This window comes from Cytobacillus kochii (assembly GCF_020171845.1).
Classification (GTDB): domain Bacteria; phylum Bacillota; class Bacilli; order Bacillales; family Cytobacillaceae; genus Cytobacillus; species Cytobacillus kochii.
In genome coordinates this window covers 1-57,671 of sequence record NZ_JAIVAM010000020.1, presented here as the reverse complement: position 1 = coordinate 57,671, position 57,671 = coordinate 1, and the positions used below count along the sequence as shown (strand labels likewise).

The window sequence follows — 57,671 nt, the reverse complement described above, 5'->3', positions numbered from 1 at the left end:
GCTTCAATAAAGTCGTTATCCATCATATGTGCTTCATCGTTTCCTTGCTCACGCTCTTTTAACTGCGCTTCAAAGCGTTCTTTTTGATCAATTGGATCATTAAGTTCTGTGAATGCATTAGCGTGTTCTCTAGCGACGATAAATAACTCAAAACGGTCAGTAAAACGTGGATCGTTTTCATTCTTTTTCGCAAGTGGAGAGATTTCTACCGGGTGTCCGAAAATAAAGGTAGGTTGAATTAACTTCTCTTCTACTTTTTGTTCAAAGAATTCATTGACGATGTGACCATATTGCATATGCTCGGTAATTTCCACACCATGCTCTTTTGCAAGCGCACGTGCTTCATCAACTGATGTTTCCTTCCAGAAGTCTACACCAGTATATTCTTTAACCGCATCTACCATATGAAGTCTTTTCCACTCTGGTTTCAGATTAATTTCATGTTCACCATACTGAACAGTGGTTGAACCTAGAACTTCTTTTGCAATATGTGCAATAAGGTTCTCTGTCAAGCTCATAATATCACGATAATCAGCATAAGCCTCATATAGTTCAATCATCGTAAACTCAGGATTATGTCTTGTAGACACTCCCTCATTACGGAATACACGGCCGATTTCATACACTTTCTCCATCCCACCAACAATCAGGCGTTTTAAGTGTAGTTCAATGGCAATACGCATATATAATTCCATATCCAACGCATTATGATGAGTAATAAAAGGTTTTGCTGAAGCCCCACCAGCAATAGCATGCATCATTGGTGTTTCTACTTCAAGATAACCTTGATCATCTAAATAACGTCTCATAGATTGTATAATACGGCTACGAGTAATGAAGGTATGTTTACTTTCTTCACTCATAATCAAATCTAGGTAACGCTGGCGATATCTTTGCTCCACATCTTTTAAACCATGGAATTTATCAGGTAAAGGACGTAGGGCTTTTGTTAATAATTCAAATTGTTTTGCTTTAACAGAAAGTTCCCCTACTTTTGTTTTGAAAAGAACACCCGAAACACCGACAATATCACCTAAATCAGCAGATGTAAAAACTTCATATGCTTCTTCACCAACAGCATCCTTACGAACGTATAATTGGATTTGTCCAGATAAATCTTGAATATGAGCAAAACCCGCTTTACCTTTACCGCGTTTTGTCATAATTCTACCTGCAATGGTTACAGGGATTTCTTTTTCCTCTAATTCTTCTTTTTCAAATTGAGAGTATTCCTCAACCAATTGCTGTGATTGATGTGTGCGATCAAATCTTTTTCCGAAAGGATCTACGCCTTGTTCACGAAGACTGTTCATCTTTTCACGTCTAACCACTAATTGGTCATTTAATTCTTCATGATTTTGACTCACAGATACCATCTCCATCTTAAATCTTTTATGTAGACGCCTAAGGGCGGTTTACGAAGATTTAGTATTTTATATCTCTATTATTGTACACAATACAACAACGACAGACATCTATTAAGTAAAGAAATAGAATAAAAACTGCCAGCAAGTGACTGGCAGTCGTTCATTGTTTCACAGAAATATTATAGTTAAATATAAAAATGATGTCAAACCCGCTATTAAACGCTAATTGCCACTAGTTGTAGTTAATTAGACTGCTTTTGAAGCTTGTCTTTCTTTTTCTTCCATTTCCACTACTAACTCAGAAAGGACGTTTACAACATCTTCTCTAGTATTACATTCATTAATAGCCGCACGAGCTTTTGCATTTCCTTTGATTCCTTTTAAATACCAAGCCGCATGTTTACGCATTTCCCGCACAGCAATATGTTCATTTTTCAATTCAATCAATCGATCCATATGCAATGTACAGACATCCATTTTCTCACGAACGGACGGTTCTCCCATTAGCTCTCCGGTTTCTAGATATTTGACAGTCCGATAGATCATCCACGGGTTCCCTAAAGCTGCACGTCCAATCATTACCCCATCGACACCTGTTTCATCTAACATTCTTTGGGCATCTTGGGGAGTCTGTACATCTCCATTACCGATTAACGGGATTTGAATGTTTTGTTTTACTTCTCGAATGATGTCCCAGTTAGCTGTACCTTCATACATTTGCACTCTCGTACGACCGTGCAACGAGACCGCTTTACCTCCAGCACGTTCTACTGCTTGGGCGTTTTTCACGGCGTATATATGGTCTTCATCCCAACCCATACGCATTTTGACTGTTACAGGCTTTTCTACCTCCGACACAACCGCTGAAACCATTTCGTAGATTTTATTTGGGTCTAAAAGCCATTTGGCACCCGCATCACATTTGGTGATTTTCGGCACAGGGCATCCCATATTAATATCGATAATATCTGCATTAGTATTTTGGTCAACAAATTTCGCTGCCTCAACCAAGGTTTCTTTTTCCCCGCCGAAAATTTGTAGACTTAACGGCTTTTCACGCTCATCTATATACAGCATATTCATTGTTCTTTCATTTTTTAAAATAATGCCCTTATCGCTGACCATTTCGGCACATACAAGTCCTGCTCCGAATTCTTTTACTGTTAATCGGAATGCAGAGTTACACACACCAGCCATCGGTGCAAGGACCACTCGGTTCTTGATGTTAACATCACCAATTTGAAACATATCCGAGAGACCTCCTTCTATTTATGGATTTCCTGCTCTTCAGGTGGAGCTAAATCCTCCATTGTCACATGTAGTAATGTTGTAATTTTTTCTAATAACTGTTCCGTAGGCATACGATTACCTCTTTCAATCTCACCAATGATAGAAACTGATATACCTAACTTTTTCGCAAAACCTTCTTGGGTGTATCCTTTGAGCTTTCGAAAAGCGCGAATACGTCTCCCCCATTTTTCCGCTTCCATATCCGAACTCCTTTTTTGTCTGGGATCGCCTCTAATTTCTCATGTAAAGGCTGTTCCTCATCCGGTAAGCAAATGGTTGGTTGAATCTCTAGAAGTGGAATGAGCACGAAAGCTCTCTCATGCATACGTGGGTGTGGAACGATTAACGTCTCTGTCTCAATATTTTCTTGATTATACAGTAAAATGTCAAGGTCTATATTTCTTGGCCCCCAACGAATAACCCTTTTTCTACCAAGATCTTGCTCAACTCTTAATAAAGCTTTTAATAGTTGCGAAGAAGATAATGTCGTACTAACTTGTATAACCATGTTCAAAAATTGAGCTTGGTCTTCAAACCCAACAGGGTCCGTCTCATATATGGAGGAATAATTTACTATTTCTATATCTTCACTCTTTGCTAGCTCGCTAATTGCTTCATATAAGTTTACGTCTCGATCTGGCATGTTTGAACCCAAGCCGATAAAAGCTATATTTGTCACTATTTCCTACTCCTTGTCATTTCTATTGCTACAGAATCATAATGACCCGGAATAGGGGGATCCGGCTTCACTACTTTTACAGTTATTTGAGATATTTGTTTAAAGGTGGCTAATGCTTCTGAGGCAATTTTCTCTGTTAGTGCCTCTACTAACTTGAATGGTTTTCCCTCTACTATTGTCTTACACAACTCATATAGATCTGCATAATTTATCGTGTGATTTAAGTCATCACTTTTCCCCGCTTCACTTAAATCTAACTCAATTGTTAAATCCACATAAAAACGTTGCCCTAGGCGATTCTCTTCAGTATATACCCCGTGATATCCATAAAACGCCATGCGATTTAAATAGATTTTATCCAAGATTAACATCCTTCCCAATAAGCGCATCCATCATTTTAGCCATACGGCTCATTTCCTTTACATCATGTACACGCATAATCTGACAGCCCTTTTGAATACCATAGCAGACTGTCGCTCCTGTCCCTTCCATTCTTTCATCAACAGGTAGGTTCAGCACATTGGCAATCATTCGTTTCTTTGATGTACCTAACAATACTGGATAACCAAATGCCACAAGCTGATCAAGATGACGCATCATTTCTATGTTATCTTCATGGCTTTTCGCAAATCCTATACCTGGATCTAAGATGATATTGTCATCCCTAACCCCCGCTGCCTTAGCAATTGCGATACTTTCATATAAGTCATTCATACAATCTCTAAAGAATGAATCATAGTTTTCATTATCTCTATTATGCATTAAGATAATGGGGACATCTTTTTCAGCGGCTAATGATGCCATTTCTTTATCTCTCTTCGCACCCCATATATCATTAATAATGTGTGCACCTGCTTCTAGGGCGTGCTTCGCCACTTCCGCTTTATAAGTATCAATAGAAAGAGGAATTCGAACTTCCTTTACAATCGCTTCTATAGCGGGAACAACTCGTGCAATTTCTTCCTCAACAGAAATCTCTTCATATCCTGGCCTCGTAGATTCGCCACCAATATCGATAATATCTGCTCCAGCCTCCACTAATTCCTTCGCTCTCTCTACCACACCCTCAAATTGGTTATATTTACCACCATCAGAAAAAGAATCAGGCGTGATATTAAGTATGCCCATAATTAATGTCTTCCTACTATAGTCTAAGGTATAAGAACCACACTGTAATACACTATTTGCCATGCTATTCCTCCTAAAATGAATCTCTACTCCATAAATTCTCTCTTTGTTGTTTATATACCCCCTGCAACAAGGTTACTATCGCTCCATTTAGACCAGGGAGCTTTCGACCTTCCATTGTTTTAAGCGGAACAATTTCCTGAATAGAGTTGGTAATAAACACCTCATCTGCATCAACGATTTCAGCACGGTGGTACACACCTTCTTCAATCTCCAACCTTAACTTTTTAGCTATCTTTATAATAAATTGCCTCGTAATACCGTTTAAAATACCTGTATCAATCGCTGGTGTGTATAATACATTTCCTTTAGTCCAAAAAACATTAGAAGAAATGCCTTCAGCCAAAAAACCATCCTTTGTTAAAAAAATTCCCTCTAACGTATCATCTGCACCTAATTCCTGTTTGGCTAAAATATTGTTTAAAAAGTGGTGTGATTTTAAACGCTCAGCCCCTTCTGGTGTATTTCTTCTAATAGAAAGAATTTTTCCGTTTTTTTCAACCGGTAGGGGGGCTTCAGGTAATTCATTGGCAAAAATAATAACGGTAGGTTCTACATAATGGTCAGCCCTTAAACCTACTTCGCCTATTCCCGCAGAAATATTTACTCTTATTCTAGCATTTCTTAACTGATTCATTTCTAATAAGTCAGCTAAACGAGATTGTAACTCTTCTCGCCCATTAAATGGACTACGAATACAAACAGCATCTAACCCTTGTTTCAACCGCGCTAAATGGTCATCCAATAAAAACGGGTGTCCATTGTATATACGAAAGGTCTCAAATAAGCCTAAACCATATAAATACCCATGATCAAATGGAGAAATACTCGCTTCTTCTTTTCGCACAAGCTTGCCATTGACACTAATATACAACGTGTTTGCCCCCTTGTTGAATGAGGCCATGCTGATTGAGGAAGTTTAGGAGCAAATCTTTTCCTGCTGAAGTCATAATGGATTCAGGGTGAAATTGCACGCCTTCTATTGGTAACAGTCGATGTTTAATACCCATAATTTCACCTTCCTCCGTCCACGAAGAGACTTCGAAGCAATCTGGAAGGGTCTCTCTCTCCACAATTAAAGAATGATAGCGTGTAGCTAAAAACGGCACTTCAATTCCCCTATAGATTGTTTGTTGGTTATGAAAAACAGGTGAAGTTTTCCCATGCATCAATCTATCTGCTCGGACCACCTTGCCTCCAAATACTTGTGCAATTGATTGATGCCCTAAACATACACCGAAGATAGGGAGTTTCCCAGCAAAAGCTTCTATCGCCGCTAAGCTAATACCCGCTTCATCCGGACTACAGGGTCCTGGTGAAATCATTAAGCACGAGGGGGAAAGTGCTTCAATATCAGCGATTGTGATTTCATCATTACGCTTAATTAACACATCTGCACCTAATTCCCCTAAATATTGCACCAAATTAAACGTAAAAGAATCAAAGTTATCAATCATTAATATCACTTTTTCCAATCCCCCTTCTCTTCAGCTAACTCTTTTGCACGCCATAGCGCCTTGGCCTTCTTTAACGATTCTTTATATTCTAAATGAGCTTCAGAATCAATAACGATTCCCGCTCCTGCTTGTACATATGCCACTCCCTCTTTGACTAGCATTGTTCGAATCATAATATTCAACTCTAAATCGCCATTAAAGCCGATCCAACCAAGTGACCCTGTATAGATACCTCTTCTTACTGGTTCTAATTCATCAATTATTTCCATCGTTCTAATTTTCGGTGCACCTGTAATTGTGCCGCCTGGAAATGAAGCATCGATTAAATCGTACCCATCTCTACCGTTAGCTATTTGCCCCCTTACATTCGACACAATATGCATGACGTGGGAGTATTTTTCAATCACCATAAACTCATTGACCTCAACCGTTCCATATTGGCACACACGTCCTAAGTCATTCCGTTCTAAATCAACAAGCATGACATGCTCAGCCCGTTCCTTTTCATTTTCAATCAATTCATTGGCTAATTTAAGATCCTCTCTTTCATCCTTACCACGTGAACGAGTACCCGCAATTGGCCTTGTACTCACTTCATCGCCTTTTTTCTTTACTAGTAATTCTGGCGACCCACTGACAAGCTGGTAATCAGGGGTGTTTAAATAACCCATATAAGGAGATGGATTCAGTTCACGTAAGTGACTATACACTTCGATGGGAGGAACGTTCAACTTTTGACTTCCTCTTACAGAAAGATTGACTTGGAACACATCACCACTCGCAATATATGATTGTACCTTTTCCACTGCTCGAACAAACGTTTCTTCACTGATGGAAACGTCTTTTAAAGTAGGTTCCTTTTCTCCAGCTAATTGTACCTCTCCTTGTTCTACTTCCTCAGTCCATCGATTCACCCATGCTGTTTCCCTCGAGGTGACATCGTCTTCTTTATCATGGGCAAATATCAACCATAATTCTTCTGTATCATGATCAAAAACGAACCATTCCTCAAACAAGAAGAAGTGCGTATCTGGCATTTCCAAATCATCTTCAGTCATGTCTGGTAGGTTTTCAATATAACGACCGTAATCATAACTTACAAATCCCAATACACCTCCATGAAAATCTGGTAAACTCCCTAAAGGCTCTTCGATTTCATATTGCTTTAACCACTTTTTCATTTCATGTAATGGGTTGCCATGTGCCACTTGCACCCCTTCACTTGATTTTATGTATAACTTATTATCTTTCCCTGTAAACTCAACGACTGGACAAAAGCCAGCCATACTATAACGGCCACTTCTACCGCTCTCTAATAAAATATGTATATCATAGTCCTTAGCTATCTTTTTGTATAATGGAAAAAACCATTCCTTCGAATAGCTTAACTTTTTTGTATGTATCATCTTTTTCATTGAATCTCACCTCATACTCATCATACCGAATTGCTTACAAATTACTAGTCATTTTCTCATTGTAATAATTGTTAATCAAAAATGAAGGCCAGTCACCAAGTACGATGGATGGTGCCAGCCTTCATTTTTGAATAAAAAAACAGCAGTGCTCATCACTGCCGTTCTCTTGATCGTTTTAATCAAATTGATAAAGTGGTGTACTTAAGTAACGCTCTCCATTACTTGGAATAATCGCCAATACTTTTTTGCCTTCTCCAAGCTCTTTGGCTACCTTTAAAGCCGCGTGAATAGCTGCACCTGAAGAGATACCACCTAGAATCCCTTCCTCTTTAGCCGCTCGACGGGCTTGAGCAAACGCATCTTCATTGGCAACAGCGATAATTTCATCATATACCTTCGTATCTAATATCTCAGGTACAAATCCTGCGCCAATACCTTGAATCTTATGCGGTCCTGGCTTTCCACCTGAAAGAACAGGAGAATCAGCAGGCTCAACTGCATAAATCTTAATATCCTTGTATTTTTCCTTCAGTACTTGACCAGCACCTGTAATCGTGCCACCTGTACCAATACCAGCAATAAATGCATCTAATTGATCGCCCATTTGCTCAACAATCTCTTTTCCTGTTGTCTCGCGATGTACTTCAGGATTTGATAAGTTTTCGAATTGTTGTGGCATGAAGTATCCATGCTCTTTCGCTAATTCTTGCGATTTTCTTATTGCACCACCCATACCATCTGGTCCCGGCGTTAACACTAATTCTGCTCCATATGCACGAAGAAGATTTCTTCTCTCCATACTCATGGTCTCAGGCATCACTAAAATCGTTTGATATCCTTTTGCTGCAGCAACCATAGCAAGACCAATACCGGTATTCCCACTAGTTGGTTCAATAATTGTATCGCCTTCTTTTAAATCACCACTTTTTTCAGCGGCTTCTATCATTGCATTAGCAATACGATCTTTTACACTGCTTCCAGGATTCATATACTCCAACTTTAAATAAATATCCGCACTTCCATCTTCTACAATACGATTAAGCTTCACTATTGGTGTTTGTCCAATGAGTTCAGTAATTGAATTTGCAATACGTACCATCTTCTCCACTCCTTATTCCGAGTATTATTATTGGTTTTATTTAAATTTATCAATCACACAACCAATTGTCAACGAATATGCAGGCATAAAGCCCTTTAATTATTAGAAAATTTAAAACTTTATACCCGAACGATTCATGTTAGCTTATGCTATATGATACCTATAAATAACAAAAAACTACATAGCCCCATCATAAAAAGTTTCGATATCCACTTCATCCTTAAAAGGTTCAGTAGAAACAGGAAGATCCATTTGCTCTAAAGCCATTTGTCTCCGTATTTGGGATTTAACATCCTTAAAGGAATAGGTTTCTCCCTCAACAAACTCTTGTAACAGAACTATAGCATACCCCTCAGCGGTTTTTACTGGGTCAGACCATTCTCCGGCTTTTAAATCTTGCGCCGCTTTAATGATGGTTTCATAATTTTCGTCATCAACTGTCACATAACCAAGGTCGCCACCCTGGGCAGCTGTTAAAGTATCTGTTGATTTTTCCAACGCCATAGCTGTAAAGCTTGAGCCGTTGTCTAATTCTTTCACTGTTTGTTCTGCTTCTTCTTTAGTTGCCAGTACAATTTGTGATAGATGATATGTATCCTTAATTTCATATTGAGCTTGGTTATCTTCGAAGTATTGTTGCAGCTTTTCCTCAGAAATACTGACTTCTTTTGTTAAAAGCTCCTCAAGCATTAAACTATCTTTAATTTGCTTTCTCCATTGGTCTTCATTGATTGATAAAGCAGCGGCAGACGTGCCATACGCTGATTTTAACATTTTGATTTCACGGTCAATCTCTTCTTTATCTATTTCAACATCGTATTTATCTCCAGCAGCCTCGATGACCTTCCCATCAATCATTTCGTCTAACACTTCTTTCCCGTAGCGACCCTCCATTTCATTTAACCAATCTTGCCTTGTAATTTCATCTTTTCCAATCTGTGCCACAACTTCAGATTGACTCGGTTCGCTCTTCCCAAGAAAATAAGCAACGCTCATAAAGTTAATCACAATGAGTATTAGTATGATTAACCATAAATGTTGTCTTTTCAAAGCTCCTCCCCCTACTACTTTGCATATATTTCTGTATAAAAAAAGGCTTAGGTGCACCTTCTATTCCCTATTGTTCTTAAGAATCAAGATACGCCCAAGCTCTCACATTTATTTTGCTTCTTGTTTAAATGCTTCAAGTTCTTCTTTATTATAGTGATAAGCTTCATTACAGAAATGACATTGTGCCTCTGCACTACCTTCTTTCTCTATCATATCTGCAATTTCCTCTTTTCCTAAACTAATAATCGCATTCCCAAACCGTTCTTTTGAACAGGTACAAGTAAAACTAACATCCATCTTTTCTAAGAAATTCACTTGATCTTTACCAAGAACACTTTGTAAGATTTCTTCTGGTGTTAGCCCCTTTTCAATCATTGTTGAAACAGGTTCAATATGTGATAGCCTCTCTTCAATGGCTGCGATTGTTTCTTCATCGGTTCCAGGCATTAACTGGATAATAAAACCACCTGCAGCTAATATACTATTGTCATCATTGACTAATACACCCACACCAACTGATGAAGGTGTTTGTTCAGATGTGACAAAGTAGTACGTAAAATCTTCCCCAAGCTCACCTGATACAATCGGTACTTGCCCAGAAAAGTTTTCTCTCATTCCAATATCCTTTACCACTGTCAAAGTACCTTCTGTTCCAACCCCACGACGGACATCAAGTTTGCCCTGTGCATTGGATTCAAAATGCACTTGGGGATGAGTCACATAACCACGCACTTCCCCTTTGGCATTACTATCAACTAGAAGTGGACCAAGTGGGCCATTACCTTCGATTTTAATAGTGATTTTGTCTTCTCCCTTTACCATCGCCCCCATCATTACACCAGCGGACATTGCTCTCCCGAGTGCTGCTGAAGCAACTGGCCATGTATGATGCCTTCTTTGCGCTTCTCCTACTGTTTCTGTTGAACGAACGGCAAATGCCCTCACTTGTCCTTCATAAGCTAAAGCTTTTACTAAATAATCACTCATTTTAATACTCCTTCCATGACGAATACAGACGTTATTTCTACTTTTTTATCGTGTCCATATTTCGTTTATAAATAAGCTGTAAACCTTTTAAGGTTAAAAATGGGTCAATAATATCTATGACCTTTGATTCCTTTGCAATCAATGAGGCCAACCCACCTGTACCTATAACAAGCGGTTCCTCTTTTGCTTGTAACTTCATTCTACTTACAATTCCCTCCACTTGGCCAACATAGCCAAAGAGAATGCCAGATTGCATAGCTGAGACGGTATTCTTTCCAATAATCCCATCAGGCCTGACAATTTCTATTCGCGGTAATTTCGCTGCCCTAGAGTAAAGCGCTTCAGTAGAGATACCAATACCAGGTGCAATCGCACCACCCATATACTGTTTATGCTCATTAATATAACAATACGTAGTTGCTGTGCCAAAATCAACAATTACGAGCGGCCCGCCATATTCATGAATACCTGCCACCGCATTAACAATTCTGTCGGCTCCCACTTCTTTTGGATTATCATACTTAATATTCAAACCTGTTTTGACCCCTGGACCCACAACTAATGGTTTGATATGAAAGTATTTTTCGCACATTCGCTCCAAAGCAAACATAATCGGAGGAACAACGGAGGAAATAATAATACCATCTATATCAGCAAAAGATAATTGCTCATGCTCAAACAACGATTTCACAATCATTGCATATTCGTCCTCTGTCTTATGACGATCAGTCTCTATTCGCCAATGATACTTTAACTCATCTCGTTGATAAACACCCATCATCATATTTGAATTCCCTACATCAAAAACAAAGATCAAGCATCCTCACCACACTAAACATAAAATAATTACACTTTAATACTGAGAACATCATATCACACCTCTGTTCAGATTATCCAAATTATAAAACTGCAACCCTATTGTCTAAACGCTGAATGATCAATGGCTTTTCGAATCAATGAAGATTCATCATTTCTATTTAATAGGACAACTTACTAAATAATTTCCTTTAATGCATATCTCTAATCAATGGTAGCTGTCCTCTTACTTCATTAAAAAGAAATAAAATCGGTCAAGTTATGTAGTTCTTGCTTCGTTAATAATTAACCATAGGTGGTTGTATAATTGTATAAACCTGACCCCGTATAACAACTTTTGTTCTGCTATCTTTGATAAGTTTCCCCTTACACTTTTCAAATCCATTTTGCTTCTACGCTACCTTTGATGAATTTCCTCTTGTTGCACGTGCAAATCCATTTTGCTCCACTACCTTTGATAAGTTTCCTCTTATTGCACGAAGAAATTTTCTGTTATACGATTCAACCCCCACATTATAGACAGAAAAAAGAAAAAGCCCCTCAATAGTGAGGCGCTTTTTCTTTATTGATTAAGATTTACGATCTTCATCAATTGCTGGAGGCTCTTCTTCTTCAGCAGGGGATTGTTTTTCCCTTGTTTCAGTGATTTCACCTTCATTATCTTTACGATCGTCATCTTTTCGAATATTTACTTTAATATTTGAATCTTCTATTGTTTCACTTGTTTTAGAAGCTGGGCGTTCAGGTAGTGTACCATGATCAGATAGATGTTTAATTTGCTCCGCATCTAGCGTTTCCACTTCTAAAAGTGTTTTTGCAATGATATCTAGTTTGTCACGGTTCTCTGTAAGGATTTGCTTACAGCGTTGGTAACATTCTTTAATCATGCTTTGAATTTCTAGATCAATCTCATATGCAATCGCATCTGAGTAATTACGCTCGTTATTGAAATCTCTACCTAAGAATACTTGACCACCTTGTGATTGACCAAATTGTAGAGGTCCAAGTTTGTCACTCATACCAAATTCAGTTACCATTCGGCGTGCAATACCTGTTGCACGTTGGAAGTCATTATGGGCACCAGTAGAAACCTCACCAAACACGATTTCCTCTGCTACACGTCCTCCAAGTAAACCAACAATCTTATCAAGTAATTCTGGCTTCGTTTGGAAGTAACGATCTTCTCTCGGCAGCATAACAGCATATCCGCCTGCTTGCCCACGAGGTACAATTGTTACTTTATGAACCATATCAGCTTCATCTAAGATTAAGCCGATTACAGTATGACCTGCCTCATGGAAAGCCACAATATTTCTTTCTTTTTCAGATATAACACGACTCTTCTTAGAAGGCCCTGCAATTACACGGTCAGTCGCTTCATCCACATCGGTCATATCCACCTTCTTCTTATTCTGACGAGCGGCAACAAGTGCTGCTTCATTCAATAAGTTTTCAAGGTCTGCACCAGAGAAGCCTGGTGTACGTTGAGCAATCGTTTTTAAGTTTACCGATTCATCTAACGGTTTATTTTTTGCATGAACTTTTAATACCGCTTCACGACCTGTTACATCCGGACGATCAACTGTAATTTGACGGTCAAAACGACCTGGACGTAATAACGCAGGGTCAAGGATATCTGGACGGTTTGTTGCAGCAATGATAATAATTCCTTCATTTGCACCGAAGCCATCCATTTCTACAAGCAATTGGTTAAGTGTTTGTTCACGTTCATCATGCCCACCACCGACACCGGCGCCACGCTGACGACCAACCGCATCAATCTCATCAATAAATATAATACATGGTGCGTTTTTCTTCGCATTCTCGAATAAGTCACGTACACGAGAAGCACCAACACCGACAAACATCTCAACAAAGTCAGAACCACTAATAGAGAAGAAAGGTACGCCTGCTTCTCCAGCAGCTGCTCTCGCTAATAACGTTTTACCAGTACCTGGAGGTCCCACTAATAGAACACCTTTAGGAATTCTCGCACCAAGTTCTGAGAATTTTCGTGGGTCTTTCAAGAATTCAACAACTTCCACTAATTCTTGCTTCTCTTCGTCCGCACCTGCTACATCTTTAAAACGGACCTTCTTTTTGCTTTCATCATATAACTTTGCCTTACTTTTACCGAAGTTCATTACACGGCCACCGCCGCCTTGAGCTTGGTTCAATAAGAAGAAGAATAAAATGAAAATGATGATGAATGGAATCATCGTTGTAAAGAACGTTACCCAGCCATTTGCTTCTTCTGCTGGTAGGATCTCTAATTTGGAATCACTTGCTAACTCTTCCACTCGGTCTATCACGGAGTCGCTATTAGCAATATATGTGATAAAATATTTACCTTCTTCATAGCCTTCTAATTGACCACGTACTTCATAAACGCCCCTTACAGGCTGTAAACTAAGGCTTTCAACTTGACCAGACTCTAAATTCTCAACAAATTGGTCATAAGTCATTGCCTCTGTCGGTTCGTTATTGCCATTAAAGAAACTGACAACTCCTATAATGACTAAAAATATTAATAAATAAAAGATGGTGTTACGGAAAATCCGATTCATCCCTTACCTCCTCCCACGGTAAACAAACTACATAGTATCGTATCATACAAAATTGTGCATATACAAGGAATTACACTTGGTCAGACTGGGTTTTGTAAAGTATTTCACACATCGCTTTTCACTTAATTATTATTGCTATACACCTCAGGTTTTAAGATACCAATATATGGTAAGTTTCGGTATTTCTCAGCATAATCTAATCCATATCCTACGACAAACTCATCTGGTACATTAAATCCTACGATATCCGCTTTAATTGCTGCTTTTCTACCAGTTGGTTTATCAAGCAGAGTAACAATTTTTATCGATTTCGCTTTACGATAACGGAATAACTCTACTAAATAGCTCAATGTTAATCCACTATCAATGATATCTTCTATGATGAGGACATCACGTCCCTCAACAGAAGTATCAAGATCTTTCAAAATCTTTACCTCTCCTGAAGAGACCATGGAATTCCCATAACTGGATACATCCATGAAATCCATTTCAAGATGGGTATCAATTCGTTTAATTAGATCGCTCATAAATGGCATTGCGCCTTTTAAGACACCTATTACAAGAGGAAAACGTCCATCATACTCCTCTGTTAATAAGCCGCCTAACTCTCTCACTTTTTGCTGAAGCTCTTCTTCAGTAATTAAGATTTTTTCAATTTCGTTTCGCATCTTATTCCTGCGCCCCCTAGAAGATCATTGCTTTATGTATTTCAGAAAAATATAGCTTGTATCAGGTGAATATTCAGCTGCTTGATCAGACTTTTTTAATCCTGGTAGCCATATAATGTTACCACTTGCATCCGTAACAACTGGCCATAAATCCCGTTTTTGCCGCGGGATTTTCTGATCGATAAAGATATCCTTTAACTTTTTGCTACCATTTATTCCTTTTAACTTCATCCTATCTCCATTTTTCCTTGTACGAATCGTTAATGGTAAGGCAATATCCGCTTTAACCAAAAAATAATCCATTTGTTGATATTCCTGTAATGGGTGATCGACATAATGCATGCTGATCTCGCCTACTTCAGGAATAACAAAGTTTCCTGGCTCTTGTATTTGAAATAAATACGGCTGTACGGTTGTTTTTTTACTAGTGGAGAAGAAACAACAATCATATGAACGTACAACGGTTAAACCATTTGGGAAATGTAAGGTTCCAGACGGATGAGGATGAGTAATTAAGGAAAAAACATTTTCAATATGTGTAGCGGATAAAGAAGATGGCCTTTCCTGATATAGATAATTTAATATTAGTTGAATCACTCTTCTTTGTAAAGGTTTTGCGACATCTGTAAATCTGTCAATATAAAGAAGAATTTCACTAGCACTTTTCCTCTCTGTTACACTATTCAATTGTGCTTCTGCTAATTCCTGCATAAATACCTCATCTTCGCTCAAATCCTCACTAAGGCGTTGGAAATGGTGATGCACTTGAGGATTTTCCCTTTTTAAAAAAGGCAAGATATTTTTCCTAAAACGATTTCTGCTATAGATTTCTTTTACATTGCTAGGATCTATTCTAGGTTCTAAATGATGAGTCTCTACATAGGAATCAATTTCTTTTCGACTTAAGCAAAGGAACGGCCGTATAATCGCCCCTCTACTAAAAGGTCGTATAACTGGCATACCCGCTCTAGCAAGACCACTACTCCCTCTAGTCATTCTCATTAACATTGTTTCAATTTGATCATCACCATGATGACCTAATGCAATGTAATCAAGCGCTTCTCTTTGCATCACTTGCTCAAAGAAACGATAGCGACAGTCCCTTGCAGCAATTTGCGAGCTTTTCCCCGTTTCCTTCATATGTGCAGAAACATCAATTCGTTGCATATGAAAAGGAATACCTGACTTCTGACAATAGCGCTCTACAAACTTAGCGTCTTCATAAGATTCTTCGCCCCTAAACATATGATCCACATGGATTACTACTAATTGAAAACACTCTTGTTTACTTAATTGCTGCATAAAGTGAAGTAAGCTTAATGAGTCTGGCCCTCCTGAGACAGCAATTCCCACACGCTTATTTTCCAATTCAATGCCCTTTTGTGATAAAAATGCTTTTACCTTTGCATAAAACATAACATTCTTCCCTTATGTTAAACTATTACTTCTACTAAAAGGATATCACTTTTTTAATGTTTATTTCCAAAGAAACGATTATTTCTACCTAAACTCTCTCACACCATTTGACTATATAAATAGAAAAAGTAAATACAACCAATAAACAAGATTAAAACGATCGCTCCAGTTTTTCCATTGGGCTTTCCTTTAGTCTTTCGGGATGGTTGCCTAGATGGTGGGGACACACCAGTTCCTTTTGGACGATTTTGCTTATATGAACAGGCAAGCAAGGCTTGTCTCATATCTTCAGCAGTTTTAAACCTGCCTTGAAGTGCTGGTATGAGAACTCCTTCATAAGTTTTTAAGATTTTATGTTTCTTTACCCTATCCATTAATTGTTCTAAACCCCTTCCGTCTTTAGAGAAACGGCTTGGATAGGCGCAGTGAATAAAAACCATAGCTGATGAAAATAAATCATAAGTAGGTTCAGCTTTTCTACTACCAAGCCCCCAATATCCCCGGTCGTAAAATTCTGTAAACTCCTTAATGGCTCTACCTTTTAATGTTGTTCCCCCTACATCTATACACCGAATACGCGGGGCTCTTCCCGTGACAATCAGATTCTCCGGTTTTAAATCTCCAAATACCCATCCCGCTTTGTGTAGCTCCTCTAGATCAGAAAGTAATTGCAGCATGAGCACAGGTATCCACGCCTCTCCTTTCTGTTTAATAAAAGAGTGGAGATCAGGACCATGGATATATTCCATCACATAAAAAGAATACATAGTGGATGAGGAAAATTGCCAATCATCAACATCAAGCAAAGAAGGCCCTAGGGTAGACCCTTGGACCTTCGTAAAGGATTTTAGCACATTCACTTCAGAAGTTACTGTATACCCATTTTCACTTATTTTTAAAGCAACGAGTTGCTCAAGGTATGTGGCGAGATAAACTACACCATTAGCCCCTGCACCTAGTTCTTTTTCGATACGGTATTGCTTGTGATGCCATTTCCCGTTAATAATCGCACCTTTTTGTAGATTAAATTGACTCTTCATAGTACTCATCGTCATTTCTAGAAATTAAATTGCGTAATGATCGCTTCTTCTCAAAATAGGTAATCGCCTCTCTTAAAGCTGGTCCAGTGGGTGTAATACCACCTGTTGAGAGTTTAGCGAACACAGAAGTTAACGATTCGAGCTTAGGTGTCCAATCTAGCAATTTTTCGACATCATTCTTTTTCCCGGGAAATACAAACAGAGAAAATTTATTTTTTCCCATTCGTGCATTTAAGCTTAAAGATAGATCAAATAAGGCTTCTTTGACTGTAGGTAGCTTATGTTTCATACTTGCACTCGTATCGACAAGAATCAACACTTCCATTTCAACCGTTTCCCCTAGCTCATCCACGACCTCCATTACCTCGCCTCTTTGTTCTGGAGGCAAATCCTCAATCGTTTGTTTATTTCCTAAGATTTGCGTGAGTTCACGATTGACTACTCCTTGTAATGTTTGTGTCATCGCCTGCCTTGTTACCATCTGGACGGTATGCGATAGCTGTCTAGCATATACGACTTGACTTACCCCACCCCCGGAAAGGGCAATACTCTCAATTTCCTGCATTCCCTTCTCGTCAATAACGTCATTCTCCATTACACCTATCACATTTACGGAAACTCCCTGCTCTTTTGCTAGAGCCGACATCGCTATAGGGTCTTCTCCAACATTTGAACACCCGTCTGTAATAAGTAAAATTTGTTTTAGGGTACCTGTTTTCATCTTTTTCCCTCCTAATCTGATAGAAGTTACTTAGTGATTACTAACCATTTTCAACGGATTAGAAAGGAAATATACATAAAAATGTCATCTATTGGAGATTCTATTCTAACTAACATTAATTCGCTTGTTTATGGAACGGTATACTCGACCATTTCGGGATATTGTGCTTTACTTTTGCCACCATCACCGTCATATCATCATCAATACGTCCCGCTCTTGATCGAATCACCTCTTCCATAATTAAATCTGCCACTTCTTGTGGGTCGTTCGTTTTTAACTCAGTTATTTTCCTCTTCATCCAAAGATCAAAATTCTCCACATGTTTCGGCCCTTCAAATACACCATCGCTCATCATAATTAATAAATCCTCTGCTTTTAATTGCTTACTAACAACATCGACATCGAATTCTTCAATCATGCCTATAGGTAAATTACTTGCTTGCACTTTCATCACTTGGCTCCCTCTTTTAATAAAACTCGGTGTGGAGCCTATTTTTAAAAATTTAGCATCAGCATTTTGTAAATCAATCATCGCCAAATCTAATGTGGAGAAAATTTCATCTGTTGTCCTTAATGACAGAACAGAATTGACCGATTTTATGGCCACTTGCTCTTCTATACCTGATTGCAATATTTTCTGTAGTAATTCTAACGTTTCTTTGCTTTCTATATGTGCTCGTTCTCCATTTCCCATCCCATCACTAATGGCAATTGCATACTTACCGCTACCTAATTCAATTGTTGAATAACTATCTCCTGATACTAAGCCACCGTCCTTAGCCGCATGTGCCACTGCCGTATCAATGACATATGCCTTTGCTGAACGAAAAGTAACATGGCAATAATCATTGGCATAACTCGCACATTCCTCAGATTTAACTAAGATTGTTTCTCCTAATATATCTGAAAGCATTGGTGCAATTAATTTCTCACATTCTCCGTGCCCATTGCAGTATGGGATCGTCATCTCTATATCAACATCGCCTTGCTCCAAGCTATAAATTTCTACCTGTTCTACCTCTACCCCAAATTCTTGAATGGCCTCTAATATCAGTTCTTCCTGTTTATGATGATTCTCTCTCTCTCTTTGAATTTCTTTAGCAAAATCCCCCATCACTGCAGACACACCTAATAATTGATCTGCCACAAGCTTCCTACTTTCTTGTACTTGTTTTTTCAACCGTTGATTTGCTTTATAAAAAGTAAGCTCCTGTTGAATCACTTCTGTTGTTTTCTTCGACCGTGTACAGTGTTTTTCCCACTCCCTTTCTAGTCGTGAAGAAATTTGTCCGTCTTTTTCATCTAAATCATGCATAATGTTTTTCATATAATCATATGTTGTATCAAAGTTCCTAGCCCAGCAGTGATCCTTTTTAAAGCAAGTTTGGCATGTCTTCTCTGTGACATTACTTAGGAAATAATCCAATTCTCGATCTGTCTCATCATTTTCCACCACAGGAGCTTGATGTTGCATGGCAAAGCTTTGCGATAACGCTTGAAAAACATTAGAAAACTGAGAAACTCTGTGCGCAGTTACATCCCGCATTTTTCTCATGTACTGCTGTTGCTCTGCGGCATATTCTGCTGTCCCAGGGATATGTTTCGCTAGCTTTGAAGTAAAACTTTGAGGCGTTAATAGAAATAGAAATATTGCTACTCCCGTTTCGTATAAACCAATTAATAAGTTTGACTGATTGTCACCATACATTCCCATGAGTAAGGTAGCAATGAGCAAACCAAATGCCACACCTATTTTCTTCCCTTCTTTTAATAACCCACCTAGCAAACCAGAGAATGCTAATAAACTCATATGGAAAAAACTTGAAATATTAGCCAAGCTAAATATTAGCCCTGTCACGACACCAACCGTTGAGCCAACCGTGGCACCAGCGACAAATGAAAACACAAGCACCAAATAACGAGACATCACATGTTCGACTGATAGGTCATATACGGTCCATCCGATTGTTCCTGTCATTACTGAGGCTAGCATAATAATGAGGCAGACGATTTCCTCTGTTTTTAATGATTGCCTCCTCCGATTAAAAAATAGTAACGGCAGGCTCTGTAGGAATATTAAACATAGGATAAATCCTAAACTAGCCTCTACACCAGCCATCATGAAATCGTACATCGCCACATGTCCCGTTAAGATATAAGATTGGATAATCGAACTGATTAATAATGTCACAGCCACATATATAGGCATTACTTTTAATTCATTGGTAACCCACTTTTTACTTATCCGAAAAACAAACAGAAAAAAGAAAGATGTTAAAAACGTGGTCACACCATGAGTAAATGATAAAGTCGAAGCTCCTCCAATCAATCCAATTAAAGCAAGCGGTGCTTTATCCTTTCTTACTAAATACATCGCAGCAAAAAAGGGCAGAGTGAATGGTGTCAACTGGGACAATATAAGGGCTCGTCCAAGTAAAAAACCAATAATTAAAAACAAGTACCCCTTCTTAATAAAGAAAGTTTCTAAGCCCGTCTGTATTTTCCCACCTATTTTTGAGAGCTCCATCTTGGGACGACGAAGATCCACTTCCCCTATCGGTTCTGCAATTGTTCGTTCGAGTTTTTCCATCATTCCCACTCCCTATTTGTTTCTTTTTTGCTATTATAAAGGGCTATGTCTTAAAAGTTTGTCAAAATAATGGACAAGTACCTCTTTTTCGTTCGACTGATTTCTTTATAAAGTGCAAAAAGAGTACAAAAGCAGCATCAATTATAAGGATTGGAATTGGACCATACGTTCTCCTGTTGTCTAAAAAAACTAGACATCACATGCTTCCAAAAAATGACGAAACCCCATCAACTATTCCGACAAAAATTTTCCGGGGGAAATAATATTGACAGACTTGTAGAATCTTTGTATTATATATCTTGTGCTTTTAAAAGAAAGTAACTTCAAATGGCGGTGTAGCTCAGCTGGCTAGAGCGTACGGTTCATACCCGTGAGGTCGGGGGTTCGATCCCCTCCGCCGCTACCATTTTTTATAGTGGCCCGTTGGTCAAGCGGTTAAGACACCGCCCTTTCACGGCGGTAACACGGGTTCGAATCCCGTACGGGTCATCACTTATATTAGCTATAAAACAAACCTGGGCAGCATCAACTGTTCAGGTTTGTTTTTTACTCATTTTTAATGATAATAACAGCAACCCTAGCATGTATTTTTTTTGTTTGATTTTTGATTTTTTTTCGCCTAATCTAATCGAACTTTTCTCTCTGAACTATTTTCTGACACGTTACTTGTCTAATCCAATCAAACTTTTCTCTCTGGCCTAATTTCTGGTGCGTTTCTCGTCTAATCCAATCAAACTTTTCTCTCTGGCCTAATTTCTGGTGCGTTTCTCGTCTAATCCAATCAAACTTTTCTCTCTAGCCTAATTTCTGATCCGTTTCTCGTCTAATCCAATCAAACTTTTCCCTCTGCCCTAATTTCTGACCCGTTTCTCGTCTAATCCTATCAAACTTTTCTCTCTGACCTAATTTCTGGTACGTTTCTCGTCTAATCCAATCAAACTTTTCCCTCTGGCCTAATTTCTGGTGCGTTTCTCATCTAATCCTATCAAACTTTTCTCTCTGACCTAATTTCTGGTGCGTTTCTCATCTAATCCTATCAAACTTTTCTCTCTGACCTAATTTCTGATCCGTTTTTCGTCTAATCCAATCAAACTTTTCTCTCTGACCTAATTTCTGATCCGTTTCTCTCCTAATCCAATCAAACTTTACCCTCTGCCCTTATTTCTGACCCGTTTCTCGCCTAATCCTATCAAACTTTCCTCTACCACCTAATTTCTGATCCGTTTCTCGCCTAATCCTATCAAACTTTCCTCTACCACCCAATTTCTGACCCGTTTCTCGCCTAATCCAATCAAACTTTTCTCTCTGACCCAATTTCTGACCCGTTTCTCGCCTAATCCTATCAAACTTTCCTCTACCACCTGATTTCTGATCCATTTCTCGCCTAATCCAATCAAACTTTCCCCCCTGCCCTAATTTCTGACCCGTTTCTCGTCTAATCCATTCAATCAATCTTCTGCACCCTATCCCCCACATACGCACAATTCCTTATACGCAAAGTTTCTATACCTACCTAAGTCACCACACTTAATCGTTATGACTTACAATCATTGCCATTCGTCACAATAGTTGCGGAAGAAGAATAAAAAAAGCAATCCCAATAAGGATTGCTTTTGCAGGAATCGTCGTGATCCCCTTGCTCGTATATATTAATTCAGCAGCAAGTTAACCTCGTTTAGCTCCTCTGCCACCACGTTTTGATTCTGTATTTCTCTTAAGAGAAGATAAACGGTCTTCACTGTCTTTCAAAAAGCGAGCCATTTTAGATTCGAATGTCTCCTTTGAAGGACGGTGATTATCGTTTGTTCTACCTTGACGTGGGCGCCCAGAATAGCCTCTCGACTCTCTTCTTTCAGGCCTTTCCGTTCTCTCAGGACGATCAACAGCTTTCTTAATTGATAAACCAATTTTACCGTCTTTCTCCACATTAATAACTTTCACTTCAACAGTATCGCCTACTTTGAGGTGATCATTAATGTCCTTCACATAATTGTCTGCAACTTCACTAATATGCACAAGGCCTGTTGATCCTTCCGGCAGCTCTACAAACGCTCCGAAATTAGTGATGCCTGTAACCTTTCCTTGTAACTTGCTGCCTACTTCGATTGACATAAAAAGATATTTCCTCCTTAAAGATATAAAGTAAACCCAAATGTATTCATACTTATACTATATTATACCGAAAGATAAAAATAGGTGTCAACTTCTCATTGAGCTGACTCATTTTCTTTTTTTTCCTTTTCATCTGTTTCATCCGGCATTTTGAAGATGATTTCACCTTGTTCAGAAAGATAATAATCCCTTCTAGCAAGTTTCTCTAAATACTCTTCATCATGTAACCTAACAATCTCTTCATTCAAGGCCTTTTCTGACTGTTCTAGTTCTTTCAATTGATGAGCAAGTTTTACCTTTTCTTCTTTCTTTTCACCTAGGGCAGCAGATTGGGATACGATAGTCGTAATCATAAATACTGAAACCACAGCAACAAATACAAAAAAGACAGTCAGTCTACGATAGAGAAGCTTCTTTCTCCGTTGAGAACTGATTTTATTGGCTTCCTGTTGTTCGATATAGCTTGAATGGATCTTGGCTACATTTTTATTCTTGTTGGTACTCATACAACTATCTCTCCCTTCTAAGTTATTCTTTCTTCTTCCACTTTTCCGCCAGTTTTTTAACATATTCTTTCCCTTTTTGGAAATATCCTTTTAATTTATCATAGAACTTATCGACTGATTTTTTAAAAGGGTCTGGTAATATACGAATAAGAAGTCGAAATATCCATCTTACTGGTGATAATAGTACTTTTAAGATGAACATTAGCACATTACTTGTCCATTTTATCAGTAGTAGAAGAAGTTTGCCCACTAATACCAATAGCCCTATTAAGGTAGTGAAAAAAAACTGAACAGGTCGAATAATTAATAGACGAATGACCTTCACAATAAAATAATAAATAGAAATAATCGTAGAAATAACTATCTCTAATAGCTTTAGGTAAATATTCTTCATTAACGCTTGATAGGCTGCAAAACCGCAAAGTAAAGCTAAAAAGATGTAGAATCTTAACTCTCCTTCATTGACAAGGAACAAAATATAAAAAATAGCTAGTCCTTGTAATAGCCAAAAAAGGATGTCATTTATAAAGACAACCCAACTCTTTCTTAGTGGCCGTTTGAGAAAGCGCTGATACGTATCTAAGCTCGCTCCAAAAAGGGAACCCATCCCTATCATAGAGAGCATCGTCAAAAATTGGACCGATAACGTCATCGGAATAACTTGCTAAAGAGCCCTTTAGCTTTTTCTCCATGTTGATCATCTAAATAAACAAGGTCGAAAATTTTCCCTTTTATGGAGACAATTCCTTTGTCCACATCTAAATTCTTCATTTGTAGATTTTGCCCTTTGATAGCTAAAAAACCCATGACAGTTTCTAATAAAAACTCTTCATTATCAAAGCTTTCTACCTGCTTCACTCCCGTAATATCTAGCAGCCTTCTGCCCCGCATGATCACATCATGATCAGGAGCAGTTTGTTTACTCGAGTTCTCATGGTATTGGCTCATCTTTATCCCTCACAATCCATAGTACAATCCTTTAATACATATGTATGAAGATTGCTCAGGGATTAGAACAAGCGCTATTTATTTATTCTTGATTCATTCTTTCTTCACTTACTATCGTGTACATTTCCGCTGCATCATCTTTTCTTGTTGTTTCCTGTATTTTATCTATTCGCACCTTTGTCACTTTCTGCCCAAATCGAATCGATAATTCATCACCAACTTTTACATTGGTACTTGCCTTCGCTTCTAATCCATTAATAGCAATACGCCCTTGGTCAGAGACTTCCTTTGCCAAGGTACGTCTTTTTATTAATCGAGATACCTTTAGAAATTTATCTAAGCGCATACTTTCACTCCCCTTTACCCTAAAAAGTTCATTTAGTAACCTTTTTTCTTCGCTTCTTCCCAAAAACGATCCATTTCCTCCAGGCTCGCCTCTTCTAGATTCTTATCTAGTTTTTTCTCTATATATGAAAACCGATTCGTAAATTTCGTATTGGTTCGATGTAATGCTTCTTCTGGGTTGATTTGATAATACCGAGCAATATTGATAAATGCAAATAATATATCACCAAATTCTATTATGCGATTGTCATTATTATTCTCGGCTTCCAATTGAAATTCTTTAATTTCTTCAAACACCTTATCCCACATTGGTTGGATGTTTTCCCAATCGAAACCTACCTTTGCAGCACGTTTTTGTAACTCTTCTGCACGCAACATGGCAGGATATGATTTTGGAACACCATCCAATAGTGACGATGTTTTTTCGCCTTTTTCTTGTTTTTTCATTTCATCCCAGTTACGTAACGCTTCATTTACATCTTCTGCTGCTCTCTCTCCAAACACATGCGGATGTCTAAAAACCATTTTTTTAGAAAGACCTTCTATTACATCATGAATAGAGAAGTACCCTTCATCTTCTCCTATCTGGGCATGAAGCATAACTTGTAACAACACATCCCCTAGCTCTTCAATTATATGATCAATATCATCTTCTTCAATCGCTTCGATTAATTCATACGCTTCCTCGATTAAATACTTCTTCAAAGATTGATGTGTTTGTTTCTTATCCCACGGACATCCATTTGGACCTCTTAAGGTAGCAATGATTTCTTTCAGTTTAGGGAACGTTGGGTAAAGAATCTCTTCATTCATAACGGGAGGGACATATACAGATGTTAAATTAGTTAAAGCTAAATCATGATCTAGTTCATAAAGCGGAACTTCCTTAATCACTTCTTCACTACTTCCGGCCGCTGTTACAATCTTTACTAAATAATCATCCGGTAAATAGTCCATTAACGTCAACTTTACTTCAGATGCAATAAATGCATCATACACTTGTCCGATAATCATATGTTGTGTAAGAACAAGTTCACTTCCCTTTAAGTCCGTACCATCTAATAGTGTAAAACCTTCAACTGGATCAACCCTTAACGCTTGGAACATGCTATCTAGAAAACTTTGGCCACCCTTAAAGTCTAAATTAACTCCATACTCATCAGCCCTTTCAATGAGTAATTGTACCGTTTTTTCTGCTACAAGCGGGTGACCCGGCACAGCATAAACAATGTTTTCTACTTTTCCTTTTTCTAACAAAAGGGTGCTTATTTCTTCGTACACCTCTGCAAATTGATCATGTGATTCATAGATTGTGTCAAAGGATTCAAATAGCACTCCTTCGGCGGTTAAGGCTGATACCACAGGGTGTTCTTTTGTTCTTAAATAGACTTTATTAACACTGGTTAATAGCTTATATACTCCTAGTGGCAGTTGATTAAGATCTCCTGCCCCAAGGCCAATAACTGTTACCTTCATTATAAATAATTCTCCTTTATTTTACTTTTTGTGTCGGTTTGTTTTTATCTTCTTTTCATAAAATGGAGAAGCTTTTCTCCAAAAGGTAACTGACGTAGCTCTGCTTCTGTAAATATGTTGCTGCGAATCGTAAGAAATAAATAAAGAATCGCACCAAGAGCGGCGCCGGTTAACGATTGAAAGGTAGCAAGTACTCGTCCACTCATGAATGAAAGTGCAGTAACAGAGAGATACAAATTTAAAAAAATCGTCATCAGAAGAGCAGAACTAAGAATTGTCAATAACACACGTACTGAAACAAGTGTGACACTTTGGTTCCATTTTAACCGAAACAGCAAAGCAATTACCATCAACGCTAACGCAATGTATGTGGCGTACACAGCCCCATATATTCCATAATGCGGTACAAATGAGGTATTCAGAAAGTACTTAATGCCCACTCCGATTAAAATCGTCCACGCTGGAAAAAAGCTATTTCCTAGGCCTTGGTGTACGGCTGCCAAAGTAATCACAAGAGAGCTTAGTAAAATAACAATAGACATTAGACCTAGAACGGCTGAACCTTTATCATTTTCGAATAGCATGACATTTGTTTGTCTCACAATCGCCCAAAGCCCCACTGAAGCGCCAACGCCAAATAGAAGGCTCACTCTTATGACCAATTGGATTTTTTCATTGAGTAGATGAGGTTGCTTTATTTTTACGTATGTAAGAATTGGTACGAGCGATAAACTCATCGAAGTGGCAACAATAGAACCTAATTGAATAAGTGGCTGGCCTCTGTCATATACACCCTTTAATGTCTTTGCTTCAATTTCAGAAAAACCCGATGTCGTCAATAATGCATAAAGATTGAGGGCATCTGCTAACTGGATAAAAATGAGTAATAAACTACTCACACAAATAGCAAAGCTTTGGACAATAATCTCTTTAGACAGTTGTAAATACGAGCTAACACCCCTGTGCTTCTGCCTTATTCTTGGTGCACTTTTCATTTCTTTTATAAAATAGAATAGCAAGATTGCAAAAGCTGCCAAAGAGGCTAAAATGACACCATAGTAAACTCCACCGCTAACAGAATAAATGGAAGCACCCATTTTAGTTAGTATATAAGCATAAAGCAAGATAAACAGCACTCGTATAAGTTGTTCACTCACTTGGGAAACAGCTGTTGGCATCATATTTCCTTTTACTTGAAAAAAACCTCTTAACACTGATACAAGTGGTAATATTAAAAAACTAATAGCAACAATGCGCAAGGAATCAGCCAATTGAGGATCGTTCATATAGTAAGCTAAGGCATCGGCACTAAAATACATCGTTAAGCAACATAAAACAGCAATCATTGATAACAATAATCCGGCAACTTTTAATAATCGCCGTCCACCTTCCTCACCATTCCTCGTTCTTTGCTCAATATATAGTTTTGAAATCACAACAGGAAAACCTGTTGTGGCTAATACAAGAAAGATCCCATAAAAAGGGTACACTTGTTGATAAATATAAAACCCGATATCTCCTACTATGTTTTGGAAAGGAATGCGATAAACCGCGCTCAACAATTTGACAATGATTCCTGCCGCAGTCAAAATAACCGCACCTTTCATTATACTCGTAGAAGTTTGATTGGTATCCAGAAGATATCTCCCCCTATAAGCACGACGATACCGCTTAACTATGAACTTCGAAATGTATTATAGCATATTCATTCATTGATATTTGTCTCTCGCTCCTTGCCTGAGGGAGGCATTTGTAGTTTTTCGGTAAAAGGATGCTTAGCTATGATTTCTCCTTATGTTTAAGTAAATCCTACTTGAAACTATCAATTTTTGAAGCGATTATTCGATATTAGCTCTGGCCTAATTATGATTTCTTCACGCTTGGGTTTCTTTAATTTACATCTCCCATCTTTTCCAGACAAATTCCCTTGAGTGATTCTTACCGAAAATTTCATTGAGATGCTGGTTTTTAGACTCGTTACCATCTTAATCGGTCTTTTCAGAACGCGGCACTTTTTTACCCGATTAAGCATTTCCTGTCGACTTCAGTTAAGGGGCTGATTCGTTTCTAATGGCATCTTACTCCAGATCATTTTCATCTAACTTTAGCAGCATTCAGCTCCCGAAAGTCAATGTCTACACAAAAATAAAGCGAACAATCATCATTAAGAATATGATTGTTCGCACTAGATGACGCTAGAAAAGTTCCAGCTCATATTACCTATATACTATGATTCCATTTGTCTCGCTAAAAATCCAGCTGCGGTTTCGACGGATTTTTGTTCAACTGCACCAATGGTGTCATCTTTCGCAATGATTACGACTGCGCCAATTGGATCGCCATTGGCTACTATGGGTCCTATTGTGTAAGATGCGACGGATTCTGTATGATTATCTACAATTGAAATTTCGCTTGATTGGGTCACAAGAACAGAGCTACGATCCTCCATTGTCTTCTCTACTAGATCACTAATACTCTTATTTAAGTAATCCTTCTTAGAGCCTCCTGCAACAGCGATATATGTATCTCTATCGCAAATTAAGACCGGATTTCCTAAGCTATCATATAATGCTTCTGCATATTCTTTTGCGAAGTCACTAAGCTCAGAGATAGGTGAGTATTTCTTTAAAATTACCTCTCCATCGCGGTCTACAAAAATCTCAAGTGGATCTCCTTCACGGATTCTTAAAGTTCTCCGGATTTCTTTAGGAATGACGACACGACCCAAATCATCAATACGACGAACAATACCTGTTGCTTTCATTCAACGTTGCCTCACTTTCATCTGATGATTAAATTACTGAAAAGAAAAAGCCGCTTAACTCTAACCGATCCATGGCCATTAGGACGATACAACGAGAATTCTTCCCATTTATTCCTTCGCTAATGATAAATATTTCCCTTTACAGATGATTTTCGGTTAAATCTAACTTAAACTACAGCTTTTACTTTTCAAAATAGCTATGATTCATAAGGAAGATATCATGAATGCATCGCCATGTTTGAACTTAGTATCTTTCATAAGGAAAGTTATATACACGTCCAACTATTTTTTCTTTTAGGTGTGATTCATTCCAGAAAGGGATAAACATTCCATTTATGTGCTCTATCCTTGAAATACCCTTGTCCTTTCTCAATCAAACATTGCAATTCTTACAATGAAATTACCAATATTTTTCAACAGTTACTTGGCTGTTTTTTCAGGAACCTTCTTTGTATCTTGTAATCCCTTCATAAAGGTAAACGCATTTTCTAACCATTCTTTCGTGGCAATTCCTTTTATATGGAGAACTGCTTTCAGTTTTTTTCCATCCATACCAAGCCCAATCATGCGACCAAATTGATTGCTGAGCTTGAATACTTTTTGCCCATCAGCTTCAACACTACCTTGCTCAGATAACAGGACAAGCACTTCATCTTTTGATTGCTTCACTAGTTCGACTCCAGCCACTTCTCCATATACTTTCATTTCAGCAATTTTAAATAAATACGCGACTTCTTCCGGATAATCACCAAAGCGGTCAACCATCTCATCTTTCAATTCATCAATATCCTCTAGGCTCGTAATCCCACGGAAGCGTTTATACATTTCAATTTTCTGATGTCCATCAGAAATAAATGCATCTGGAATATAAGCATCAATTTCTAAATCAATTTCCATTGGCTCTTTTCTCGGCTCACCGCCCATGGATTCTTTCCTCTCTTCAATTGCTTCTTTTAGCATTTGTGAATATAGATCAAACCCAACAGAATCAATAAAGCCATGTTGCTCCGCTCCAAGTAAATTACCTGCACCTCGAATCGTTAAATCACGCATGGCAATTTTAAATCCAGAGCCAAGCTCCGTAAATTCTTTAATCGCCTGCAAACGCTTCTCTGCCACTTCTGTAAGGACTTTATCTTTACGATAGGTAAAGTACGCATAAGCCACACGGTTAGACCTACCTACCCTTCCTCGCAATTGATACAACTGAGATAAGCCCATGCGATCAGCATCATGAACAATTAATGTATTTACATTTGGTATATCTACACCAGTCTCAATTATCGTTGTACTTACTAAGACATCATATTCACCGTCATAGAAACCAAGCATGACGCTCTCTAATTCATTCTCCGTCATCTGACCATGTGCATAAGCGACCCTTGCATCAGGAACAATCATAGAGATTTCCTCTGCTTTACGCTCAATATCCTCCACGCGATTATACAGAAAATAGACCTGACCACCACGTGCTAATTCTCGCTCGATTGCTTCCCTCACCAATACACCGTTATATTCCATCACATATGTTTGTACTGGAAAACGATTTTCAGGTGGTGTTTCAATAACGGATAAATCCCGAACGCCCAGCATGGACATATGCAATGTACGCGGAATTGGTGTCGCTGTTAATGTTAAAACATCGACATTGGTTTTTAATTTCTTGATTTTCTCTTTATGAGTAACACCAAACCTTTGTTCTTCGTCTATAATCAACAAACCGAGATCTCGATAAGTCAAATCTTTAGAAAGGATACGGTGTGTACCAACGACAACATCAACCGTCCCCGCTTTTAATCCTTTAATCGTTTCAGTTTGTTGTTTCTTCGTACGGAATCGACTCAACATACCGATTTTTACAGGATAGTCTTGGAACCGCTCAAGCATCGTTTCATAATGCTGTTGTGCAAGGATCGTTGTTGGCACAAGAAAAGCAACTTGTTTACCATCAGCCACTGCTTTGAATATCGCTCGTATAGCCACTTCTGTTTTTCCATAACCCACGTCTCCACAAAGCAATCGGTCCATTGGTCTTTCTCTTTCCATATCTTTTTTAATCTCATTAATGGAACGAATTTGATCTTCTGTTTCTTGATATGGGAAAGCAGATTCAAACTCTCGCTGCATATCACTATCAGGGTTAAAAGCGTATCCTTTCGATGCTTCTCTTTCGGCATATAATTTAATAAGGTCATCGGCGATATCTTCAACAGAGGATTGGACTTTTTTCTTTACCTTCTTCCAATCGTTACCGCCAAGTTTATAAATCTTCGGTTCTTTTGATTCAGACCCTACATATTTTTGTACAAGGTCAATTTGTTCAACAGGAACATAAAGTTGATCACTACCTTGATAACGAATATTCAAATAATCTTTATGGACACCATTAATCTCTAAAGTTTCAATCCCTAAATACTTACCAATACCATGGTTGACATGAACAACGTAATCACCAATCTTTAATTCCGAATAGCTCTTAATTCTTTCTGCATTGGAAAGTTTTTGTCTCCTCTGTTTCTTTCTTGTTTTATGATTAAATAGCTCTTCTTCTGTAATCACGGCAATCCGTTGATTATTTAGCTCAAAACCTGTTTGAATGGCCCCTTCTAAAATCTGAATTCTTCCTTGTGCAAGGAGAGAGTCCTGCTTGATGATAGCGGATTCAATATCATAATCCTCTAACACATTTTGCAATTTGTGAACCCGCTCTTCATCTACAGCAAGAAAAACAATAGCATAATTTCCTTTTTTCCAGCGATCAACCTCTGTTTTAAGCACATGCATTTGACCATGAAAATTTTGCATCGGCTTACAGGAGATATTAATAATATTTTGCGGATTTGTATTCGGTACATGTCGTAAAAATAAGGACATATAAACAATCGGATTTTTCTTACTATACATTAATTCTTTTAAAGAATGGGAAGTGACAACGTCGTGAATAATTTGTCCTTCTTCAAGTAGGTTCGTGTACCATTCTGCTTCTTCTTTATCAAGGGAATCATTCATTTCTTGTACGCGACTGACTTCGTCTACAAAAATCAATCCGTTCGCAGGAAGATAGTCTATTAAACTACTGCCTCCCTCATAAGCAAGGGATAAATATTTATATAATTGCTCTGGTTTAGTACCAGTCTTTAATTGTTCTAATTCATAACCGATATTTTGTGTAAGGCTTTGTTTGGCTTGGTCATTTTTTAATTTTTTTAAGCTTTTACCCAATCCTGACTCTAAAGTATGAATAAGCCGCTCAAAATGTTCACCTTCCATTGGTGTTTCCGTAGCTGGCCCAATTAACACACGCTCAACCTTTGACTTTGAGCGCTGATCTTCTAAAGAAAAGAAACGGATAGAATCAACCTCTGTATCGAATAATTCAATTCTAATAGGGTCTGACTCTGTTAACGGATAAATATCAATAATACCACCACGAACACTAAATTCACCTGGAGAGGACACCATCTCCACTCGACTGTAGCCCATTTGAATAAACTGATTTAATTGTTGTTCGGTTAGCTCATCGCCAACTTTTAACGTCAACTGAAGTTTACTCCACAACTCTTTAGGTGGAAGGACCTTCTTTAACCCTGCCATAGGTACAATCATGACACCATCATTTGCTGACATCATATGGTTGAGTGTTTCAATTCTTTGCCCTTTTAATTCTGGGCTAGATATACTTAATTCGGCTGCAATTAACTCATTTGCAGGATACAAGAATACTTGCTCTTCTCCGAGAAGTTGTGTTAAATCCTCATATAATTTTTGCGCTTGCAATAAATTGTGGGTTGTCACAAGTAAGGGACGTTTAGACTGTTCATATACTGCCGCCAGAAAAAGCGTTCTAGCTGAACCCGTTAAACCTGCCACCATTTGTTCATTTAACCCTTCATCTATACCTGATAATACAGACAAGACCTCATCCTGTTGTGAAAATACTTTTTTAAGCCCTAACATGCAGTAATCCTCCTATTACAAAAAGCAACATCTCTCCCTCAACCTGAGAAAGCTACTACTCCCCTATTTGCTCTTCTTTTTAAATACATTTTTAAAGCACTTTAAGCTCCCTAAACCTCGTATAGGTTAGGAAGCCAAATTTTTCTTACTTACATGTTTATACTCACAAAGCATATAAATCATGCGTGTTTTTTCAAACAATGGTTGTTAACTTTATATATTATTCGATTTTTATAAGAAAAGTCCCTCTATTATCGTACTAAACTTTTTTCCTATCTATCGAAAAGAGTATAAAGAAACAGAAAAATGCTTTGGAAAGTACTCCAAAGCTTTAATGAATTAGAAAGTCTTGCTGATAGTAGTCGGGATTACGCTCTAGTGATTCATGGCAATCCTCACAAATCGCCTTCACGTAAACGTTTCCCGAATTATCATACTGGATCATTTCATGTCTTTCTTCTTCATTTAATTTATGAAAGCCTAATTGCTCTGCTTGAACCGTTTGTTTATCGACAGTCCCTAAAGATACCCCGCAATGGCGGCATGAGTAATGAATAGCCAACAATAACACTTCCCTTTATCCATCAATTGTCATTATTATTGACGGTTTGTTGGAAGGATATGCACAAATCATTATATCATGATTGATTATATACATTCATGACTTGAAGGAAAGGTACATTTAACCATTCTTGACACGCATCAGTACATTTATTAATGACAGCTTTCATTTCGTTCATTTCTTCTTCAGTAAACTTACCAAGTACATAATCCGGGACTTTCATTCCTTGAGGCGGACGATCTATCCCCACTCGGATGCGGTTGAATTCTTGCGTACCGATATGAGCAATCGTTGATTTAATCCCGTTATGTCCACCAGCACTTCCTTTTTGTCGCAAGCGAATCTTTCCAACCGGTAAATCTAAATCATCATAAATAACTACAATATCCTCTATCTCAATTTGAAAATAATCCATCAGTGGTCTAATGGATTCACCTGATAAATTCATATATGTAAGTGGTTTTAATAAAAAAACTTTTTCTCCTTTTACAAATCCAGCACCATACAATCCTTTAAACTTTGATTGATCAAGTGGAATGTCCCACTTTTTAGATAATTCATCGATCACATCAAATCCAATATTATGTCTTGTACGATCATAGGGCTTACCTGGATTACCTAACCCTACAAATAGTTTCACTAAGCACTTTCCCCCTTACCTCAAATAAGGACTGACCCGTTGGTGCTCTGGTCAGTCCCCACCTTAGTTTGGTATTATTCTTTTTCGTTTATAACTTCCGGCTCTTCCACAACTTCCTCTTCTTGAGGTTCTTCTTCCACACGAGGAGGGAGGATAGAAAGAATCGTCTCTTCGGCATCATGTTCAATTTCATACGAGGAGGCACCTTTTAAATCTTCAATAGTGACCACATCGTTTATCTCTAATTTAGAAATATCCACATCAATTGATTGCGGGATATTGCCAGGTGTACCGGTAACGGTAATCTCATGTAGCGCTTGTTGCAAGACGCCACCTTCTTTTACACCTGGTGAGTCACCGACCGTATTTACAGTAACTTCTGCTGTAATTTGTGTAGATTTGTCTACAGATAATAAATCAGCATGTACCACTGTATTCTTTAATGGATCGGCTTGGTATTCTGTTAAGACGACATCGACTTTCTTACCATCAATATCGACTGAGAAGACACCATTTCTACCAACTTCTCTAATCGTCTTAATAAAATCAGCCTCATTAAAGAATATTGGCTTACTCTCCATCTTCGTGCCATAAACAATTGCTGGAACATTACCATCTGCACGAATTTTAGTTAAAAATGAGTGACGAAACTCTTTTCTTTCCTTCGCTTCTAAAACAGTCATTCTAACGTCCCCTTTCATAATTTAAGGCTTATTATTTAAAGATTCCCTAATTAACTGAAAGATAAACATCGCTCGACGTTTGTAAGCAAAATGTCCATTTTTTAACTAAACGTAATAATCCGATAGATGGCATGATGTGTCAGAATTGATTAATCGAACAACACGCTTACAGATTGCTCTTCGTGGACACGAATAATTGCTTCTCCGATAAGAGATGCCACAGATAACTCGACGATTTTCCCTGTTTTCTTCTCTTCATCAAGAACAATAGAGTTCGTCACTACTAGCTCCTTAATTTGTGAGTTTTCAATACGGTCAATAGCCGGTCCCGATAGAACAGGGTGCGTACAGCAAGCATACACTTCTGCAGCTCCATTTTCCACAAGTGCATTTGCAGCTAAAGTGATTGTGCCAGCCGTATCGATAATATCATCAATAAGAATAGCTATTTTCCCCTCAATATTACCAACAATATTCATCACTTCTGCCACATTTGGTCTTGGACGGCGCTTATCAATGATGGCAATTGGCGCTTTTAATTGATCTGCCATCTTACGTGCTCTTGTTACACCACCATGGTCTGGAGAAACGACAACAATATCTCCTTCTACCTTGTTCTTAAAGTATTCAGATAGGATTGGTACACCCATTAAGTGATCGATTGGAATATCAAAGAATCCTTGAATTTGTGGAGCGTGTAAGTCGAGCGTAATCACACGTGTTGCGCCCGCTGTTTCTAATAAATTTGCAGCAAGTTTCGCAGTAATCGGCTCACGTGCACGCGCTTTACGGTCTTGGCGAGCATATCCATAATAAGGCATAACAATATTGATTGTTTTAGCAGATGCTCGTTTTAGGGCATCAATCATAATTAATAATTCCATTAAATGCTCATTTACTGGATTACTAGTTGATTGGATTACATACACATCACAGCCACGAATACTTTCTTCGATATTAATTTGGATTTCACCATCGCTAAAGCGCGTAACCGAACATTTACCTAATTCTACACCGATAAATTTAGCAATTTCACTGGCAAGTCCTTTATTTGAATTTAAAGTGAATACTTTTAAATTGGGATCTAAATACTGGTTTGACATGATGCGCCTCCATAAATTTTTATTTCTTTTGATTTAATTGATCTACATAATTCTCTTTGTTTACTTGACGAGCACGTGCAATAGATAAGGCATTGCCTGGTACATCATCAGTAATCGTAGATCCAGCTGCAATATAAGCACCTTCACCAATTGTAACTGGTGCAACCAAGTTTGAGTTACAACCGACAAATACACCGTCTTCTATCTTTGTTAAATATTTATTCTTTCCATCGTAGTTAACTGTTATGGAACCACAGCCTAAATTAACGTCTTTTCCGACCTCAGCATCACCAATATAACTTAAATGTGAAGCTTTACTACCCTTGCCAAACTTCGCTTTCTTTATTTCTACAAAGTTGCCAATTTTAACTTCATCATCAATTTGCGATTGCGGTCGAATATGGGCAAATGGACCAATCTTTACTGCCGCACCAATTTCACTATCATGTGCCACTGATTGCCTTATGACCGTTTCACTGCCAACTTGACAGTTTTCAATCTGAGTAGAAGGGCCAATCTCACAATCCTTACCAATAATGGTATGCCCCATCAACATAGTGCCAGGGTAAATAATTGTATCTGAACCAATTTCGACATCCACACCGATATAAGTATTTAATGGGTCAACAATTGTTACACCATTTCTCATATGATGTTCGTTGATACGTTTCTTTAAATACATCTCTGCTTGTGATAACGCCACCCGATCATTTACTCCTAAGGTTTCCTCGAAGTCAGGTGTTTGATACGCAGTAACGATTTCACCTTGGGCTTTTAAGATTTCAATGACATCAGGTAAATAATATTCACCTTGGGCATTATCATTAGATACTTGTGATAGCGCTTGGAATAAAGCTTTGTTATCAAAACAATAAGTTCCAGTGTTGATTTCTTCTATCAATCTCTCTTCTTCTGACGCATCCTTATGCTCGACAATTTTCTCTACATGACCATCAGTATTCCTCACTACACGACCATAACCTGTCGGTTGACCAGTATGCGCTGTTAAAATAGTTGCTTTCGCAGATTGTTCTTCATGATGTTTAAATAACGCTTCCATTGTTTCTGCTTTGATTAATGGTGTATCTCCACATATAACTAGCGTGACACCTTCTTTATCCTGCAACAAATCTTTCGCTTGAATAACGGCATGGGCCGTACCAAGCTGTTCTTCCTGCAAACGGTACTCACTCGCTTCTCCCAGCTGTGATTGAACTAGATCTGCTCCATGACCAATGACAGTTACAATATCTTTTATATCAAGTGTAGATACTTGATCAAAGACGTGCTGAACCATTGGTTTTCCACAAACAGGGTGTAGCACTTTATATAGCTTAGATTTCATCCGTGTACCCTGACCAGCAGCTAAAATGACCGCATATCGATTAGACATTTAAAGTCCTCCAATTAACCTTTTTATCCATTAAAAAATATATCCTAAATAGCATATGATTTCAAGGAATGAAAGGAAAGTACATATTTTTGTCAATTAGAATGACTTTTTCACAAGTCTACACACACCCATCCATTTGAAATAATTTATACACAAAAAAAGAGCCCATACCTAAGATGTATGGACTCCTAACTGCGTGTCTATTTTTCTACGAAGCACCCGCTTCTTCAAATTCTACTTCCTCTAATTCACCTAAACGATGGTACTCTGCTAATACTGCTTCTTGGATTTTACCGCGAGTCCCGGAATTAATCGGATGAGCAATATCTCTAAACTCTCCATCCGGAGTACGTTTACTTGGCATCGCTACAAATAAGCCGTTATTACCATCAATGACACGAATATCATGAACGACAAATTCCTGATCCAAAGTAATAGATGCAATCGCCCTCATGCGGCCATCCGTATTAACGCGGCGTAATCTTACGTCAGTTACTTCCATTCTGTTCACCACCTTTTCCCAGTAGATAAAATCCTTTACTTACAATTCCACATATAATTGCAAACTCCTTCTTAATTAGAAAAAATATTTCGTAATTTTAGGACAAATGGATGATTTCCATTAAAATTCTTCCAAATACCATTCTCCTTTGACTATTTCGATTTCATGAAATTCACTTTTGTCTCATAAAAAAATACACCATCCTTTCAGAATGGTGTATCTCCCACACGAGATTTACTTCACAAGTGCGATAACTTCTATTTCAATTTTTGCTTCTTTTGGCAATTTTGCTACCTCTACACAAGAGCGAGCGGGTTGGTGGTTATTGAAATACTCTCCATAAACTTCATTCACAGTTGCAAAATCGTTCATATCTTGGATGAAGACAGTTGTCTTGATGACTGTTTCAAGTGATGCACCTGCTTCTTGTAATACTGCTTGTAAATTTTTAAATACTTGATGTGTTTGAGCCTTCACATCACCATCTACCATAACACCTTCTGTAGTTAATGGTATTTGTCCCGAGCTATAAAACATATTATTTACAACAATACCTTGAGAATACGGTCCAATAGCCGCTGGAGCTTCATTCGTTTGAACGATCTTCATAACAATCTTCCTCCCTCTCCCTACTTAATTCCTTTTGAAGTAGTTTCCTTCAGTTACATTAATACGTTTTTCTCTTACATCTACATCTGCTAACTGGACGAGAGATACATACTCATCAACTAAACGTTCATCTGCATTTTCTGATTCTACTAAGACTGCAATTCCAGCTAGTGTAGCTTTAAATTCATCCAGCATACTAATCATGCCATTAATTGTGCCGCCGGCCTTCATAAAATCATCAACAATAAGTACTTTCGAACCTTCTTCTAAACTTCTTTTAGAAAGAACCATCGTCTGAATCCTTTTCGCAGACCCTGATACATAGTTAATGCTGACTGTAGATCCCTCTGTCACTCTACTATCTCTTCTGGCAATGACAACAGGCACATTAAGATAATTAGCGACTGCATAGGCAAGCGCAATTCCTTTTGTCGCAACTGTCATGACCATATCAATATTTTTATTAATATAAGCCGATGCAATTAACTTACCGCATTTTTGTACAATCATAGGGTCGCCTAAAATATCAGTCATATAAAGGTAACCGCCCGGCAAGAGACGATCAGGACTTGCAATTAACTCACATAGTTCAGCAATGATCGGTTTCGCTTCTTCATCTCGTACCTTCACCTGATATCTCACGCCACCCGCTGCCCCTGGAACTGTTTCTAATGTGCCTATTCCGCGAAGCTCAAAAGTGTCTTTTATTATCGCTAAATCTTCGCTAATTGATGATTTAGCTGAACCATATCTTTCTGAGAAAAAGGTTAAGGATACCAATTGTCTTGGATGCTCTAAAAGATAATGTGTCATATCAATTAGACGTTCACTCCGACGAAATTTCATGATTGGCCCTCCTTTTAATTAAAAACCGAATATTATAACGATAATATAACATTATCATACGTCTTTAATCAAGTTTATGCTGTTCTCCAAGGAGTCTAACCGCAAAAACTTGGTCACAAAACCCTCTTAGACCATTATAAATACGGTGCATACGAGAATCATGCTGTGCTAAACCAAATACAGTAGGGCCACTACCACTCATTAGCACTGCATCAGCACCAAATCTCTGCATCTGTTCTTTAATTTGGTTAACCTCTGGATGCATTTTTAACGTCACACTTTCAAGGACATTAGACAAATGTGCGCAAACATCGCTATAAGACTGATCTTCAATGGCCTTAATCATTGCTAAGGTTTGCGGATGTTTAAGTCCCTGTTTATTTAAGCGGCGATACACCTCAGCAGTCGAAACACCGATAAAAGGTTTAGCTAAAATCACCCAACATGTTGGTGGAGCTGGTAAAGCTTGAATAAGCTCTCCTCTACCTGTAGCAAGGGCTGTCCCTCCATAAACGCAAAAAGATACATCTGAGCCGATTTCTGCACCGATTTCCGCTAACTCATCAATCGTTAATCCTAATTGCCACAGCTTGTTTAAGCCTCTTAACGCTGCTGCTGCGTCACTGCTTCCCCCAGCTAATCCCGCAGCAACAGGAATCACTTTTTCAATTGCAATACTAACCCCTTGCTTCACATTAAACCTGTTCTTTAGTAAATGTGCTGCCTGATAAGCTAAGTTCCTATGGTCATCTGGAACAAAGCGATTATGTGAAACAATTTTTATCTCATCTTTATCCAATAACGTTAATTCAAGACGATCTGCCAAATCAATGGTTGTCATAATCATTTCTACTTCATGATAACCATCCTCTCGTTTACCGAGGACATCTAATGATAAATTGATTTTAGCAGGAGCCTTTACTAAAAGTTTCAAACTCTCCACCTACTTTACAAATTTCAGGACGACTCCATTTTTTGTCCTATTTTACCACAAAACAAGAAAAGTAAGACGTATGCAATAATATTATTCAATATTAAGATTAATTTTTTGACATTAGCCTGGGAACAGTCAGCATATTTACGATGAAAAATAAGCAATCGCAAAACGAAATAAACTAAATAAGTACTTTTGTCAGAGCGGTCTTAGTTAATGTACATGCTTTGTATAAAGATTGTAAGAAACAGATTAAAAAGGTGCTCGTCTTGCAAATGAGATTTTGCGTTTCCGGGGAATCATTTTTGAAACCATCAGAGGTATAGATTCCTGAATCGATTTTATCCGCACCCGGACCAACTTCTGAAGTTTGGATTTTTCGAATGGGTTTCTTTTGCCCTAATCTAACTCGATATCACCTAACTCACATCTTCTTCGTTCATCTTCCAGATTCCTGACTCTCGTTCGCCTACGCGTTTGAGATTAAATACTTTCCTTCCAGAGAGTTTAAACATAAAAAATACTCCTCCATAGGTAGCCAGATATTTGTCTACTTATAGGGGAGCATTAGCCTGTTTTCGTATTTGTTTCTTTTAAAAACACAATGAATTATTTTGTCTGATAGGATGCTAAGGCTTTTTCTATTGCTCTTTTCACCATATTGCCAGCATCTTTAGAAGTAATAGCGCCCCAACCTTCTTGTTGAACGGTGTCATAAAAGCCTAATTCTTTAGCGAGTTCTTCTTTCATTCCTTCTGACATGATTCGCCTTCTTCTGCTCATCTTGGAATCACTCCTTATTCATTGCTACTCATAGCTTTCCTCAGAAGTAATTCTTTCATGAAGGTAATTACTAGTAGTTGTTTTAACCTTTCTAAAACACAAAAAAGCAGCAAATTGGCTTGCCGCTTTTGTTGATGTTATATAAGGTTAGCTTAAAGCAACTTGTCCTGATGTGTCTTCATAGAAAGTAATTTGAACCGTTTCTGTTAAAACATCCGCATAGCTGTAAGATACGCGTTCAAATGCATTTTCATCTTGATCTAACTCGATGACAAATACAGATGGATACGTTTCAGCTAAAACGCCAGACCGTTCAATTGTCTTTCTGCGTCCGCCATTAGCCTTGAGCATTAGCCTTTTACCAAGATTTGAATCAAGTGCCTTTTTGATATCCAATAATGTTTTTCCCATTCGGTCCACCTCACTATAGAAAGTATACCACTTTACCACAATTAAGTCAAGTAAAATTATTAATTATATCAATAAACAAAAACAGTTGCAACACATTTCGTTCTACTTTTTTTGCTAATTTTCTACATTCCTAACATTCCCCATCTTTTAGGAAATTATGTAAAATTATTGAGAATCTTATTTTTCCATATAAAAAAGAAGCCCAACCGACATTGGCAAGCCCCTCTAACATACCCTTATTTTATCATTTTCCCAATAGGTAAACTCTCTTTTAAAATGACCCAAACGGATCAATAGATTGTTCTTCCTCTTCCTCATAATGGAACGGCATACCCGTCCTAAGCACACCTTTTGTTTCCACCCCACCTAAGCCTCTTTCACCAGATAATGTATTTCTTAACACGTCCCAAACACGAATATGCTCATTATAAGGTGTAAAACTAATCTTACTTACAATATATACCGGATCTAGCGCATGAATATTTACTCTTGATGGAGAACTAGCAAAATTAGCTCCAGCATGAATCAGGGATTCAAAGTGAGATTGACAAGCTCCAGCAAAGATGACAAGTTGATCTAAATGAGGAACCTTCTTCCTGGCTTCTTTCACCGTTTGCACAAAATGCTTAGAATGGCGGTAAGCCTCTATATCTGATTTACTACCCTTTGCCTTTGTATATGCGTCATGGCCAGTAATAACTAAAATATCCGGTCGATAATAATCTACTAACTCCCCAATAACACGAGGCATATCCTTTTCACTTAAGTGTAGACCTGTAACTGGAATACCGATTTTCTCATATACCGTTAAACATTTCTTTAGATACCCTGGATCACCATCAAGATGTAATACCTTCCCGGGTAATTGAAAATAATTAGCTGCTTTACTATATCCCTCTGTTACTGTATATTCCCTTTTCTCTTGCAATAGATGAACATCTTGACGGAATAATTCAAGAGATTGCTCTTCAAGTGTGCGGAATTCCTGCATAATCCTTCGCTGATCAGACTGACTCATGATGATAAGATCCTCATAAGGAGCATCTGCAATGAGCCTTATATCTTCTCCATATAATACCGCCATCTTTTTCCCATCATGCTCTCTTATGTCAATAACTCGGAACATAATATCACAATGATAGGAAACCCTCCCAACGATATCCATTAATTTTATAGTCACTGTCGTCACTCCATTTTGGGCCATTTCCCTGAGTCTGTTTCTTTAGTTAAATTATGCGCCAATGCTTGGACCTGTGCTTCTCTATAGCGCCTCTTCACCGTACAAGGAAAAATTGCAAATCCCAAAAACCAAATTAAAAACCGGACTAAACACTTTTAATAAAGTCATTAGTCCGGTTCATATGTGCTAATACCTAGTAGATGCTATGAACTGAAGTGAGGTAGTAATGCGTCAGCCAAACGAGCGAATTCTTCTAACCCTAACGTTTCTCCTCTTCTCGTTGGTTCAACCCCAGCTTGATTTAGTGCCTGTAAAATGAACTCTTTTCTTTCTTTCCCCTTCTCTAACTGACTCGTTAAATTATTGAGGATGGTTTTTCTCCTTTGTGCAAAGCTTGCTCTTGTTACTGTAAAGAAGAAGGCTTCATCTTGAACTTTCACTGCTGGTTGATCTAATTTTGTTAAGCGGATAACAGCAGAATCGACATTCGGTTGAGGAATGAAGACAGACTTAGGAACAATCATAACAGTCTCTGCTTTTGTATAATATTGAATTGCAATCGAAAGGGAGCCATAGCTTTTAGAGCCAGGACTCGCAGAGATACGTTCTGCGACCTCCTTTTGCAACATACATACAATACCTCTAATCGGGAGCTGATCCTCTAATAACTTCATAATGATTGGCGTAGTGACATAGTAAGGTAAATTCGCAACTACCATTAAATCATCGATGTTTGCAAATTCTTGTTGTATCGCCGAAACGATATCAGCCTTTAGTACATCTTCATTAATAACTTTTACATTCGGATATGGCTCAAGTGTATCTGCCAATATTGGTAATAGTCGGTGATCGATTTCAAAAGCTAAAACCTTCTCACTTCTCTTAGCTAATTGCTCAGTTAATGCACCAATACCAGGACCAATTTCAATGGCACCAGACTTGGGTGTTAATTCAGCATGATCCACAATTCGATTTAATATATTCGTGTCTATTAAGAAGTTTTGACCTAAACTCTTTTTAAACGAAAAGCCATGCTTCTCTAAAATTGCTTTCGTTCTTATCGGTGTGGCAATATCCTTATTCATAATCAAGCTCCTTGTCCATTTTAGCTACCGCTGCCAAAAAGTCTTTCTTTGTAATTTGAAACATTGTTAAACGTTTATAAAGTTGCTTGCCATTGGCATAACCTATCTTTAAAATCTTGCCTAGCTCTTCACGGCGCTTCTTTGCGTCACTGCCACCAATTAAGCCTGCGTCCATTAGATCAGCCTGCGTCACTTCAGACACAGCCTCCTCTGTCATGACATAGGCATGGGAGAGCGCCTCTCGTATCACCTCAACAGAAGCATGCTCTACACCTACACCTTTACCATGCTTAGCTATGGCAAATTGTTTATCAATAAAGGCGTGCTTGCATTGTGGGACATGCTTTGTAATCGTATGTCTAATTTTCTCACCAGGAAAATCAGGATCTGTTAAAACAATAACACCTCTCGTTTTTTGCGCCAGTTTTATTTTTTCTAATGTCTCAAAATTTATGGCTGAGCCATTTGTTTCAATTGTATCGGCATCTAATGCCTTTTTAATCGCGACAGTATCGTCCTTACCCTCTACCACGATAATCTCTTTTATTTTCATTTTAACACCTATCCGTTCACTAAAAACTTCCAATTTATACTTATTCAGCAAACTTATTTTAAAAATAATGAATTATTTGCAAAAAAAGTGAAACATTTCTGTAATGTTAATCGTCTAAATATATATAATGATAGTACAGCAAGATAGCATGCATTTTATTATATATGAAACATCCTTCGAAAGAAAATGCAAATAACAGAAAAAGAGCAGAGGATGAATTCCCCTGCTTACAAACACCATCTAATTAAGCACACGTATTTTCACTTGCTTACGTCCCCAACGATAAGCATCAGATTTACTGGAGAAAAATACGTCAATCTTATTCCCTTTAATTGCAGATCCCGTATCGGAAGCTACAGCATAACCATAACCTTCCACATATACTTTTGTCCCTAAAGGAATAACGCTCGGATCTACCGCTATCACTTTTGCTCCTGGATTAGCTTTTAAATCTAATCCCGTCGCTGTGACACCTGAACAACCATTACAACCTGCAGTATAGGCAGTAGAGCTAACATACATTTCTTTGCCACTAGATTCATTAGTCTCGCCGCGAGATGCCACTTTTGTAACTGGTTGAGATACTTTTGTTCCAACAGCAACTATATGATCTTTTGATTCTTTTACTTTTTCTTCACTAAGTAATTTACGAGAGATTTCTTTTCCATTTTCACGAGTAATTTCAAATTCTTTTTTCAAAAGTCCATCTTGACCTTTTTCGAGAACCTTTTCACTACCCTTTTTCAAGCTGTCGTCTTTTTTAGTTACGACCGCATATTCAATTGGTTCTTCCACTACATCGGTGACCTTTTCAACTCTGATGACTTTTATTACGTCATTTTCTTTGACTGTCTCATCCAACTTTGGTTCAACACGATCTAATTTTCCTAGCTTAATATCTTGTTGCGATAAAAAGTCAGCGACCGTAGTCGAAGTTGACCACACTTCTTCGGTTTTATCATTCGCACCGTCTGCTAATTCAATTTTGAACGCGCGATCAATCTTGATGTCCATCTTACCTGTAATTTTATCACCTAATTTAGGCTTTATGACATCATGTTTACTTAATTCAATATTCTCTTCATCTATCAGCTCTTGCACAGTATCAGCTGTTGTCCATATGACCTCGGAATCTTTTTTGTCGGTAATCTTCACCTGCACTGCAGGATTCCAAACCACTTCCATATTGTCCTTAACGGCTTTATCTACCGAGGGGTACACATAGTCTTCTGAGCGTAATCCTATATCCATTTCGTCAAATATCTCTTGAATGGTTTTTGCGTGTGTATTTATTGTTTGTTCCTCACCATCTAATGTTAGAGCAACGGTTTTCTTTGTCATTTCAAAGATTAAAAAACCGCTAGCTGTAATCGTAACGATTAGACTAGCAAAGATAACTGCCCATTTTTTCTTGCTCAAAGACTTGGATAACAGGTTTTTCATGTAATTTATCACGATGAAAATTGCCTCCTTTTCTCTCGGAGTGATTATATAGACTATCTTGCTGACTGTCAACACTCACTATCTGATTTTTTGGAGGGAAAGATAAAACGGAACATCCCCAAGTATTCCTCTTCCCCTTATAAAGAGTTCAAGAAAAGAGCGTTCACCTTATCATCCACACCCCCTAAAAATACTGAATCAATCGAGCATTTCAGAAGTCAGGCAAACTGATATACCTTCTATTCTCCGAAACACTCTTTTTTCCCTCTTTCCATACAAGAAAAAATTTTTTCTGCACGTACGCTCTATTATGCAGAAAAAGCATTTTTTTGCAAAGTGAGAGATATCGACATGGTTATCCTATGAGGACAGATTCCTGTGTAGAACTTTTTGGTATAAGAAAACATTTGGACAAGCTTCTATTATTTTTGACAATATTTGCTGTCAATTTATAGCGAATAATTTTTTTGCGTTTTCAGTTGTAATTGCCGCAACTTCTTCTACTGGAATGTTTTTAATTTCAGCAATTTGTTCACAGACCAACTTCACATAGCTTGGTTCATTACGTTTGCCACGGAATGGGTGCGGAGCTAAATATGGGCAATCTGTTTCAATCAACAATTTTTCTAATGGAATCTCTGCTGCCACTTCCTTTGGTTTTCTTGCATTTTTAAAAGTAACAGGGCCACCTAATGAAATATAAAAATTCATATCAATGCATTCTTTAGCTGTTTCAGGGCTTCCACTAAAACAATGCATAATCCCACCTACTTCAGCAGCATTTTCTTCTTTTAATATTTCTACGATATCAGCTGTTGCTTCACGGTTATGAATAATAATCGGTAATTTTACTTTTTTCGCCAATTGTATTTGTTGTCTAAACACATCTTTTTGCACATCTTTTGGTGACTTATCCCAATGGTAATCTAATCCCATTTCTCCGATTGCGACTACTTTTGGATGCTTCGATAATTCTTCTATCCAAATTAAATCTCCTTCAGTCATATCAATCGCATCAACCGGATGCCAACCAATGCTCGCATAAAGGAAATCATATTGTTCAATCAGTTCCATTGCTCTTTCAATTGTCGGTCTATCAAAACCAACGACGACCATTTTTTCAACCCCAGCTTCTCTTGCTCGCTTAATCACTTCTGCCAAATCCTCGTCATATTGTTCCGCATTTAAATGAACATGTGTATCAAATAGCATTCTCATTTCTCCTTTTTTATTACTATTTTAGAAAACTAACAACTATGATATTAAATAAACATCTTCCTTCTATATATATAGAGTTAACCTTAATAACTTATTTAGATATATTATATAAAAATAAAAAACATAGAAATGCATCATCGTCTTTGTAACGGATCACATTTCTATGTTCTTAAAACCTTCTGCTTCCATTAAACGGATATTATTTGACTCTCGCGCCTACTGTTAATGACTCTGCAATTGTAGCTAATGATAATGCGCCATCTTCACTTCCAGCAAGAATCATTCCCTCAGATAATTCTCCACGCAATTTAACAGGTTTAAGATTGGTTACACAAATGACTTTACGGCCAACTAAATCTTCTGGTTTGTAAAACTGTGCGATACCTGAAACAACTTGACGTTTTTCATAACCTAAATCCAATTGTAATTTTAATAACTTATCCGCTTTTTTGACTGGTTCAGCCTCTATGACTTGAGCAACACGTAAATCCACTTTCATGAAGTCATCGATCGTGATTTCCTCACTATCTGGTTTCGCTTGTACTTGCTTCTCTTCTTTTTCTCCTTGAGGTGCACTACCCTGCATTTTTTGCTTAATATACTCAACCTCTTCACTAATTTCAAGACGAGGGAAAATAGGATCACCCTTTTGTACTTTTATACCTTCGCCAATTTTACCAAATGTCTCAATGCTCTCCCAAGAGACGAGCTCTTCTTTGTTTACATTTAACTGTGTAAAGATTTTCTCTGGTGTTCTAGTTAAGAACGGTTGTAATAGAACGGCGATTCTTCTTAACGATTCTGCTAAGTGGTACATCGTCGTTGCTAATTCCTCTTGTGTATTCTCCTCTTTCGCAAGCATCCATGGCTTTGTTTCATCAATATATTTATTCGTACGACTGACCAATTGCCATACAGCAGACAGCGCTACTGAAAACTCCATGTTTTCCATTGCTTCTTCATATTTCCCAACTGTTTCTTCATTCATTTGTACAAGTGCTTGATCAAATTCACCGTTTGAACCACGATAAGTTGGAATGACCCCGTCAAAGTACTTATTAATCATGGCCACTGTCCGATTCAAGAGGTTTCCTAAATCATTGGCTAAATCAAAATTAATACGCTCGATGAAACCTTCAGGTGTAAATACGCCATCAGCGCCAAATGGCACTTCGCGCAATAAGTAATAACGTAACGCATCTAGACCATAACGATCAATTAATGTGACTGGGTCTACTACATTACCTTTAGATTTAGACATTTTTCCATCTTTCATTAATAACCAACCGTGAGCGAATACTTTCTTAGGTAATGGTAAGTCTAGTGCCATTAACATAATTGGCCAGTAAATAGTATGGAAGCGCACAATTTCTTTTCCGACTAAATGAACATCTGCAGGCCAGTACTTCAAATACTTACTATCATTATCTGAGCCATATCCTAGTGCAGTAATATAGTTTGATAAGGCGTCAATCCATACATAAATGACATGCTTAGGATTACCAGGAACTGGAACACCCCAATCGAATGTTGTACGAGATACAGCTAAATCCTCTAACCCAGGTTTAATGAAGTTATTAATCATTTCATTTTTCCTAGACTCTGGTTGAATAAAAGAAGGGTTGTCTTCGTAATATTGTAGTAACCGATCAGCATATTTACTAACTTTAAAGAAATATGACTCCTCTTTCACACGATGAACCGGTCTCCCACAATCTGGACAGTTACCTTCAACTAATTGTGTTTCAGTAAAATACGATTCACAAGGTGTACAATACCAACCTTCATATTCCCCAAGATAAATATCACCTTGCTCTAATAATTGAGCAAAAATCTTCTCAACTACTTCTTTATGTCTTGTTTCTGTTGTACGAATGAAGTCATCATAAGAAATATCTAACTTTTTCCATAAGTCTTGGATACCGCTAACGATTTCATCCACATAACTCTGGGGAGACACGCCTTTTTCTTCCGCTTTTTCTTGAATTTTTTGGCCATGCTCATCAGTACCCGTCAAATACATTACATCATAACCTCTTAGACGCTTATAACGTGCCATCGCATCACCAGCAACAGTCGTATAAGCATGTCCAATATGTAAATTTCCGCTCGGATAGTAAATTGGAGTGGTTAAATAAAAAGTCTTTAATTTTTCCTCCATGTTTATTTCCTCCTCATCTTAAAAAACCCGCCCTTATGACGAGTCTAATCTCTCATATCTGACCATATATTTATTGTTTCTTCTTTATATAAAAAAAGAATATATATGAGTCATCTTAGCCTCTATCTTCCTCAAAATATACCTAAAAACTTGAATTTGTGCAACATTTCCGAAGGGAGAAGCCATGGTTTTATTACAACCTCCGTGTTTTTTCTAAAGCCTTAATCAAATTAATCCTTCGACAAAAAATAGACAAATAGGTGAATTTTGTCGAATTATGTCGTTTTGTCGAAACGAGGTATGTACGTCTACTGGAAATTGGGTGAGTTTTTATCCATGACTTTTCCATCATAAACCTTGATAAATCAATAATCCTGTCCATGTTAATAATTTCCACACAAAAATAAAATAAAGTAATTGACGATTATGGCAATGGTTGGTATTATAATATCAACAATGATTTTTGTCGAATAATGACGAAAAAGATAAATAATTAGATAGATGACTGGGAGGAGCAATTAATATGAAATCTACTGGTATTGTTCGTAAAGTTGATGAATTAGGTCGTGTAGTTATTCCAATTGAACTTAGACGTACTCTTGGTATTGCAGAGAAAGACGCATTAGAAATCTATGTGGATGATGAAAAAATCATCTTAAAAAAATATAAGCCAAACATGACTTGCCAAGTAACTGGTGAAGTATCCGATGATAACATCTCACTAGCTGGTGGAAAATTAATCCTTAGCAAAGATGGCGCGGAGCAATTAATTAAAGAAATCCAAAGCAATTTTGAACTAACTAAATAAACAACAAAGAGACTCCTATTTGCGAGTCTCTATTTTTTTACGCTTCATCAATATGATAAATCTTGTATACCTCTCGTTTACTCATATCACGGTCTAGGGCTGTTTGTTTAATGGCATCCTTACTTTTCAAACCTTTTTCTTCTATATAATAAGTAATTTGCTCTTCAATAGATAACCCTTCCCACCACTTACTTTCTTCTACTGGCTCTTTGCAACCCTCAATAATTAAACAAAATTCCCCGCGAATTTCTGATTGGCCTGCCCATTCTACTGCTTCTCTTATCGATCCTCTAATAAACTCTTCATACTTCTTTGTCAGCTCCCTACTCAAAACAATTGAGCGATCGCCTAAGATATCTAACATGAGCTGTAAGCTTTCCTTCAACCTATGAGGAGATTCATATAAAATGATTGTAGAAGATACTTTTGAAAGCGTCTCTAACTCTGCCTTTTTCTGCTTCTTTTGCCGATTTAAAAAGCCATAAAAGAAAAATGGCTGTGTTGGTAGCCCCGAAGCAATCAATGCTGTAAGTGCAGCATTCGCACCAGGTAATGGGACAACAGTGAGCTTCTCTTCAATGGCACTAGTAACCAGCTCATATCCTGGGTCAGAAATGGTTGGCATACCTGCATCACTCACAAGCGCAATTTTCTCTCCATCTTTCAACTTCGCAATTAATTTATAGCCGCTACTCTCTTTATTATGCTCATGGTAACTAATAATGGGTGTCTCTATCTCAAAGTAGTTGCATAGTTTTTTTGTATTCCTAGTATCCTCCGCAGCAATCCAATCGGCTTCCTTTAATATTCTCAAGCTGCGATAGCTAATATCCTCTAGATTACCTATGGGTGTTGGCACTAAGTAGAGAATGCCTTTTTCATTCTCCATATGGAAACTCTTCTGTTGTTGCATATTACTCACCGACCTTCTTCTCTTTGGGTATTCATCCATTCAATTTTTTTCTGTCTACTCAATCGCTTAAAACGATATTCCATTTTCTGTGCCTCTGACTTACTAGAAAATATTTGATGAAAAATAAGCGTTAGCGGTGCTCTTCCCCTTGTATATTTAGCGCCTTTTCCAGCATTATGCTTTTCTATCCTTTGCATAAGATTATTTGTATACCCAGCATAGAAGGTGCCGTCTTTGCATTCGAGTACGTAAAAGTAATGGATTTCAGTCTCCATACAACATCAACCTCATTTCCTTTGTATACTCACCCGACGTCTCATAGATATACAATGGCGGCAATATTTTTAAGTCGGGTTTTCCTTTTTTAATGCCTTCCACTAGAAGCACATTCGCTTCTTTCCCTTGCTCAGGATAAACGATTTGTATTCTTTTTGGTTCTATCTCATACTTTCTCATTAATGTCACAAGATCTAACAACCTACCTGGGCGATGAACAAAAGAAACTTTCCCTCCGTGCTTAACTAGTTGACTAGCTGACTGAATTGTATCTTCTAATGTACAGAGAATCTCATGTCGAGCAATCGCATAATGTTCATTTTCATTTTTATGTTTATTGGTATCGACTGGAAAATAAGGTGGATTGCATGTCACCACATCATACTTAGCATACCCTAATTGCCGAGCAATGCCTTTAACATCTCCCTTTACCACCTTAACTTGATTCTCTAGTTGATTATATTGAATACTTCTATTCGCCATATCAACAAGACGATCTTGTATTTCCACTCCTGTAATCATTCCTTTTGTTCTTGCACTTAAAAACAAAGGTATCACACCATTACCACTACATAAATCTATGATATTTCCTTTTTGTATCGGTAAGTAAGTGAATCGAGCCAATAAAACGGCATCAACCGAAAATGAAAATACGGAAGGACTTTGAATAATTCTCAATCCCTCTGCTAACAAATGATCTAACCTTTCATCACCCTTTAACATAACCATTTCTCTTCCTCCATTACTAAAAAAGCACACTTCGTATCTATTTATCGGTTGAAGCCTCTAAAACCGAAGACTCCTCTGCAATTAGAAAACGAAATTTATATCTTTAAAAAAACCTTCCTTGTTTAGAAGGAAGGTATCGATTATTTTTTATTTAAAAATGATAAACAGAACAAGCAATCCCCATCTTTTCTAGGACTACCAAAATGAAGATTACAAATATGGAAACCTTCTTGATATAGTCTAGCAAGGTTGTCATAGCCTTCCCCTATATCAAAGAGTTTTTCTTTCTCTGTTTCTTCCTTCTGCTGCTCATTTTTCTTTTCTCGGTCAGATGTTATCTTTAATCTTCTACGTAAATGTTCATTTTCCAACTTCAATGCATTATTCTCTTCTAATACCTCAGCAAGATGCTGTTTCAACTCACCAAGCTGTATATATAATTGACCGATTTGCGATTCCATATTATCTACAGAGTCAAAGATTTCTTTTTTATCCAAGCATTCCACCTCATTAATCTGTGGATTGAACTGACACGGCATTCTCATTAATTTCGTCTAATGTAAATTCTAGCACTCTTTCCTGTTCCTTTAGGTTAACTTGTAGAATTCTTTCAAGTATATTTAACCCTACTACCCTTCCAGAACCTTCCGGTGTCTTTACCCATTCCCCTACATCTGGGAGCTCTTTTTTAGCTGCTTCATACTCGTCATTTTCATATTTCAAACAGCACATTAAGCGACCACATAGTCCAGATATCTTCGTTGGGTTCAAAGATAAATTTTGATCCTTAGCCATTTTGATCGAAACTGGGTCAAAATCACCTAAAAAAGTGGAACAACAAAGCATTCTGCCACAAGGACCTATGCCACCAAGCATCTTTGCCTCATCACGAACGCCAATTTGACGAAGTTCGATTCTTGTCCGAAAAATGGCCGCTAAATCCTTTACTAGTTCACGGAAATCCACTCTACCATCAGCAGTAAAGTAAAAGATGACCTTATTGCGGTCAAAAGTATATTCAACATCCACCAATTTCATATCTAATTGATGCGTAGTTACTTTCTCTAAACAAACTTGATAAGCTTCTTTAGCCGCTTGTCTATTCTCTTCTACAATCATACGATCCTTTTGATCAGCAATACGTAGAACTTTTTTTAAAGGTAGGACTACATCATGTTCTCCAACCTTTTTAGGAGCAATGACAACTTTACCGTATTCTACTCCTCTTACAGTCTCGACAATGACAAAGTCATCCTTTTGTATTTGAAGATCACCGGGATCAAAATAATATATTTTGCCCGCTTTTTTAAAGCGAACACCTACTACATCATACAAATGAAGATCCCTCCTGCATCTTTAACACTAACTGTTCCATTAACAGCTGCGCATTCATGTTTGCTTGCAGCTTCCTTTTTGCATCTAAAACTGCAGACATTTGCTCTGTTAACTTTCTATTAGATGTATGAAGCGCGTGTTGTTCTAGCCAGCTTAGCTCATGCGTATAGGCGAGCCTATCACTCTTATCAAGCTGTATATATAACAAATCTTTTAATAAAAGAAGTAATAAGTCTAAACCTAAATCCTGATGTTCTTTCTCCTTAAAATGTGGAAACCACTCTTCTTGGAGAGTGACCATCGCTTGTAACGGATTTTTTTTAAGTACTTCGTATAATTTTAACACTATTTTTTGCGCTTGTACAAACCAATCATCATTACTATATGCTAAAGCCCCATCCAAATTATGGGTAATTTGCGCGAGTAATGGTGCATACTTTTCTTTCACACCATAATCTACGAATTGTTGTACTAAAAATTTTGCAGCGATTGGCTGAAATGAGATCGTTTGACACCTTGATAATATGGTAGGTAACATTCGTTGAGATTGTTCAGTCAATAGAATTGCTGTTGTATCCATATGCGGTTCTTCGAGAAATTTCAGCAAACTATTAGCTGCGTTTGTTGTCATTCGATCAGCATGAACGATAATATATACTTTTCTACTGGATTCGACGCCCCGTTTTGAAAACTCTCCTTGTAATGACCGAATCTGCTGCTTCTTTATCGATTGACCATCTGGCTCAACAAGGTGTACATCCGGATGGTTAAAGTGATTAATCCTTTTGCAGTTATTACATGTTTCACATGGAACATAGTTATTAATTGGAGCATTGCAAAAAAGACTCTTTGCTAGAAGCATACCCGTATCTTTTTTTCCTGTTCCTTTCAGTCCTTCAAAAAGGTAAGCGTGGGCAAGGCGTTCCTTACTTAAACTATTTTTAAGCATCTTCAACACGACTGGCTGTAATTCTTCTATTTGATCCCATGTTTTTGTCATGCTGATCACTCACTTACGTATATAAATTTATTAATAATCCTTTGATTTCTCCGATTTTACTAAGAATATCAATGGCACTTTTCTCTTGTAAAAGTAGGTCATCGGCTAGTTGAGCAAGCTTTTCATCAATCGTTTCTACAATTTTCAACGACCTACTTTGTCCTAGTTGATTCCAACTATGGGATTGCTTAATATCCAACCCATGCTCAACAGTCTCTTTCACAAAACGCTTAACAAGCATTTTGTATTTTGCTAAATCTTTAAAGCTCCTGGACTTAGCTACCCTCTGTCCAGCTGATTCTATATCACCTAAAAGCATTTGCATTTGTGTCATCTGCATTTTTTGACCACTTTTTTGCACAAGATCGTTAAAACGCACTTGCGATCCAATGGGATGCTTACTGTCTTGCCTTCTATTATCTATATTAAGACGTAAATCTTGATTAATCTTCATTTATGCCTCCAAATAGGTCTAGAAGTGATGGAATTGTTCTACTGGAAGAACAAATACAGTCGCTCCACCTACTTCTACTTCAACAGGGTAAGGAATATATGAATCGGCATTACCACCCATTGGTGAAACCGGCGCAACAAGTTGCTCTCTCGATTGGCAATTATCCTTAATGACCTGTAAGCATTTGTCTACTCGAATATCTTCCGTACCAATTAAAAAGGTTGTGTTACCCGACTTTAAAAATCCCCCTGTACTGGCTAATTTGGTTGCACGAAAATTATGATCTACTAATGCTTTAGATAACTTATTACTATCTTGATCTTGTATGACTGCTAATACGAGCTTCATCATACCACCCTCCTATATCTTTACTTTCTTCTATTATATCAGTTATTCTATGCACAAACAGAGATATACTGACCGAATTTTTCGCCAAGTAGCTTAATCCTTATTTTGAAGTGCTTTTCTAACAATGTCCATCGTTTGCTCAAATACTTTTTCAACAGAGGCATCGGCATTTACAGTTTGAATGCGATTAGAAGATTGCTTCCGAACAATTTCATACCCTTCATATACCTTTTGATGAAACTGTAAATCTTCTAAATCTAAACGATTTACTTCCCTGCCCTTATTTTGATTAATTCTCTGTAACCCTCGTTCTGGTGCGATATCGAAGTACAAAGTCAATTGAGGCATGGCATTTTCAATGGCAAACTGATTGATGGACCAAACTTCCTCAATGCCAATCCCTCTTGCAAATCCTTGATATGCAATAGAGCTATCAACAAATCGATCACATAGTACAATCTTACCCATTTCAAGGGCTGGTAAGACCTTTTCAACTAAATGTTGTCTTCTTGCCGCGGCATAAAGTAACGCCTCTGTTCTTGCATCCATTTTTGTATTCTTCGGATCCAGTATAACAGCCCGGACCTGTTCTGCAATAGCAATTCCACCAGGCTCTCTCGTATGTACTACGTTATATCCTTCTGCTTCTAATTGTTTCTTAACCATTTCTGTAATCGTCGTTTTTCCTGCCCCGTCTGGACCTTCAATTGATATAAAGTAACCTTTAGTCATCCTTGTCCCTCGCTGTCTTATATATTTCTATGTATGATTGTTCTAAGTTTTTCTTGTTTTGAATTCGTGCACCTTTATTTAAATAACCTTGCAAACTAGTGATATGCTCTTTTGTAATTCTTTCACCTTTATATATTAAAGGAATACCAGGCGGGTATGGTGTCACCATTCGTGCGCTAATTTCACCAATCGCACTTGCAAAAGGAACGGTAACAATCATTGCTCCCTCTGGTACCTCTACTAATTCTGAATGCGATGGAATGGGATTCACCTTCACCTCTTTTTCTGCATTGGGAATGTCAGTACTAACTTCTTGCAATGCATCGATAATTTTATTAAAACGATCCTCATCTTCACACCTTAATAATGGAAGTACAAATAAAACATTTAACGGATCAGCTAGCTCTGTATAAATACCTCGTTTCTCTAGCAGCTCTTGTAGTTGATAACCACTCATATGTTTAAACTGTAATGCCAGTTTTAATGGATCATCTGTTGGCATAATAGCTAGTCCAGAAATATAACTTAATTTCTTCTTCAATTCTTTTATCCGTTGGACTAAATGTTTACCATCTTCTTCTGTATATTGACTGACAAAAAATCTAGCCATATCTAATGAAGCCATAATAACATAAGATGGGCTACTGGATTGCAACATACTTAAATATTCCTGTATGCTGTCTTCATCCACCCGATCACCTTGAATATGAAGAAAGGCCCCCATTGTCAAAGCTGGCAATGTTTTATGGGCAGATTGTATAACTACATCTGCTCCTAATTGTAAACTTGAGGGTGGGAAAAATCTTGTACTCGCTATAAAATGAGCACCGTGTGCTTCATCAACTAAAACTAATACTTTTTTTTCACGGCATAGTGCAATAATATCTTCTAATGGATACACTGTACCATAATAACTCGGATATGTAAGAATAACAGCTTTAATGTCTCCATACTTACTTAATGCTTCTTCAATATGAGTATAGGAAACACCTTCACTAATGCCCCATTCCTGGTTAAATTCAGGCAGAATAAAAATGGGTTCAGCTCCAATAAGCCTAAGTCCATTTAAAATAGACTTATGACTATTCCGTTGAACAAGCACACGGTCTCCCCTTTTTAATGTGCCACAAATCATCGCTAAATTACCTACAGTAGAACCATTTATAAGAAAAAAACTTCTTTTAGCCCCGTATAAAGTAGCAAGCAAGGATTGAGCTTCTTTGATTACATCTTCAGCAGAATGAAGATCATCAAGCCCGCTGATTTCTGTCAAATCCAATTGTAAAAGTTGTCGAAAATAATCATCAACCTCATTCACTCCAGAGAGCAGACTCCCCCCTTTATGACCGGGTACATGATAATTCTCAGGCTTTCTTTTTATATGCTGTATTAATTTTTCAACTAACGGCATTTGTTTCTGATCCATTGAACGCAAATCCTTTTTATTAGTTTAAATAAATTTACTGTATAGACATACACCTATTGGTGATTACAAACATAAACTGTTAACAACTCACTTATGAGAGTAAAATTCTAAATATTGTATATATTTTATCATCATTGGCTATGATTGAATGTACGGAGGTGACATTGTGAAAACGTTTAATGAAAAAACATGTGTAATCTGTGAACAATCACAATCTACTGGTATCCACTTATATACTTCTTTTATTTGTATACAGTGTGAGGAACAAATCGTGAATACCGAAACAGATGATCCTCATTATAATTATTATGTCCAACAATTAAAAAGAGTCACTACACCTGAAATTTTATCTTAATTTCCCTTTTGCTTCTATACTTATCTTATGATCTTCTCTATTATTTTAACAAATATTAGGGAGTTTTTTTATTTTGGAAAACTATCTACAGTGTAGCTTTCATTATACGGAGCACTATGCATAAATCAACTTCTTCAAGAATCTGTAGCTACAATTGTTGAAAGATAAAGAGATCGTAAAAGTCCGAATTACATTCTTGCTCTTTTCTTTACTCACATGTGATGAACTAACGAAAGTTCATTTAATGACTCTCTAAACAAGCCAACAGTTTTCTGACTAAGGTAAGGTTTCCTAATCATTGCTATCATTGCTGATTTTCCAAATCTTTTATATCACTTTGCCTTACTACAAGGAACAATTATCGTCGTGGTATTGATACAAACCACCATAATCATTTGCATATCACTTGAAAGCCATATTTACCACTATTAGTATCTAAAACATTACCTCATTGGGTTATAACCAAATGAGGTTCCAATCAACCATTCATTTTTTGATTTACTATTAAACCCTCAAACTCAACAATTTAATTTTAATATTATTATTTTCTCACTGTTATTTTTTAGGAGCATATATTTACTAACTCATATACACACAAAAAAGAGCACATACAAATGATGTGCTCTTTTATCTTGCCCGGCAACGTCCTACTCTCACAAGGGGACAGCCCCTAACTACCATCGGCGCTGAGAAGCTTAACTTCCGTGTTCGGTATGGGAACGGGTGTGACC

At 37.6% G+C, this 57,671-nt stretch carries 58 protein-coding genes, 2 tRNA genes and 1 rRNA gene (1 of these 61 running past the window's edge); 4 read left to right on the top strand and 57 right to left on the bottom strand.

The genetic code is table 11. The features are described 5' to 3' along the window. The 19 genes from lysS to spoIIE form a co-directional block, all read right to left on the bottom strand. Positions 1-1,376, bottom strand: the 5' portion of a protein-coding gene (gene lysS, locus LCM23_RS24470; protein ID WP_224939149.1) for a lysine--tRNA ligase. 124 nt of this gene lie to the left of the window's left edge; only the first 1,376 of its 1,500 coding nucleotides appear in the window; the start codon lies at positions 1,374-1,376; the stop codon falls past the left edge of the window. Positions 1,377-1,613: 237 nt separating this feature from the next. Then, on the bottom strand, positions 1,614-2,615 hold the full coding sequence (dusB, locus tag LCM23_RS24465) for a tRNA dihydrouridine synthase DusB (RefSeq protein WP_224939145.1): 1,002 nt from the start codon (positions 2,613-2,615) through the stop codon (positions 1,614-1,616). 17 nt (positions 2,616-2,632) lie between these two features. After that, on the bottom strand, positions 2,633-2,857 hold the full coding sequence (locus LCM23_RS24460) for a helix-turn-helix domain-containing protein (protein ID WP_095371256.1): 225 nt from the start codon (positions 2,855-2,857) through the stop codon (positions 2,633-2,635). Further along, positions 2,773-3,336, bottom strand: coding sequence for a 2-amino-4-hydroxy-6-hydroxymethyldihydropteridine diphosphokinase (gene folK / locus LCM23_RS24455; RefSeq protein ID WP_224939144.1), 564 nt, complete (start codon positions 3,334-3,336; stop codon positions 2,773-2,775). The genes LCM23_RS24460 and folK overlap by 85 nt, the downstream gene beginning before the upstream one ends. Further along, positions 3,336-3,698 carry a dihydroneopterin aldolase gene (gene folB / locus LCM23_RS24450; RefSeq protein ID WP_224939143.1) on the bottom strand — a complete coding sequence of 121 codons (363 nt, stop codon included), beginning with the start codon at positions 3,696-3,698 and terminating at the stop codon, positions 3,336-3,338. Before folB ends, folK begins: the two co-directional genes overlap by 1 nt. Beyond that, positions 3,691-4,527 (bottom strand): dihydropteroate synthase, encoded by an 837-nt coding sequence (folP, locus tag LCM23_RS24445; protein WP_224939142.1) that lies wholly within the window; start codon positions 4,525-4,527, stop codon positions 3,691-3,693. Before folP ends, folB begins: the two co-directional genes overlap by 8 nt. Positions 4,528-4,537: 10 nt before the next feature. Beyond that, positions 4,538-5,398, bottom strand: coding sequence for an aminodeoxychorismate lyase (gene pabC, locus LCM23_RS24440; protein WP_224939141.1), 861 nt, complete (start codon positions 5,396-5,398; stop codon positions 4,538-4,540). Then, a complete protein-coding gene (gene pabA, locus LCM23_RS24435; RefSeq protein ID WP_224939148.1) occupies positions 5,388-5,990 on the bottom strand; it encodes an aminodeoxychorismate/anthranilate synthase component II in 603 nt (200 codons plus the stop codon). The genes pabC and pabA overlap by 11 nt, the downstream gene beginning before the upstream one ends. Further along, positions 5,987-7,396: an anthranilate synthase component I family protein gene (locus tag LCM23_RS24430; RefSeq protein WP_224939140.1), complete on the bottom strand. Its 1,410-nt coding sequence runs from the start codon at positions 7,394-7,396 to the stop codon at positions 5,987-5,989. Before LCM23_RS24430 ends, pabA begins: the two co-directional genes overlap by 4 nt. 175 nt (positions 7,397-7,571) lie before the next feature. After that, positions 7,572-8,495, bottom strand: coding sequence for a cysteine synthase A (cysK, locus tag LCM23_RS24425; protein WP_224939139.1), 924 nt, complete (start codon positions 8,493-8,495; stop codon positions 7,572-7,574). Positions 8,496-8,672: 177 nt separating this feature from the next. After that, positions 8,673-9,545: a peptidyl-prolyl cis-trans isomerase gene (locus LCM23_RS24420; RefSeq protein ID WP_224939138.1), complete on the bottom strand. Its 873-nt coding sequence runs from the start codon at positions 9,543-9,545 to the stop codon at positions 8,673-8,675. Positions 9,546-9,653: 108 nt separating this feature from the next. Then, the gene (hslO, locus tag LCM23_RS24415; RefSeq protein ID WP_095371265.1) at positions 9,654-10,532 is read right to left on the bottom strand and encodes an Hsp33 family molecular chaperone HslO; all 879 of its coding nucleotides are present in this window, start codon (positions 10,530-10,532) and stop codon (positions 9,654-9,656) included. Positions 10,533-10,569: 37 nt separating this feature from the next. Continuing rightward, a complete protein-coding gene (locus LCM23_RS24410; RefSeq protein WP_095371266.1) occupies positions 10,570-11,349 on the bottom strand; it encodes a type III pantothenate kinase in 780 nt (259 codons plus the stop codon). Positions 11,350-11,917: 568 nt separating this feature from the next. Beyond that, on the bottom strand, positions 11,918-13,915 hold the full coding sequence (gene ftsH, locus LCM23_RS24405; protein WP_095371267.1) for an ATP-dependent zinc metalloprotease FtsH: 1,998 nt from the start codon (positions 13,913-13,915) through the stop codon (positions 11,918-11,920). A gap of 122 nt (positions 13,916-14,037) precedes the next feature. Further along, positions 14,038-14,583 carry a hypoxanthine phosphoribosyltransferase gene (gene hpt / locus LCM23_RS24400; protein ID WP_095371268.1) on the bottom strand — a complete coding sequence of 182 codons (546 nt, stop codon included), beginning with the start codon at positions 14,581-14,583 and terminating at the stop codon, positions 14,038-14,040. A gap of 24 nt (positions 14,584-14,607) precedes the next feature. Continuing rightward, the gene (gene tilS / locus LCM23_RS24395; RefSeq protein ID WP_224939137.1) at positions 14,608-15,999 is read right to left on the bottom strand and encodes a tRNA lysidine(34) synthetase TilS; all 1,392 of its coding nucleotides are present in this window, start codon (positions 15,997-15,999) and stop codon (positions 14,608-14,610) included. Positions 16,000-16,097: 98 nt separating this feature from the next. After that, entirely contained in the window at positions 16,098-17,039 is a 942-nt protein-coding gene (locus LCM23_RS24390) for a serine/threonine protein kinase (protein WP_318247550.1), read from the bottom strand. Next, positions 17,023-17,760 carry a VWA domain-containing protein gene (locus tag LCM23_RS24385; RefSeq protein ID WP_224939135.1) on the bottom strand — a complete coding sequence of 246 codons (738 nt, stop codon included), beginning with the start codon at positions 17,758-17,760 and terminating at the stop codon, positions 17,023-17,025. Before LCM23_RS24385 ends, LCM23_RS24390 begins: the two co-directional genes overlap by 17 nt. 115 nt (positions 17,761-17,875) lie before the next feature. Next, positions 17,876-20,350 carry a stage II sporulation protein E gene (gene spoIIE / locus LCM23_RS24380; protein ID WP_224939134.1) on the bottom strand — a complete coding sequence of 825 codons (2,475 nt, stop codon included), beginning with the start codon at positions 20,348-20,350 and terminating at the stop codon, positions 17,876-17,878. 329 nt (positions 20,351-20,679) lie between these two features. Here spoIIE and LCM23_RS24375 point away from each other — a divergent pair. Then, positions 20,680-20,756: transfer RNA gene (locus LCM23_RS24375), tRNA-Met, on the top strand. 11 nt (positions 20,757-20,767) lie between these two features. Then, positions 20,768-20,839 (top strand) — tRNA-Glu (locus LCM23_RS24370). A gap of 669 nt (positions 20,840-21,508) precedes the next feature. Here LCM23_RS24370 and LCM23_RS24365 read toward each other — a convergent pair. The 27 genes from LCM23_RS24365 to metG form a co-directional block, all read right to left on the bottom strand. After that, positions 21,509-21,802, bottom strand: a complete 294-nt coding sequence (locus LCM23_RS24365; RefSeq protein WP_224939133.1) for a hypothetical protein — start codon at positions 21,800-21,802, stop codon at positions 21,509-21,511. Between the two features lie 213 nt (positions 21,803-22,015). Beyond that, entirely contained in the window at positions 22,016-22,462 is a 447-nt protein-coding gene (locus LCM23_RS24360) for a S1 domain-containing RNA-binding protein (RefSeq protein WP_095371273.1), read from the bottom strand. 95 nt (positions 22,463-22,557) lie between these two features. Next, a complete protein-coding gene (locus LCM23_RS24355; RefSeq protein ID WP_095371274.1) occupies positions 22,558-22,968 on the bottom strand; it encodes an FtsB family cell division protein in 411 nt (136 codons plus the stop codon). A 22-nt stretch (positions 22,969-22,990) separates the two neighbouring features. Then, on the bottom strand, positions 22,991-23,620 hold the full coding sequence (gene yabQ / locus LCM23_RS24350) for a spore cortex biosynthesis protein YabQ (RefSeq protein ID WP_224939132.1): 630 nt from the start codon (positions 23,618-23,620) through the stop codon (positions 22,991-22,993). Then, a complete protein-coding gene (gene yabP / locus LCM23_RS24345) occupies positions 23,617-23,916 on the bottom strand; it encodes a sporulation protein YabP (RefSeq protein ID WP_095371276.1) in 300 nt (99 codons plus the stop codon). Before yabP ends, yabQ begins: the two co-directional genes overlap by 4 nt. Positions 23,917-23,998: 82 nt before the next feature. Beyond that, the gene (locus tag LCM23_RS24340) at positions 23,999-24,262 is read right to left on the bottom strand and encodes an RNA-binding S4 domain-containing protein (protein WP_224939131.1); all 264 of its coding nucleotides are present in this window, start codon (positions 24,260-24,262) and stop codon (positions 23,999-24,001) included. 32 nt (positions 24,263-24,294) lie between these two features. Further along, positions 24,295-25,737 carry a bifunctional methyltransferase/pyrophosphohydrolase YabN gene (gene yabN / locus LCM23_RS24335; RefSeq protein ID WP_224939130.1) on the bottom strand — a complete coding sequence of 481 codons (1,443 nt, stop codon included), beginning with the start codon at positions 25,735-25,737 and terminating at the stop codon, positions 24,295-24,297. Between the two features lie 44 nt (positions 25,738-25,781). Continuing rightward, entirely contained in the window at positions 25,782-27,344 is a 1,563-nt protein-coding gene (locus tag LCM23_RS24330) for a putative polysaccharide biosynthesis protein (RefSeq protein ID WP_224939129.1), read from the bottom strand. A 620-nt stretch (positions 27,345-27,964) separates the two neighbouring features. Beyond that, positions 27,965-28,501: a stage V sporulation protein T gene (gene spoVT, locus LCM23_RS24325; RefSeq protein ID WP_095371279.1), complete on the bottom strand. Its 537-nt coding sequence runs from the start codon at positions 28,499-28,501 to the stop codon at positions 27,965-27,967. Between the two features lie 420 nt (positions 28,502-28,921). Then, entirely contained in the window at positions 28,922-32,458 is a 3,537-nt protein-coding gene (mfd, locus tag LCM23_RS24320) for a transcription-repair coupling factor (RefSeq protein WP_224939128.1), read from the bottom strand. A gap of 331 nt (positions 32,459-32,789) precedes the next feature. Further along, on the bottom strand, positions 32,790-33,020 hold the full coding sequence (locus LCM23_RS24315) for an anti-sigma-F factor Fin family protein (RefSeq protein ID WP_095371280.1): 231 nt from the start codon (positions 33,018-33,020) through the stop codon (positions 32,790-32,792). A 76-nt stretch (positions 33,021-33,096) separates the two neighbouring features. Further along, positions 33,097-33,660 (bottom strand): aminoacyl-tRNA hydrolase, encoded by a 564-nt coding sequence (gene pth / locus LCM23_RS24310; RefSeq protein WP_224939127.1) that lies wholly within the window; start codon positions 33,658-33,660, stop codon positions 33,097-33,099. A gap of 74 nt (positions 33,661-33,734) precedes the next feature. Beyond that, entirely contained in the window at positions 33,735-34,343 is a 609-nt protein-coding gene (locus tag LCM23_RS24305; RefSeq protein ID WP_224939126.1) for a 50S ribosomal protein L25/general stress protein Ctc, read from the bottom strand. Positions 34,344-34,492: 149 nt separating this feature from the next. Then, on the bottom strand, positions 34,493-35,446 hold the full coding sequence (locus tag LCM23_RS24300; RefSeq protein ID WP_095371283.1) for a ribose-phosphate diphosphokinase: 954 nt from the start codon (positions 35,444-35,446) through the stop codon (positions 34,493-34,495). 19 nt (positions 35,447-35,465) lie between these two features. Beyond that, entirely contained in the window at positions 35,466-36,839 is a 1,374-nt protein-coding gene (gene glmU / locus LCM23_RS24295; protein WP_224939125.1) for a bifunctional UDP-N-acetylglucosamine diphosphorylase/glucosamine-1-phosphate N-acetyltransferase GlmU, read from the bottom strand. 208 nt (positions 36,840-37,047) lie between these two features. Further along, positions 37,048-37,341 carry a septation regulator SpoVG gene (gene spoVG, locus LCM23_RS24290; protein ID WP_095371285.1) on the bottom strand — a complete coding sequence of 98 codons (294 nt, stop codon included), beginning with the start codon at positions 37,339-37,341 and terminating at the stop codon, positions 37,048-37,050. Between the two features lie 234 nt (positions 37,342-37,575). Continuing rightward, on the bottom strand, positions 37,576-37,950 hold the full coding sequence (locus LCM23_RS24285; protein WP_224939124.1) for a RidA family protein: 375 nt from the start codon (positions 37,948-37,950) through the stop codon (positions 37,576-37,578). A 24-nt stretch (positions 37,951-37,974) separates the two neighbouring features. Further along, positions 37,975-38,796, bottom strand: coding sequence for a pur operon repressor (gene purR, locus LCM23_RS24280; RefSeq protein ID WP_095371287.1), 822 nt, complete (start codon positions 38,794-38,796; stop codon positions 37,975-37,977). Positions 38,797-38,860: 64 nt separating this feature from the next. Next, the gene (ispE, locus tag LCM23_RS24275) at positions 38,861-39,739 is read right to left on the bottom strand and encodes a 4-(cytidine 5'-diphospho)-2-C-methyl-D-erythritol kinase (protein WP_440214451.1); all 879 of its coding nucleotides are present in this window, start codon (positions 39,737-39,739) and stop codon (positions 38,861-38,863) included. A gap of 600 nt (positions 39,740-40,339) precedes the next feature. Beyond that, entirely contained in the window at positions 40,340-40,513 is a 174-nt protein-coding gene (locus LCM23_RS24270) for a small, acid-soluble spore protein, alpha/beta type (protein ID WP_224939122.1), read from the bottom strand. 147 nt (positions 40,514-40,660) lie between these two features. Further along, complete coding sequence (gene veg / locus LCM23_RS24265) at positions 40,661-40,924, bottom strand: biofilm formation stimulator Veg (protein ID WP_095371290.1); 264 nt, start codon at positions 40,922-40,924, stop codon at positions 40,661-40,663. A gap of 271 nt (positions 40,925-41,195) precedes the next feature. Beyond that, positions 41,196-42,104, bottom strand: coding sequence for a sporulation peptidase YabG (gene yabG / locus LCM23_RS24260; protein WP_224939121.1), 909 nt, complete (start codon positions 42,102-42,104; stop codon positions 41,196-41,198). A 203-nt stretch (positions 42,105-42,307) separates the two neighbouring features. After that, on the bottom strand, positions 42,308-43,189 hold the full coding sequence (gene rsmA / locus LCM23_RS24255) for a 16S rRNA (adenine(1518)-N(6)/adenine(1519)-N(6))-dimethyltransferase RsmA (RefSeq protein WP_224939120.1): 882 nt from the start codon (positions 43,187-43,189) through the stop codon (positions 42,308-42,310). Continuing rightward, positions 43,182-43,742, bottom strand: a complete 561-nt coding sequence (gene rnmV, locus LCM23_RS24250) for a ribonuclease M5 (protein ID WP_224939119.1) — start codon at positions 43,740-43,742, stop codon at positions 43,182-43,184. Before rnmV ends, rsmA begins: the two co-directional genes overlap by 8 nt. Positions 43,743-43,982: 240 nt before the next feature. After that, positions 43,983-45,185: a G5 and 3D domain-containing protein gene (locus tag LCM23_RS24245; protein WP_224939147.1), complete on the bottom strand. Its 1,203-nt coding sequence runs from the start codon at positions 45,183-45,185 to the stop codon at positions 43,983-43,985. A gap of 444 nt (positions 45,186-45,629) precedes the next feature. After that, positions 45,630-46,397: a TatD family hydrolase gene (locus LCM23_RS24240; RefSeq protein ID WP_095371295.1), complete on the bottom strand. Its 768-nt coding sequence runs from the start codon at positions 46,395-46,397 to the stop codon at positions 45,630-45,632. Positions 46,398-46,602: 205 nt separating this feature from the next. Next, the gene (gene metG / locus LCM23_RS24235; RefSeq protein WP_224939118.1) at positions 46,603-48,564 is read right to left on the bottom strand and encodes a methionine--tRNA ligase; all 1,962 of its coding nucleotides are present in this window, start codon (positions 48,562-48,564) and stop codon (positions 46,603-46,605) included. Between the two features lie 517 nt (positions 48,565-49,081). On the opposite strand from metG, the gene LCM23_RS24230 reads away from it, so the two are divergent. Beyond that, positions 49,082-49,372 (top strand): AbrB/MazE/SpoVT family DNA-binding domain-containing protein, encoded by a 291-nt coding sequence (locus LCM23_RS24230; RefSeq protein WP_180317054.1) that lies wholly within the window; start codon positions 49,082-49,084, stop codon positions 49,370-49,372. A gap of 37 nt (positions 49,373-49,409) precedes the next feature. Here LCM23_RS24230 and rsmI read toward each other — a convergent pair whose 3' ends face one another. From rsmI to LCM23_RS24180, 10 genes are all read right to left on the bottom strand, one after another. Then, positions 49,410-50,285, bottom strand: coding sequence for a 16S rRNA (cytidine(1402)-2'-O)-methyltransferase (gene rsmI / locus LCM23_RS24225; protein ID WP_224939146.1), 876 nt, complete (start codon positions 50,283-50,285; stop codon positions 49,410-49,412). A gap of 5 nt (positions 50,286-50,290) precedes the next feature. Beyond that, the gene (locus tag LCM23_RS24220; protein ID WP_224939117.1) at positions 50,291-50,560 is read right to left on the bottom strand and encodes a GIY-YIG nuclease family protein; all 270 of its coding nucleotides are present in this window, start codon (positions 50,558-50,560) and stop codon (positions 50,291-50,293) included. After that, a complete protein-coding gene (locus LCM23_RS24215; protein ID WP_224939116.1) occupies positions 50,550-51,290 on the bottom strand; it encodes a tRNA1(Val) (adenine(37)-N6)-methyltransferase in 741 nt (246 codons plus the stop codon). The genes LCM23_RS24220 and LCM23_RS24215 overlap by 11 nt, the downstream gene beginning before the upstream one ends. Positions 51,291-51,430: 140 nt before the next feature. Beyond that, positions 51,431-51,787, bottom strand: coding sequence for a DNA replication initiation control protein YabA (gene yabA, locus LCM23_RS24210; protein WP_095371302.1), 357 nt, complete (start codon positions 51,785-51,787; stop codon positions 51,431-51,433). Between the two features lie 13 nt (positions 51,788-51,800). After that, the gene (locus LCM23_RS24205) at positions 51,801-52,625 is read right to left on the bottom strand and encodes a PSP1 domain-containing protein (protein WP_095371303.1); all 825 of its coding nucleotides are present in this window, start codon (positions 52,623-52,625) and stop codon (positions 51,801-51,803) included. Further along, entirely contained in the window at positions 52,618-53,625 is a 1,008-nt protein-coding gene (gene holB / locus LCM23_RS24200; RefSeq protein WP_224939115.1) for a DNA polymerase III subunit delta', read from the bottom strand. Before holB ends, LCM23_RS24205 begins: the two co-directional genes overlap by 8 nt. Positions 53,626-53,638: 13 nt before the next feature. Then, a complete protein-coding gene (locus LCM23_RS24195) occupies positions 53,639-54,079 on the bottom strand; it encodes a YaaR family protein (protein WP_224939114.1) in 441 nt (146 codons plus the stop codon). Between the two features lie 18 nt (positions 54,080-54,097). Continuing rightward, positions 54,098-54,427 (bottom strand): cyclic-di-AMP receptor, encoded by a 330-nt coding sequence (locus LCM23_RS24190; protein WP_095371306.1) that lies wholly within the window; start codon positions 54,425-54,427, stop codon positions 54,098-54,100. 93 nt (positions 54,428-54,520) lie between these two features. Continuing rightward, complete coding sequence (tmk, locus tag LCM23_RS24185) at positions 54,521-55,159, bottom strand: dTMP kinase (RefSeq protein WP_224939113.1); 639 nt, start codon at positions 55,157-55,159, stop codon at positions 54,521-54,523. Beyond that, positions 55,152-56,585 carry an aminotransferase class I/II-fold pyridoxal phosphate-dependent enzyme gene (locus LCM23_RS24180; protein WP_224939112.1) on the bottom strand — a complete coding sequence of 478 codons (1,434 nt, stop codon included), beginning with the start codon at positions 56,583-56,585 and terminating at the stop codon, positions 55,152-55,154. The genes tmk and LCM23_RS24180 overlap by 8 nt, the downstream gene beginning before the upstream one ends. 166 nt (positions 56,586-56,751) lie before the next feature. Here LCM23_RS24180 and LCM23_RS24175 point away from each other — a divergent pair, with 166 nt between their 5' ends. Then, a complete protein-coding gene (locus LCM23_RS24175; RefSeq protein WP_224939111.1) occupies positions 56,752-56,940 on the top strand; it encodes a sigma factor G inhibitor Gin in 189 nt (62 codons plus the stop codon). A 634-nt stretch (positions 56,941-57,574) separates the two neighbouring features. Here the strand turns inward: LCM23_RS24175 and rrf are convergent. Continuing rightward, a 5S ribosomal RNA gene (gene rrf, locus LCM23_RS24170) occupies positions 57,575-57,671 on the bottom strand; the annotation flags it as partial.

Coding starts and splice junctions, on each gene's coding strand:
- spoIIE (WP_224939134.1), bottom strand. CDS start 20,350: ATGGAAAAACTCGAACGAACAATTGCAGAACCGATAGGGGAAGTGGAT.
- holB (WP_224939115.1), bottom strand. CDS start 53,625: ATGACAAAAACATGGGATCAAATAGAAGAATTACAGCCAGTCGTGTTG.
- LCM23_RS24355 (WP_095371274.1), bottom strand. CDS start 22,968: ATGAGTACCAACAAGAATAAAAATGTAGCCAAGATCCATTCAAGCTAT.
- cysK (WP_224939139.1), bottom strand. CDS start 8,495: ATGGTACGTATTGCAAATTCAATTACTGAACTCATTGGACAAACACCA.
- LCM23_RS24390 (WP_318247550.1), bottom strand. CDS start 17,039: ATGAAGAGTCAATTTAATCTACAAAAAGGTGCGATTATTAACGGGAAA.
- LCM23_RS24215 (WP_224939116.1), bottom strand. CDS start 51,290: ATGGTTATGTTAAAGGGTGATGAAAGGTTAGATCATTTGTTAGCAGAG.
- LCM23_RS24330 (WP_224939129.1), bottom strand. CDS start 27,344: ATGAAAGGTGCGGTTATTTTGACTGCGGCAGGAATCATTGTCAAATTG.
- LCM23_RS24270 (WP_224939122.1), bottom strand. CDS start 40,513: ATGAGCAGAAGAAGGCGAATCATGTCAGAAGGAATGAAAGAAGAACTC.
- folP (WP_224939142.1), bottom strand. CDS start 4,527: ATGGCAAATAGTGTATTACAGTGTGGTTCTTATACCTTAGACTATAGT.
- rnmV (WP_224939119.1), bottom strand. CDS start 43,742: ATGAAAATAAAAGAGATTATCGTGGTAGAGGGTAAGGACGATACTGTC.
- LCM23_RS24285 (WP_224939124.1), bottom strand. CDS start 37,950: ATGAAGATCGTTCAAACGAATGAAGCTCCAGCGGCTATTGGACCGTAT.
- rsmI (WP_224939146.1), bottom strand. CDS start 50,285: ATGCAACAACAGAAGAGTTTCCATATGGAGAATGAAAAAGGCATTCTC.
- LCM23_RS24430 (WP_224939140.1), bottom strand. CDS start 7,396: ATGAAAAAGATGATACATACAAAAAAGTTAAGCTATTCGAAGGAATGG.
- LCM23_RS24460 (WP_095371256.1), bottom strand. CDS start 2,857: ATGGAAGCGGAAAAATGGGGGAGACGTATTCGCGCTTTTCGAAAGCTC.
- LCM23_RS24385 (WP_224939135.1), bottom strand. CDS start 17,760: ATGAAAACAGGTACCCTAAAACAAATTTTACTTATTACAGACGGGTGT.
- rsmA (WP_224939120.1), bottom strand. CDS start 43,189: ATGAATAAGGATATTGCCACACCGATAAGAACGAAAGCAATTTTAGAG.
- LCM23_RS24305 (WP_224939126.1), bottom strand. CDS start 34,343: ATGACTGTTTTAGAAGCGAAGGAAAGAAAAGAGTTTCGTCACTCATTT.
- LCM23_RS24300 (WP_095371283.1), bottom strand. CDS start 35,446: ATGTCAAACCAGTATTTAGATCCCAATTTAAAAGTATTCACTTTAAAT.
- LCM23_RS24190 (WP_095371306.1), bottom strand. CDS start 54,427: ATGAAGCTCGTATTAGCAGTCATACAAGATCAAGATAGTAATAAGTTA.
- LCM23_RS24240 (WP_095371295.1), bottom strand. CDS start 46,397: ATGCTATTTGATACACATGTTCATTTAAATGCGGAACAATATGACGAG.
- hslO (WP_095371265.1), bottom strand. CDS start 10,532: ATGAGTGATTATTTAGTAAAAGCTTTAGCTTATGAAGGACAAGTGAGG.
- LCM23_RS24245 (WP_224939147.1), bottom strand. CDS start 45,185: ATGAAAAACCTGTTATCCAAGTCTTTGAGCAAGAAAAAATGGGCAGTT.
- LCM23_RS24180 (WP_224939112.1), bottom strand. CDS start 56,585: ATGGATCAGAAACAAATGCCGTTAGTTGAAAAATTAATACAGCATATA.
- spoVT (WP_095371279.1), bottom strand. CDS start 28,501: ATGAAAGCAACAGGTATTGTTCGTCGTATTGATGATTTGGGTCGTGTC.
- dusB (WP_224939145.1), bottom strand. CDS start 2,615: ATGTTTCAAATTGGTGATGTTAACATCAAGAACCGAGTGGTCCTTGCA.
- hpt (WP_095371268.1), bottom strand. CDS start 14,583: ATGCGAAACGAAATTGAAAAAATCTTAATTACTGAAGAAGAGCTTCAG.
- LCM23_RS24195 (WP_224939114.1), bottom strand. CDS start 54,079: ATGAAGATTAATCAAGATTTACGTCTTAATATAGATAATAGAAGGCAA.
- LCM23_RS24220 (WP_224939117.1), bottom strand. CDS start 50,560: ATGGAGACTGAAATCCATTACTTTTACGTACTCGAATGCAAAGACGGC.
- metG (WP_224939118.1), bottom strand. CDS start 48,564: ATGGAGGAAAAATTAAAGACTTTTTATTTAACCACTCCAATTTACTAT.
- LCM23_RS24340 (WP_224939131.1), bottom strand. CDS start 24,262: ATGCGCTTAGATAAATTTCTAAAGGTATCTCGATTAATAAAAAGACGT.
- tilS (WP_224939137.1), bottom strand. CDS start 15,999: ATGTTTTATGCAAAGGTAAAAGCATTTTTATCACAAAAGGGCATTGAA.
- veg (WP_095371290.1), bottom strand. CDS start 40,924: ATGGGAAAAACATTATTGGATATCAAAAAGGCACTTGATTCAAATCTT.
- yabP (WP_095371276.1), bottom strand. CDS start 23,916: ATGAGCCAATACCATGAGAACTCGAGTAAACAAACTGCTCCTGATCAT.
- purR (WP_095371287.1), bottom strand. CDS start 38,796: ATGAAATTTCGTCGGAGTGAACGTCTAATTGATATGACACATTATCTT.
- ftsH (WP_095371267.1), bottom strand. CDS start 13,915: ATGAATCGGATTTTCCGTAACACCATCTTTTATTTATTAATATTTTTA.
- glmU (WP_224939125.1), bottom strand. CDS start 36,839: ATGTCTAATCGATATGCGGTCATTTTAGCTGCTGGTCAGGGTACACGG.
- LCM23_RS24360 (WP_095371273.1), bottom strand. CDS start 22,462: ATGTCAATCGAAGTAGGCAGCAAGTTACAAGGAAAGGTTACAGGCATC.
- yabQ (WP_224939132.1), bottom strand. CDS start 23,620: ATGACGTTATCGGTCCAATTTTTGACGATGCTCTCTATGATAGGGATG.
- yabN (WP_224939130.1), bottom strand. CDS start 25,737: ATGAAGGTAACAGTTATTGGCCTTGGGGCAGGAGATCTTAATCAACTG.
- spoVG (WP_095371285.1), bottom strand. CDS start 37,341: ATGGAAGTAACTGACGTAAGATTACGCCGCGTTAATACGGATGGCCGC.
- mfd (WP_224939128.1), bottom strand. CDS start 32,458: ATGTTAGGGCTTAAAAAAGTATTTTCACAACAGGATGAGGTCTTGTCT.
- tmk (WP_224939113.1), bottom strand. CDS start 55,159: ATGACTAAAGGTTACTTTATATCAATTGAAGGTCCAGACGGGGCAGGA.